This window comes from Pseudomonas versuta (genome assembly GCF_001294575.1).
Taxonomy (GTDB): Bacteria; Pseudomonadota; Gammaproteobacteria; order Pseudomonadales; family Pseudomonadaceae; genus Aquipseudomonas; species Aquipseudomonas versuta.
Genome location: NZ_CP012676.1, coordinates 1489888 through 1547558 on the forward strand (window position 1 = coordinate 1489888; position 57671 = coordinate 1547558).

Below are 57671 nucleotides of genomic sequence, written 5' to 3' on the forward strand. Positions count from 1 at the left end.
TTGCCTTCATCATTGGCTCCAGGGGGCCTGCTGTCCATGTGTTGTGCGTCGGGGGTAGCGGTTTTTTAAAATTCGAATTTAATAGTCATATTATTCAGCCGGTTGCTGATTTCGCCCGGCCGCCTCAAGGAACGCGCTCAGCAAGGGATGGGGCCGGTTTGTCCGCGAGCCTTGTTCCGGGTGGCCCCAGCTGCGGGGCGAATTCGCTTGGCAAATGCAGCAGCTCGCCTTGCTGGCGATGGGCAACGACAGCAGCCATGGCGCCGAACAGGGCCGGCTCGTCGGTGGTGTGGGTCACTATGGTCAAAGGGATATGCCGCTCCGTCAAAGGGTTGATCGCCGAGGCTGGGGGCCGTTATTTCGAGTAAAGACTGTTGCTGTCGGTGAAACCCTTGATCTCTATCGGGTTGCCCGAGGGGTCGAGAAAGAACATCGTTGCCTGCTCGCCCGGTTCACCTACGAAGCGTCTGGTCGGCGCCAGCACGAACTCGATGGCGCGAGACTGCAGGTGTTCGGCCAGGGCTTGCCAGTCGGGCATTGGTAGAATGATCCCCAGGTGCGGCATGGGCACCCAGTGGTCGCCGACCTTGCCGGTGTTGGTCACGGTAAATGGCTCTCCCAAGTGCAACGACAACTGGTGCCCGTAGAAGCTCACATCCAGCCAGGTGTCGGTACTGCGCCCCTCTTCACATCCGAGCAGGTCGCAGTAGAAATATCGTGCCTGCTTGAGGTCGCGAACGTGGTAAGCCAAATGAAACAGTGCCTGCATGGGGGGTCTCCTCGGTGATCAATGCCGATTGCCAGCTGCCGCCAGAGTGTTGCTTTTGGTTCGATAGAGATAGCATGTAATTTTATCTGTATTCGAAAGGGATTCTTATGGATAGCCGTTACCTCAAGAGCCTGATCATGGTCATCGATTGTGGCTCTATCGCCGATGCGGCGCGCAGCGAGGGGCTAACGGCTGCAGCAGTCAGCCAGCGGATACAGGCGCTGGAGCGTCAGCTCGGATTTGCCCTGTTGTCGCGTGCCGGTCATGCGGCCATGCCCAATCCGGCGTGCCTGGCGCTGTTACCACGGGCACGGCGGATCGTCCGGGAGGTGAGCTTGCTGGCCGGTGATGCCGATCTGGACGGTCTGACCGGTACCCTGCGAATCGGTGCGATTTCGACCATGCTCACGGGGCTCCTGCCCAGAGCCTTGCTAGAATTGACCCGGCTGGCCCCGGGTATCAAGCCCGCGATTGAGCCAGGTACTTCCCGTTCGCTGTACCAGGCACTGCAAGCCGATGAACTGGACGCCGCGATCCTGGTGGCTCCGCCGTTCGAATTGCCAAAGTTATTGCGCAGCGTGTCGCTGCATAGCGAAAGCCTGGTGCTGCTGTCGCGGCATCCGCCAGCCGGCAGCATCGCCCGGGCGCTGCAAACTCAGGCGTACATCCGCTATGACCCCAGTTCATGGGGCGGGCGCCACGCCGAGCGCTACCTGAACGATACCGGCCTGGCGCCGACCTCACTGTTCGACCTGGACGGGCTTGAGGCCATTGCCATGTTGGTGGCCGACGACGTAGGGGTGAGCCTGGTGCCGTCGTGGTCCGGGCTGGATAGTCTGAGTGACAATTTCACCTTGACCCCGGTCGGGACGGGTTATGACCGGGAGATCGTGCTGGTCACGCGGGTACAGACCGAACGCCCGCAAATGATCGCTGCGCTGGTGCAGGCACTTACCCCGCGTATCGTCGGGTAAATGCTCTATAAACAGCAGTGCGCCTGGCGGGTTGAGCGGTTTTCAGGAAGCCGTGTCAAGCAGTGAGCGGCGATGGTGCAGCAAGGGAGCTTGCTCGATTCTGGTGTCGCCCGGGGAATAAATCCCGCAGCCGGCGTCCCGGTTCACTGGCTGAAGATTTCCATTTTCTTTTTCGGCATGCGTGAGAGGCGAATCTTGGCCCATCTGTTTTCACTTTTGACATGCCCGGTGTCACCGCATACGAGATACAAGGTTGCCTTGTAGCAGGAGGTGATGCGGGAGCAATGATGACGGCGAAGTTTTCGGTAAGCCCAGATCCACCCATGATGAGTCGTTTTATACATACTGCTCTCTACGTGACTTAGTGAATATGCACGAATGCCTTAACGACATTCCTGCTGGCCACGCACAGTAAAGGGGAACGATGTATTGGTATGTAAGACAAGTCTTAAAATGTAAGAGTTGGATGTTTTTAAGGCGCGGTACGGATATTAATCGGCAACACTCAGCACGGTGTAATGCGACATTAACCAGCGGTTATAAAACATCTGTATTTTCGGGTCGGCTGGCATTATTGAAGTCCCGGTTTATTAATAAAGCGGATACTACTTGCGCCGTTGCGCCAAGTTGCTAAAACGGCGGGTAGAGGGGGGTTAAAGTGGCGATCGAGTGTAACAACTGTCGATCGCTAAAAGGTTGATTTGTTTAAGCCGCGAGCCTGGTGTCGCGGTGGCCGGGCGGTCCGGGCACTGACAGTGCAGGCCCGGTGTTTTTGTATCAGGCGCCGGCGCCGAGGAACGGCAGCAACAGGTACAACTTGATCACAATGACGTTGATGATGTCGATGAAGAACGCCCCCACCATTGGCACAACCAGGAACGCGAGTTGCGAAGGTCCGTAGCGCTGTGTCACCGCTTGCATGTTGGCGATGGCGGTAGGTGTGGCACCCAGTCCGAAACCACAATGGCCTGCCGCCAGTACTGCGGCATCGTAGTTGCTGCCCATGACCCTGAAGGTCACGAAAATGGCATACAGGGCCATGACCAGGGTCTGTGCCAACAGCAGGATGAAAATAGGCAACGCCAGGGCGGCCAGATCCCAGAGTTTGAGCGACATCAAGGCGATGGCCAGGAACAGCGACAGGCTGACGTTGCCCAGGACCGAGACTTCACGCTCGAACACTTGATACAGACCCAGCGCCGAAAGGCCGTTGCGCAATATCACGCCCACGAACAACACGCAGACGAAGGTCGGTAGCTCTAATGCGGTACCCAGCAGCAGGCCACTGAGCAGGGAACCTGCCAGCAGGCTGACGGAGATCAGCGCCAGGGTTTCGATAAACGAAAACGGGGTTATCGAACGTTCTTCGTTGGGTTGCTCAAAGCCCTTTGGCAACTGCACCTCTTCATGGCCAAGACCGGGGGTCTTGACGCGCTTGATCAGCAGGCGCGCAACCGGGCCGCCAATCAGGCCACCCAGCACCAGACCGAAGGTTGCAGAGGCCATGGCCAGTTCCGAAGCAGAAGCCAGGCCGTATTTTTCACTGAATGTCGCACCCCATGCAGCCCCGGTACCGTGGCCGCCGGACAAGGTCACGGAGCCGGTCAGCAGGCCCATCAGGGGGTCGAGCCCCAAAGCCGTTGCGAGGCCGATCCCCATGGCGTTCTGGACGATCAGAAGTCCTCCCACCACCAGCAGGAAAATGCCTACAACGCGTCCGCCTTTTTTCAGGCTGGCGAAATCGGCATTCAGGCCGATCGTGGCGAAAAAAGCCAACATCAGGGGCATCTGCAACGACGTATCAAATTGCACTTTAATGTCGAACAGACGCAGGACCAGAAGTAACAGAGCAACCACCAGGCCGCCTGCAACGGGTTCGGGAATATTGTAGGTACGCAAAAATCCGACACGAGACACGAGTCCGCGTCCCAGTAACAGCACCAAAGAGGCAGCCACAAGCGTTCCATAAAAATCAAGCTGAAACATCGAGGCATTCCTATTATTCGTTCACAAGCAGACAGTCCCTGGCCATGCTTGCAGAGCGGACTGAGTGGCCTCAGCCCTGATTGATATAGAGATTCAAGCCGCCATCACTGGCCTGCCTGGTAAATTGAAGCGCGCGATAATAGTGGAGTGAGACTAGTTGTGACTTAACTTAAGTCAAACAAAATGTTTCCATGAGGAAAATGTAGTTTGTCCCTAAGCAAAATCAATAACCACGCATCGGATTTAATACCCGTAAATGGAGGCGGTTACAGTCGTTGCAACGCCTGAGGTGGTCGTGTCTAAAACAGGGTATTAACTGGCCCCCGGCTGGGGGCCATATTCGAGAAGTGAGGGTGTTTGAAGTTAGTGGCTATATATTTAAAGCGTATTTTTAGGAGGTGTCTTATGTGCAAATTATAAAAAATCAGGATGCCGGTACCTGATGGCGGTGCTTTAAACGACGCTTTACAAACACCGCAATGAAAATCAATCCCAACGCCAAAAAACTCAAGAACAGGGTATTGAACCAGGGGAAGGGTTCAGCGCGGCTGTTGGTGGACTCAATCGCAGTGATATTCGGGAACACCGACAGTATTTTGATGCGCCACCCGTAATATCGGATCAGTGCCAGTTGCTCTGGATCACGGGAGTAACCCTGGGCCTTGGCCTGGATGTCGGCCGAGTCGAACTTGAAGTACCAGGGGAAAGACCAGCCCGTGTCCTCGTTGCGATAGACCATGACATTTTTGGTATCAGGGCTCTCGGTATTAATGAAATACACATCACGGGTCGGGCCATCCGCCGGGTTTTCAGCATTGATGACGCCATTGTGGTCGACCCGTTTGACTTCAACCCCCGTGACCATCACCACATCGTGTTGCGGTAAAAAGTAGAACAGCCCCAATGCGACAGCGCCCACTGCCAGCAGTGCTGTACCCAGAATTATTCCCTTGAGCCACTTCATGCAATAACCCTGTACATAGTGTTGATTCTCGATTGCCGTTGATTAAATGCAGTGCGCCATGAACCCTGTTTGATCGGCCTTTGTAGAGGCCGGCAAAGACTGTGAACGATCCTGCAGGAAAACTGAGTGATTAAACCCGGATTTGCGCCGGCTCTTATCGCAGTCTGCGGCATCGACTACAAGTTCGGCGCATAGCTCCTACATAATTTGTTTCAGTTTACCTGGTATCGAGCGCGTTTCCGGACGGGCCCTCATGGGGTTATCGGCGCCACGCCAGCAGCACCACACCGGCGGTGATCAGACTAATACCCGCCCATTGTCGCAGATCGAGCTTTTCGCCCAGCAGGGTCACGCCCAGTACCGCCACAATCACCACGCTGAGTTTGTCCACGGGCGCGACCAGGGATGCCTGGCCCAGTTGCAGGGCGCGGTAATAGCAGAGCCAGGAAGCTCCCGTGGCCAGGCCGGACAGCACTAAAAACACATAGCTGCGGGTCGAGATTGAGCCCAGTGACTGATATTGGCCGGTGGCATACACGATCAACCCCAGGCTCACCAGGACCACGATGGTCCGGATAAACGTAGCGAAGTCGGAATTGATCCCGGTGATGCCGATTTTTCCAAAAATGGCGGTCATGGCGGCGAACACCGCAGAGAGCAGTGCCCAGAAGGTCCAGGATGAAAAGAAAGACGAGCCCATCGGGTCAGCCTGTGTGAGGGAAGGAGGAAGGCTGAGCATACGCCAGCTTTCAATGCGTGGCGGTGTTCACCCAGACCGAAACGCACAGGCCGGTTTTATTGATCTCATCCGCAAACCCCAATTCAACCCGGGCGCCACTGCGCTGCGCGATTTCCCTGACGATTGAAAGTCCCAGGCCAGATCCCGTCTCGCCTGAGCCCAGGCAGCGATAGAACGGATCAAACACCCGGGCGTATTCGTCAACACTGATGCCCGGGCCGCAATCCTTGATCTGCAGGCGGGCAGTGCCTTGCTCAAGCGTCACCCAGAGATCGATTTTTCCGCCCTCGGGGCTGTAGCGGATCGCGTTATCCACCAGGTTTTTAACCAGGGTGAAGCCGTCCATCGGGTTAATCAGGACCTGCACGTCCTCACCTTCAACCCCGATGTCCAGATGTTTGCGCTCGGCCAGCGGCAGTAAGTCTTCCAGTACTTGTCGATAGATGTCGTGCACTGAAACGGTGGCCTGTGGACGCTGCGCAGCAGATTGCGCGGCGGCCAGGCTCAAGAGTTGGTCGATCAGTTTTCTGCTGCGCTCAATGCCCCGGGACAACGCCAGCAGACGTTCACGGGCCGCGGCCGACATGTCTGCCGTAGCCAGTCGTTCGGCTTGCAGTGACAGTGCGGTCGTGGGTGAGCGCAGTTCATGGGCAGCATCTGCGACGAAGCGGCGCTGGCTGTCCACAGACTGCGCCACCCGCCCCAGCAAGCGATTGATGGCTACCACAAACGGGCGGATTTCAGTGGGCAGATGCTGTTCGTCAACCGGGTACAGTTCCTGCTCGGCACGTCGGTCGACTTCTGCGGCAAGGCTGGCGATGGGGCGAAACAGCTTGCGCACCAGGTCGCCGATCACCAGCAGCAGGACCGGAAATAAAATCAAAAATGGCAACAAACTGCGCCAAGCACTCTCCCGGGCGTCCTTGTCACGGGCACTGACTTCCTGAGCCACGGCAATGCGCTCGCCATGGACAGTAGTCCTGACCAGTACCCGAAAGGCTTCGCCACCGATCTGCAGCGTCGACAGGCCATCGACCAGATCAGTGGGTAAAGGCAACGGGATAACCTCATCAGTGTTGCCCGTGGCATTTTTGCCATCGGCCAGGTATTGAATGATCAGTCGGGACTCTTCGTCATCACCCTCGATGCGCTGGCCTTCGGGGTACTGCAAGGTCATCTGCTGGCGATCGAACAGGACTGCCACCTGATGCAAGGTATCGTCCTGAAGCTCATGGGCTTCGTCGAAAGCTGATACGAAGGCAAAAATACCGGCGAGCACCGCCACCAATAAAATCGCCAGCGACAGGGCAACCGATAATCTGAGCTGAACCGACTCGCTCAAACGTTTTTTGAAACCATCCATCCCATTCCCCTGACGTTCTTGATCACTTGGCTTCCCAACTTGCGGCGCAAGGCGTGAATCAAAAACTCGACGGCATTGCTTTCCACCTCATTGCCCCAGCCGTAGAGACGGTCTTCAAGCTCGCTGCGAGAAAGGATCGCCCCGGGATGAATCAATAATGCTTGCAGCAGGGCGAATTCCCGGCTGGTCAGGGCGATTGCAGTTTGCTCCCCGGTGCTGGCCTCTTTGGACAGCAGATCCAGCGATACCACACCGTTACTCAGCAAGGGCAGAGCGTTACCGCCCTTGCGGCGCAGTACGGCACGCATTCGTGCCAGCAGTTCGGCCATGTCGAAAGGCTTTAGCAGATAGTCATCGGCGCCGCCGTCCAGACCGCGCAGGCGGTCATCGAGACTGTCCCTGGCGGTAATGATGAGCAGGGGCACCGGGTTGTTGCGCGCCCGGATACGGCTCAGTACTTGCAGTCCGTCCTTGCCGGGCAGGCCCAGATCCAGCAGCACCAGGTCGTAGTGTTGGGTGTCCAGCGCACTCAGGGCACTCAGGCCGTCCTGCACCCAGTCGGCGGCATAGCTGGCATCGGTGAGTACGCCCTGGATTGCATCACCAATCATGGAATCATCTTCGACCAGCAATATGCGCATGTCCGGCTCCAGAAAATACAGACGCAACGGTCATGGCCGTCGCGTCTGTATTGAAGCACCTGCGCAGCGGTTTGTCCGTGTTAGCCGCGCATCGAATCAAAGGCCTTAAGCAGATTATCCATGGCCGCCTTGCAGTCGCCAGGGTTCGGGGTGCTGGCGCGCAAGGCATCCAGTGCGTGGTCAATTGCCTTGTCCAGCACATGCCAGTCACCTGCTGCGCGTGGCTTGATGCCGGCCTCGGCGGAATCCCAGCTGGTTTCGAGATCCTTGATCCGGGTTTTGGCGCCGGGTAGATCATTGTTGTCGACGTGTGCGGCAACGTCTGCGGCGATGCTGCGAAACTCGGACAGATCACCCAGTTTCGAGGCCGCATGGCCCTGAGTGCTGGCTGAACCCGGTGCGACATTAGCGGGTTTGTCAGCCGTTTTTGAGCAGCCGGTGGCGATGCCCAGTAAAAAAATAGCCGAAATAATGGCGGTGTGACGGATGAAGTTTTTAACCGGTTGCATACGGATGTCCTTGATTGACGGGTAAGGGCTTATTGAGTGACAGCTTTGCGGTTGTCGACACTGATTTGCGCGGCAGCCACCAGCAGCACGATCACGCAGAGGAACATGGCGCTGGTCCAGGTGGCACCCAGGCCCAGGCCGCCGTAGGTCTTGGCCTGGGTCAGCAAATCGCCCAGAGAGGCGCCGAATGGCCGGGTCAGAATGTAGGCGATCCAGAAGGTCGGTACTGCATTGGCACCCATGCGCCAGGCCATCAGGGTGGCGGCGATCAGCGCTGCGAAGATCACCGCGCCAAGGGTGAAGCCCAGGCCCAGGGCTTCGGTCGCCAGATCGCCTGCAGCCGTACCGAGGGCAAAGGTGCAGAGCACCGTTGCCCAGTAAAAAATCTCGCGCCGGGGAGTGACGATGTCGCGAATCGACAGGCTGTGTTCCGTGCGGTACCAGAGCGCAAAGTTGGCCGCCAGTAACACTGAAAACAGCGCGGTACTGGTGTACAGGCTGACATCCAGCTGATCGGTGAGAATATCGGTGATCTGGGTTCCTGTAATGCTCACCAGAACCACGGTCAACCAGTAAATCCAGGGGGTGTAGGCCTTGGTGCGCAATTGGAAGAACAATGCGATACCCAGCAGAGCGGCCATGCCGATGCTGGTCCAGGTGGCGCCAAAGCCGGCATCCACGGCGAGATAATCGGCGCCGGTTTCGCCAACGGTGGTGGACATTATCTTGATCACCCAGAATGACAGCGTCACCTCGGGCACTTTGCTCAGCCAACGGGCTGCTGTGGCATTCATCTGAATCACCTGTGCTGTATGGCGCCGCGGTTGGCGCAGGGCACAAGGTACGAGACAAAACTTAGCGCTGACTGAGCAACAACTAACCCTGTAGGAGCGAGCTGGCTCGCGAGCTCTTCGTTGCCGGGTTGAAAAGATCGCGAGACAAGCTCGCTCCTACAGTCGAGGAAGGAGTTATCCGGCCTTCAGGTTATTACCGATCTGCCACACATACAGCGGCTCGGTCCCGTTGATTTTCCAGTCGCCGACAATCCGTGCCTTGTAGATCCACGGGTTGTGCGAAGCGGCGGTGCGGGCGTTGCGCCAGTGACGGTCCAGGGACTTGCTGACGCTGACACCCGAGGCGCCCAAGGCATTGAACAGGTCGCTGGCCGCTCGCAGAATCAGCTCTGAGATCACCACCTGAGCCTTTGCTGTTTCGATTTCAGCATCGATATTGGCCTGGCGCTCGAGCGCTTCATCATTGCCAAACCGCGCGACATAAGCCCGCTGCAGCGGCAAGGCGCAGCGCAGGGTCGCGGCTTCGGCAGCGTACACCTGGGCGGATATCTGCCCCACCACCTGCTGGATTTGCGCGTCACCCCGGGCAGTGTCGGCATTGCCATGGCTGAACACCCGTTTGCGCTCGCGTATCTCTTGCGTCACATCGCGTTCTATCGCACGGCCGATTCCGGCCAGCACGGCCAGGAGTACCAGCTGGTAAAAGGCGGTCTGGTACTTGAAGCGGGTTTCGAAGGGGATCACGTGTTCGGCGGTCAACGGCACGTCGACATACACCGAGGTGCCGCTGCCGGTGGTGCGCTGGCCAAAACCGTCCCAGTCATCGCTGTGGGTGACGCCGGGGTGGCGGGCATCCACTACGGCGATAACATCAGCGCCGTTATCCGAGCGCCGGGCATACACATCAATCCAGTCGGCGAAGATACTGCCGGTGCTGTAGTACTTGGCGCCGTTAAGCACAAAGCCGGCGGCCTGCGGGCTGACTTTGGTGATGACTTCGCCCAGCTTGACCGAGCCCACTTCAGTCCAGCCATTACCCACCAGCTCGCCTGCCACGAAACGTGCGAACCAGGCATCCCGGGCCGGACCTGGCGGTGCATTGAGACGATCTTCGACAAAGGCAAAGTGGGCACGCAGTGCTTGAGGGATATTGGAGTCAGCTTCGGCCAGCTCGATCAGCAGCTCAAACAACTGGGTCACCGAAGCACCGGCGCCGCCGTACTCGACCGGTACCCGTACCGCGCCAAAACCGGCCTGCTTGAGTATCTGGATGGATTCACGGGGCAGGTCACGGCCCTGTTCGCGCTCGACGTTGCCGGCGGCGATTTGCCGAAACAGCGGGCGGAAGCGATTGGCCAGGGTTTCGTAGTCGGTGCCTACGGACAGAGGTGAGGTGGTCATGGCAGTACTCCTGAAGAAAATGATTCCTGCCAGGGGGATTGCATAGTCTGTGCCGTTTGCCCGGGCCTTTAAAAACACGGTATGTGCATAGCGAACTGCCCGCCAGCCAACAGCGCTGCCACAACCTGTACGCAAATCGCACAGCCCAAACCTGTGGCCGCTGACGAGGCTGCGTGCGGCAGCGAAGCTGTCGTTGACCCTGGCACCAGGTTTACCAGATCCATTGAGTGCCCAGGTTTGCGACTGCTTCGCAGGCGATCGCAGCCTCGTGCCTCGTCAGCGACTACAAGGCAGGTGTTGCCGGGGCAACAGTTGCCCGGATAACAGTGATTTTCTAAGGGTATTAAAAACCGGCACGCCCTGTGCAATAGCCTCCTGGTGATTTTCATTGTCTTAACGGCGTTGCAACGCCGCAGTTCCAGGAGTAACCCGATGTCCCGCGAAATCCGTCTCAACGCTTTTGACATGAACTGTGTCGGCCACCAGTCGCCCGGCCTGTGGGCGCATCCCCGAGACCGTTCGTGGCAGTACAAGGACCTCGAATACTGGACCGATCTGGCGAAAATCCTCGAGCGTGGCAAGTTCGACGGGCTGTTTATCGCCGATGTGCTGGGCATCTATGACGTTTACCGCGGCAACGGTGATGCGGCTATCCGCCAGGGCGCGCAGGTGCCGGTCAATGATCCGTTGCAGCTGATCCCGCCGATGGCTCTGGTGACCGAGCACCTGGGGTTCGGCCTGACCGCCTCACTGTCGTTCGAGCATCCCTATCCGTTCGCCCGGCGCCTGTCGACCCTGGACCACCTGACCAAGGGCCGTGCCGGCTGGAACATAGTGACCTCCTATCTGGAAAGCGGCGCCAAGAACATCGGCCAGCAAGCCCTGACCGAACACGATGCGCGCTACGACTATGCCGAGGAGTACCTCGAGGTTTGCTACAAGCTGTGGGAGGGCAGCTGGGAGGAGGGTGCCATCTTGCGCGATCGCGAACGGCGGGTATTCAGCGACCCGAGCAAGATTCATGAAATCCGCCATGTCGGCAAACACTTCCAGGTGCCGGGGATTCACTTGTGCGAACCCTCGCCACAGCGCACGCCGCTGCTGTATCAGGCCGGCGCTTCGAGTCGCGGCCGTCAGTTCGCCGCCGAGCAGGCGGAGTGCGTATTTGTCGCCGCGCCGTCCAAGGTCTTGCTGAAGAAAACCGTCAGCGATATTCGTCGGCGTGCAGCCGAGGCGGGCCGTGATCCGGCAAAAATTCTGATCTTCAACCTGCAGACGGTCATCCTCGGTGAAACCGATGCGCTGGCCAAAGCCAAGTTTGAAGAATACAAAAGCTATGTCAGCTACGAAGGCGCGATGGCCTTGATCTCGGGCTGGACCGGCATCGATTTCAGCCAGTTCAAGCCTGATGATCCGCTTAAAAACGTGCCCACCAATGCGATCAAATCAGCGGTGGAAACCTTCTCGACAGCTGATCCGAACACCATCTGGACCCCCAACGCGCTGGCCGACTGGGTCGGTATCGGCGGCTTTGGTCCGCTGTTCGTCGGCGGCCCTGAAACCGTAGCCGACCTGCTTGAAGAATGGGTCGAGGAAACCGGAGTCGACGGCTTCAACCTGGCCTACGCGGTGACCCACGAAACCTTTATCGACGCTGTGGAGTTGCTGGTCCCGGAGTTGCAAAAACGCGGTGTGTACAAGAAGGAGTACGCCACGGGCACCTTGCGCGAGAAGCTGTTTGGCGAAGGCCCGCGCCTGGCCGACGGGCATCCGGGTGCGGCGTACCGCAACCTTGGCGAATTGAATCGCGCGCAACAAAAAGAGCGCGCCTGAGCCCCAGCGCTGGACACCACAGGATCAGCAGCAGATCCTGCCGGTCGCACTGTATAAATCCAAAAGCGAGTGAATATCATGAGCGAGCCACAAGCCGGACAGGCAACCCCTGCCATCCGCGAGGCCGATATGTTGATTGTTGGCGGTGGCCTGAGCGGCACCCTGTTGGCCATGCAACTGCTGCGCCTGCCGGGTGCCCGGCGCATCGTGCTGGTTGAACCCAGGCCTGAACTGGGACGCGGCGAGGCCTACAGCGCCACGCAACTTGGGCATACCCTCAATGGCAACGCGGCGCGCATGAGCGTCGAGCCCGACGACCCGGACGACCTGACCCGCTGGCTTGCGGCGCACATCTCTGACGGCGGCTGGCCCCAGGCCGATAAACAGCTTGTGCCGGTTGCCGAGCTGTTCCCGCCACGGGGGCTGTTCGGGCTGTATGCCCAGCAGCGCCTGGCGCAAGCACTGCAAATCGGTACCGCGGCAGGTTCAACCCTGACCCACGTCCGTGATGCGGTTGTGGACCTGCAAACCCATGAACAGGGGGTCACAGTGACCCTTGGCGACGGCGGCCAATGGCAAGCCGCTGCAGCCGTGCTGGCCACTGGGATGTTCCCGGCCGCCCGTACTGCCCAGCGCCAGTCCAGCGGGCTGAATGCGGCGGCGCTGGACCCTTGGGATGTTGAAGCCTTGCGAGGCCTGGCAGTGGATGCGCGGGTGCTGATCATCGGCTCCGGGCTGACCATGGTCGACGCCCTGGAGTCCTTGCATCAGGCCGGGCATCGCGGGCCGATCCAGGTCTACTCGCGCCACGGGCTATTGCCGCAGGTTCGACGCCAGCCGCCGGTTTGGGAAGACTTTCTGACCCTGTCACCACAGCTGCGCAGCCCCCTGCAATTGTTCCGTGAACTGCGCCGCCAATGTCGCCTGGCACAAGCCCGGGGTATCGACTGGCAAGCTCCGCTGGATACGGTGCGGGTGCATATAGGCCGGCTCTGGAGCCAGGCCAGCGATGCGCAGCGGCGCCAGTTTGTGCGTCACGTACGGCCCTGGTGGGAAAGTCATCACCACCGCTCGCCGCCCCAGGGCAATGCGTTACTGGAACGCCTGCTCAGCGAAGGCCGTCTGACGATTACGGCGGCCTCCCTGCAAGGGGTGGATGCGGCGGGTGGTCGGCCACGGATTCGTCTGCGCTACCGGGGGCAGGCTGAATCGGTATGGATCGAAGGTGATGGGCTGATCAACTCCACCGGCATCGAGTACGACTGGCGCCGGGTGGACAAACCATTACCGGTACAGCTGCTGCGACGTGGGCTGGTGCAGCCCGGAAATCTGGGGTTGGGGATTGCCGCCGATGCTTCAGGTGCAGTGCTGGATGCCGCCTCGCAGCCTGCGCCACGGCTGTTTGCCATGGGCCCGCCATTGCGCGGAATGTGGTGGGAGAGCACTGCCGTGACCGACGTTGCCCTGCAGGCCAAGGCCCTGGCAGAGCGGTTGGCCAGGCTGGTTTGAACAAGCGATATAGCAGGAGCGAGCTTCTCAAGAAGGCCGCGTTCACTCGGTCATCGATACAGGCTCGATAAAAAGCTCGCGAGGCAAGCTCGCTCCTACAGGGGGGCGGGCAGCAGGGCGTTATCTGTAGGAGCGAGCTTGTCTCGCGGGCTTCTCAAGGTTGAAGGTTACAGAACCTGTGGGGGCCGGGTTATTCGGCCAGCGACGGTTTCTGCCAGAGGTTGATCCCGCCTTCCTGGGCAAAACGGTCGATTTCGGCCAGTTCCAGTTCGCTGAAGCTCAGGTTCTGCAAGGCGGCGACGTTCTCGATGATTTGCTCCGGGCGGCTGGCACCGATCAGCGCTGAAGTGACCCGCGGGTCGCGCAATGTCCAGGCCAGCGCCATCTGGGCCAGGCTTTGACCTCGGCGCTTGGCAATCTCGTTCAGTGCACGCACATGGGCGATATTGGCGTCGGACAGATGCGAGGCTTGCAGCGACCCACCCCCGGACGATTGACCCGTGCATCGGCCGGCACCCCGTTGAGGTACTTGTCGGTCAACAGGCCCTGAGCCAGGGGAGTAAAGGCAATCACGCCGGTGCCCAGCTCCTCGGTGGTGTCCAGCAGGTCCTTTTCAACCCAACGATTGAGCAGGTTGTACGCCGGCTGGTGGATCAGCAACGGTACTTTCCACTCTTTGAGCAAGGCCGCCATCTCGCGGGTTTTTACCCCGGAATACGACGAGATCCCGATGTACAGCGCCTTGCCCTGTTGCACGGCGGTGGCCAGGGCGCTGGCGGTTTCTTCCAGTGGCGTGTCGGGGTCAAAGCGGTGCGAGTAGAAAATGTCGACATAGTCCAGACCCAGGCGCTGCAGGCTCTGATCCAGGCTCGCCAGTACGTACTTGCGCGAACCGCCACCCTGGCCGTAGGGGCCTGGCCACATGTCCCATCCGGCTTTGCTGGAGATAATCAGTTCGTCGCGGTGGTGCTTGAAGTCTTCGCGCAGCAAACGGCCGAAGTTGATCTCGGCGCTGCCGTAGGGCGGGCCGTAGTTGTTGGCCAGGTCAAAGTGGTTGATGCCCAGGTCGAAGGCCGTGCGCAACAACGCGCGCTGGGTGTCGATCGGCGTACTGTCGCCAAAGTTGTGCCACAGGCCCAGAGACAGTGCTGGCAGCAGCAGCCCGCTGCGACCTGTACGGCGATAAGGGATGGAATCGTAGCGGTTTTGGGCAGCGATATAAGTCATCGAATCCTCATGGGGCAGGTGTTTGGACAGGTCAGATGCACAGGTTTAGCATTCTTTCGCTTTGCGGTGTGTCATTGGTGCGGCGTTTGTTGACCGCCAGTTCACCGATGTTGATCAGCCGGGTGCGGGTGACGTTGCGGCTCAGGCCCAGCAGGTTGGCGGTGTGGACCTGATTGTAGTGACAGAACCGGTAGGCCGCGCGGAACAGCACGTCTTCGACTTTTTCGTGCAGGGCTCCAGGCTGTTCTTCAAACAGTTGCTGGAAAGCACGCTCCAACAGGCCCTCGGTAGAGTTGTCAGTGGCCGTGGCGTCTTCTTGGCGTTCGATGCGCATGTTGGACAGTCGCAGGTCATCGCTCTGGATCAGGCCATCGCGGCAGATCAGCAGTGTGTGGTGGATCACGTTCTCCAGTTCGCGGATGTTGCCTGGCCAGCCATAGGCCTGCAGCTTGTTTTCCGCTGCCGGGCTCAGGCGGACTTCGCCATAGCCCAGGCGCTTGCTGTAGGCCTCGATAAAGTGCCGGATCAGCGGCAGGATGTCGCCGGGCCGCTCGCGCAACGGGCTGAGTTCAAGGTTTACCACGTCCAGGCGATAGAACAGGTCCTCGCGAAAATGCCCGGCATTGATCGCCTTTTCCAGCTGCACGTTGGTGGCCGCCAGTACCCGCACATCGATGGGGATGCTTTTGCGCGACCCCAGGCGCACCACCTCGCGCTCCTGCAGTACGCGCAGCAGCTTGACCTGGATGGCCATCGGCAAATCACCGATTTCATCGAGAAACAGGGTGCCGCCGTTAGCTTCTTCGAACCAGCCGGCCTTGGCACTGAGTGCGCCGGTGAAGGCGCCTTTCTCGTGGCCAAACAGCTCGGCTTCTACCAGTGATTCTGAGAACGCGCCGCAGTTGACCGCAATAAACGGACGGTTACGCCGTGCGCTCAAATTATGAATATGGCGGGCGACCAGTTCTTTGCCGGTGCCGGTTTCGCCAATGATCAGCACGCTGGCTTCACTGGGTGCGACCTGCTGCAAATGCGCCAGCAAAGCCTTGGATTTCGGATCTTCGAACACTTGCGCGGTGGCGCGGATCGACGTGGCCAGGGCGGGTGAGGGCGGTAGCGTCAAAAGCTGCATAGGCATCTCTAGGAATAGAAAGTGGGAGTCGGCAGGTTCTGGTTCAGTGCCCAGTCGCCCAATTCTTGAAGCTTGTAATCCAGCGGGTCATGCAGGCTTTGGGTGCGCAGGTTGCGCCAGTGTCGGTCCAGACCGACTGCGGTGTGCGTGGCACGGGCTCCCGTGACTTCAAACACTTTGCTACACACCTCCAGGCCGTGGCGGTTGGCGGCGACTTTGGCGGTGGCGATAGCCACTGCCACCTGGCCGCGCTCAGCGCTGCTGAGTCTCGAACCCTTGGCCCAGGCTTTGTCCAGCAGGCCTGCGGCATGCTCGACCAGTAGCCGGGCACTTTCCAGGCCAACCCAGAAGTCGCCGTAGTGCCCCAGTACGTAAGGGTCCTGATGGTTCTGGGTGGCGCCGGATTTAAACCACGGGCGGGTTTCGGTGAGGGTGTACTGGCGCGCCTCTTCGAACGCGCCCTGGGCGATGCCGAGAAAAATATTGGCGAAATGCAGCTGTGCAATCAAAGGCCGCAGGCAGGCGAACGGCGTGCTCAACGGACCCGGATCGAGCAGCAAGTCGGACTCTTCGACCCTTACCCGCTCGAAGGTTGCGCTGCCGCTGTCGGTCTGGCGCTGGCCCATGTTGTCCCAGTCATCGTGCAAGGTAATGCCGGTCCGACTGCTGGGAATGGCGGCAATCAACAGCTTGCCGCCGGCGCTTTCATCCACCGCCGAGGCGATCAGCATTTGTGAATCGCTGGCCCCGGAACAGAAACTTTTTTTGCCGGAAAATTCGCGCCAGCCAGCGAAGTTACGCACGGTGGTGCGGGTGTCCAGGGGGTTGAGGGCGTTGCCCCAGAACCAGTTTTTGCGTGCTGTGAGCTCGAACCAGGGCTGCCATTGCTCGGGGCGTGCGAACAACCTGACAGTGGCGAGCATCAAGTGATGAAAGCCGAATACGTGGGCAATGGAACTGTCGACGCGGGCAAACTCGCGCACCACCTCAAAGGTTTCACGCCAGCTGGCCCCCAGCCCGCCGAACTGGACGGGAATGCTCAAGGCCAGCAGGCCGCTGGCACGCAGGGCATCGCGTTGTGCAATTGGCGTACCGCCGCGCTCGTCACGTTCGACTGCGCTGTGAGCGAATTCGCTGGCCAGCTCCCGGGCAGTTTGCAGCGGTGAAAGAGCTGCGTCTTGTAGATGGGCTGTCACGGGTTATGGCCTCCATTTCAAATAATCCTGCCCCAGTGTTTCTGTAGGAGCGAGCTTGCTCGCGAGCTGTTTGGGGCAGTTTGATATCTGCGGCGCTGCTTTGAAGAGCTCGCGAGCAAGCTCGCTCCTACATAACAACTTCGTTCCTACAGTTGGTTCGATCCAGGGCTGGCCTCATGCCTTGGCGGGCAGGACGTCGTTGGCGATCATTTCGCCAAACGGGCCCGTCAGGTTGGTGATGCCGCGTCCAGCCAGGCTGGCGTAGGGCTCGGGCAACAAGGGGAAGACCAGTTCGGCAAAACGGTAGGCCTCTTCCAGATGCGGGTAGCCGGAAAAGATGAAGCTCTCGATGCCCAGGTCTGCGTACTCCTTGATCCGTGCCGCCACTTGTTGCGGGTCGCCCACCAGCGCTGTGCCGGCGCCGCCACGAACCAGGCCGACACCGGCCCACAGGTTGGGGGCGATTTGCAGGTTGTCGCGGCGTCCGTCGTGCAGTGCCGCCATGCGGCGCTGGCCTTCAGAGTCAAAACGCGAGAAGGATTTTTGTGCGGCCGCAATGGTTTCGTCGCTGATGTGCTCGATCAGTTTGTCTGCCGCAGCCCAGGCCTCCTGTTCAGTTTCGCGCACGATTACATGCAGGCGGATACCGAAGCGTACAGTACGGCCCTGGCGGGCTGCGCGCTCGCGCACATCGGCCAGCTTCTCGGCCACGGCCGCCGGTGGCTCGCCCCAGGTCAGGTACACATCGACCTGCTCGGCAGCCAGATCATGGGCCGCTTCGGAAGAGCCGCCAAAGTACAGCGGCGGATAAGGTTTCTGCACGGGCGGGTACAGCGCCTTGGCGTTCTGAACCCGCAGGTGCTTGCCTTCGAAGTCCACGGCTTCGCCTTGCAGGACCCGGCGCCAGATTTTCAGAAATTCGTCGGTGACTTCATAACGTTCGCTGTGATCGAGGAAGCTGCCGTCGCCACGGTTCTCATCGGGGTCGCCGCCGGTCACCACATTGATCAGCAGGCGCCCGCCGGACAGTCGGTCCAAGGTAGCGGCCATGCGCGCCGAGACCGTCGGCGAAATAATCCCCGGACGGATGGCCACCAGATAGCGTAAACGCTCGGTCAGTGGCACCAGTGCCGAGGCGATCACCCACGAGTCCTCGCACGAGCGGCCGGTGGGGATCAGGACGCCGTGGTAGCCCAGATCGTCGGCCGCCTGGGCGACCTGTTTCAGGTAATTGAGAGTGACCGGGCGGGCCCCCTGGGTCGTACCCAGGTAATGGCCGTCGCCGTGGGTGGGAAGAAACCAGAACACATCCATGACAGAGTCCTTAAGCGGTTTTAAGCAGGTGTTTGGCAGACACGCCGAACAGGGGCGCGGCACGTTCTGCAGCAAGGCGGATGCGAGTCTTCAGGGGCTCACTGGTTATCTGGTAGTTGGCAAAGTCGGATTCGACGGCATACACCCCGATCGGCAGGGTCAACGCCTGAAAGAAACCGAACAGCGGACGCAGCTGATGTTCAAGCACCAGGGCATGACGTTCACTGCCGCCGGTGGCGGCGAGCAATACCGGGGTATCGATCAGGCCGTTGATGTCCACCAGGTCGAACAGGTGCTTGAGCAGACCCGGGTAGGAGCCGCGATAAACCGGAGTGGCAACGATCAGCAGGTCGGCGTTTTCGATGGCCTGGATTTGTGCTTCGACCTCAGCACCCAGCTCCGCGCGTGACAGGGCACCGCCTAATTGCCGGGCGATATCGCCCAGCTCGATCAAGTGACTCTCGATGCAGAGCCGGGTTTGCAGCTCGTCGAGAATCGCCTGGGCCAGAACCAGAGTGCGTGAAGGGCTGAAGGCTCCTCCAGAAACGACAACGACTTGCAGGGCGTGAGACATGATTGAATCCTTTGGCTGTTGTTCAGCGGACTGTGGACAGGTAATACCCTTGAGCAAACTCCGTACCAACAGGCCAAACCCCTGAATACAGGGGCTGAGCAGGCGCTTGCTGTTGTCGTGGCAGGTATTTGCTGATCCGCTGTTGCTGTGGCAACAGTTGCTGTAGCAACACCAACGGCTGGATCCGGACATAAACATTGGCCATAACTGTCCCCTTTTGGCCTGTCTCCCACTGTGCTGGGCCAGGGCTGTCGGCAAGAATCAAAAGCACCCGCCCTATAACAAGAAAGTTTGCCCAGCTTGCCCTTGGCCATTTGCAGGCCGCTGCCGTGTACAGAACATAAAAACTATCGATCTCACGCCAACTTCGGGGAACTCACGCATGCACACAATCAAACGCTTACTGGGGGCCGGCCTCTGCGGGCTGACCCTGCTGGCCAGTGCCGTACAGGCCGAACAGCGCGAATTGCGGGTGTACAACTGGGCGGACTACATCCTGCCGAATGTACCCAAGGACTTCGCCAAACAAACCGGGATCAAGGTGATCTGGGACACCTTTGATACCAACGAGTCCCTGGAGGCCAAACTGCTGACTGGCAACTCGGGGTATGACCTGGTGGTGCCGTCCAATCAGTTTCTCGACACTCAGATCAAGGCCGGTGTGTTTCAGAAACTGGATAAATCCAAACTGCCCAACTGGCAGCATCAAGACCCGGCCTTGCTCAAGCTGTTGCAAACCAACGACCCCGGCAACCAGTACGCAGTGCCCTACATGTACGGCACCGTGCTGATCGGTTTCAACCCGGCCAAGGTCAAGGCCGCGCTGGGTGACAACGCACCGGTAGACAGCTGGGACCTGGTGTTCAAGCCCGAGAACATGGAGAAACTGAAGTCCTGCGGCGTGGCCATGCTCGACTCACCCTCGGAGATCTTGCCACTGGCCCTGCATTATCTGGGGCTGGACCCGAACAGCCAGAACCCGGCCGACTATGAAAAAGCCAAGGAACTGATGTTGAAAGTTCGTCCTTACATCACCTATTTCAACTCGGCCAAGTACATGACCGACATTGCCAACGGTGACATCTGCGTGGCCATCGGTTATTCCGGCAGCTTCTACCAGTTCGGCAACCGGGCCAAAGAGTCGGGCAATGGCGTAGTGGTTGACTGGCGCTTGCCTAAAGAAGGCGCGCCCATCTGGTTTGATACCTTTGCCATCCCTAAAAGCGCGAAGAATGTCGCCGAGGCCCATGAGTTTCTCAACACCCTGCTGGACCCCAAGGTCATTGCCCCGATCAGCGACTTTCTCGGTTATCCCAACGCCAACAAAGATTCGCTGCCTTTGATCAGCAAGGACATTACCGGTAACCCGGACCTGACCCCGACCAGCGAGGCCCTGAAAAACCTCTATGTGGTGCAGCCGCTGCCGCAGAAACTCGAGCGTGTACGCACACGGGCCTGGACCAGTATCAAGTCGGACAAATAAAGGCCCGGATCTGCCTTCATACCCCCTTCGGGGTAGTGAATGGAGGGTATCGTCAAGTGTTGCCCGGGTTCCTACACTGGGCGCACTTTACTGACGATAGCGAGAGCAGAACGATGCGTATCCGTGAGCTTGGCGTAACCATTGGCTCGGGCACCCCGGGCCTTTACAACGCAATTACCGATGTACCGGGTGTGCGAGTCGGGCATCACACGCTGAATGTCGAAACCGCCGAAACTTCCATCCATACCGGTGTCACCGTGATCGAACCGCGTGCCGGTGCGGCGCATTTGCAGCCGTGTTTTGCCGGGGTCCATGTGTTGAACGGCAACGGTGACGCAACCGGTCTGGAGTGGATTCGCGAAGCCGGTTTGCTGACCACGCCCATTGCCTATACCAACACCCACAGCGTCGGTGTCGTGCGCGATGCGCTGGTGGCCGCCGAACGTGAAATGGGCAAGAAGCATACGTATTGGTGCATGCCTGTGGTGCTGGAAACCTACGACGGCACCTTGAATGACATCTGGGGCCAGCACGTGCGCGCCGAGCATGTGCAACTGGCGCTGCAGGATGCAACTTGCGGCCCTGTTCAGGAGGGCAATGTGGGTGGCGGTACGGGCATGATTTGCCACGAATTCAAGGGCGGTATTGGCACCTCTTCGCGGGTGCTGACGGCGGAGCAGGGCGGCTGGACCGTTGGCGCCCTGGTACAGGCCAACTACGGGGTGCGTGAAGCGCTGCGGGTGGCGGGGTATCCGGTCGGCAGAGTGCTGGATGATGTGCCGTCACCGTTCAAGGGCGAGGTCAATGTCGGCGAGCCGGGCATGGGTTCAATCGTGATCACCATCGCGACCGATGCGCCTTTGTTACCGCATCAATGCACCCGGCTGGCACAGCGGGCCAGCGTGGGTCTGGCGCGGGTGGGCGGGGGCACCGAGGATTCCAGCGGCGATATTTTTCTGGCCTTTTCGGTGGGCAACAGCAATTTGCCGGCTGCCAATTTTGGGCACCCCGGGGCACCGACTACCGGGTTGCACATGGTCAATAACGATTACATCTCGCCGCTGTTCGTGGCTGCCGCAGACGCGGTGGAGGAGGCCATTCTCAATGCCATGCTGGCTGCCACAGACCTCAAGGGCTGTGCCAGCCAGGCTTTTTCACTCAAGCCCGAGCGTCTGCTTGACGCCCTGGCCAAAGTAGGCTGGCAGCCCTGAGCCCCCAGTAGTGATGATTCGCTGGCCGGGCGGGTGGGCAGGTAGACCTGTAGGAGCGAGCTTGCTCGCGATGGCAGCGGCGCGGTGTACCAGGCCAATCCCGGTGTGTGCATCGCTGGCAAGCCAGCTCCCACAGAGGCGTGTCAGAGGTTCGGCAGCTGGCCGATGCGCGCCATCATTTCGGTCACGATCTGCAAGTCGAGCATGAACTGGTTCACTGTCTTGAACTCGTTGTCGTTGTGACCAGTGTATTTGACGCCCGGCATCGCCAGGCCGAATTGCACACCATTGGGCAGTTCATGGACCGAGGTTGCCCCCGAGGACGCGCCGAACTTGTGCTCCATGCCCAGGTTTTCGGTGGCCACCGCCAGCAGCGCCTTGACCCATTCGCCTTCAGGGTTGCGGTACATCGGCTCGGCAATGGAGGTCTCGAGGGTCAGCGGGATATGGTTGCTCTTGCTCCACTGGGTGAGTTTTTCGGTGATCTTGGCTTTTAGCGCCTCAGGGGATTCACCCTTGGGCACGCGCAGGTTGACTGCGAGTTTGAAGCGGTTGTCGTCCATCCCGACATAGGTCAGAGATGTGGTCAGCGGCCCCATGAAGTCATCGGAGAAACCGATCCCCAACTTGCCACCCAGATAATCCAGGCCCCAGTTGTCGGCTGCATAACGGGCCGCGTCAGTGATGTGGTTGTGCTTGAGCGCCACCTGACCTTCGAGGCTGTTGATGAAGTCCAGCATGCGCGCCACCGGGTTCACCCCGGAGTCGGGTTTGGAGGAGTGGGCGGAAACACCGGTCACGGTCAGCACCACGTCCTTGCCCACCACATTGGCGCTCACCTGGAAGTTGTCACCGTTGCGCTTGACGTATTCAGTGCCGGCTTTTTGCAGGCTGGCAGCCAGCTCGGCAGGCTTGTCAGTGACAAAGGTGGCGACTGATGTCGAGGGGATCTGGTTGGTGGCAAGGCCGCCGGTCAGCGAGGTGATTTCTGCGCCCTGGCCTTCAGCTTGGCGCCGTGCAAAGTTGGCCATCACCGTGCCGTAGCCTTTCTCGGCAATGACCACCGGGTAGCCGCCATCCAGCGCCAGGTTGTAGTTGGGCGTAGGGTTGCGTTCGAAGTAGTAAGGAATGGCGTCGCCGCTGGTTTCTTCGGTGGTGTCCACCAGTAGCTTGAAATTGCGCGCCAGTGGCAGATTTTCTTCCTTGATCACCTTCATCGCGTACAGAGTGACCACGATGCCGTTCTTGTCATCTTCGGTGCCGCGCCCGTACATGCGGTCGCCGATCAGGGTGACTTTGAACGGGTCAAGCCGGGTGCCGTCTTTCAACACCCAATTCTGCGGACTCACGGGCACTACGTCGGCATGGGCGTGGATACCTACTACTTCATCGCCTTTGCCTTCGAGGGAAATTTCGTAGACCCGGTCATCGACGTTGCGATAGTTCAGGTTGAAGGCCTTGGCCAGGTCCCTGATCTTGTCGCCGATTTTGATGAATTCAGGGTTCTTGTAGGTGGGGACACCCTCCACGTTTACGGTGGGGATGGCCACCAGTTCGATCAGGGTCTGGGTGGCCGCGCTGCCGTACTTGATCCGGGTATACAGGCCCAGCAGGCGATAGATCTCGTTCTGCTGGTCGGTGGACAAGGTTTTGTTGTCGAGAAAGGCATTGATCGCAGGGCCCAGGTCATCGGTTTTAGCCAGATCGCTCTTGGCCAGGCTACTCAGGAATTGCCTGAAATCCTTAACCGATTTATCACTGAAGGACTTGAGAATGATCTCGCTCTGTTGCGGGGTGATATTGGCCAGAGCTGGCGCAGTGAACGCTGTGAGGCTGGCCATCATCAGGGTTGCTGCGGCCAGTTGCTTGAGTGAAAAATCCATTGTGCAAGGCATTCCTTTGCTGGTGAGTGAGAGTCAGAAGCGGATGAATGTAACAAAACATCTCGCCGAGTTGGCGGAAAAATAGGTTGGGTGGATGGCCACCTGTAGTCGCTGCCGAAGGCTGCGATCTGGCGCGCAGCGCCAGCATCGACATGCTGTCTCAGGCTTTGCCCGCTGCAGGCATCGCGAGGCAAGCTCGCTCCTACAGTGGTTCCTGCGCCTGCAAGAACAGGGAAAACAGTTCCGACTGGGACTTGATCCCCAGCTTGCCGTACATGTGTTTGCGATGCACTTTCACGGTCTCGGCAGAGATAGCCAGTTTGCGGGCGATCTCCTTGTTCGAGCAGCCACTGAGCAACAGCCGTCCCACCTCCATCTCCCGGGCAGTCAGGGGCGAGCTCAACTGCGCAGTGGCTGCTTCCAGGCGGTCCTGCCAGTTAGGCGCAAGCTCCGGCGATTCACCGGGTTCGCGTTCAAACAGCAGGCGTTGGCGCATCAGCGCCGCGACCCACGGCCGCACCAGCCCCAGCAGGGCGGTCTGCTCCAGGCTGAATCGGCACTGACTGCCCAGGGACAGGCTCAGGGTGCGCTCGTTGTCCAGTTGCAGGTTGATATGTACTTCGTCGGTGACGATGTTGAGGCGGAAATAACGCTGGTAGTAGTCGGTCTGCTCAAAGCATTCCGGGGCCACGTCCTGCAGGCGGAACAACCCGCTTTGCAGAGACTCGCGGTTGGCGATGTAGAACGGGTCCAGCAGGTACAGGCCCTTGAGGTAGTCCTGGAACAGCGGGTCCACAGCACCGTCTTCACCGGGGGATTCGGCCAGCACCCGGGGCTTGCCGGCGCCGTAAATCAGCACCACCCAGTTGTCCACGGGCACGTAGTTGGCAAGCAAGCGCACCAGCGCGGTCCAGAAATGGGGGCGGTCGAGGGTTTCGATAATGCGGCCCATCGCGTCATGCCAGGCCACATCCTGCAGTGTCAGACTCATCTTTCTACCTAGTGGGGGTTACCCCATCGATGTCATTTATTGGCGCGATAGCGCGTTCCATACTCGGCTCATCCCCCGTGCAAGGATCAGAGATGAAGATTGAACTGATGCAACTGGCAGGCCGTGACGGCGACACCGCTTATAACCTGACGCGTACCCTCAATGCCATCGCCACTTGTGATGCCGACACCGAGCTGCTGGTGTTCCCCGAGACGCATCTGACCGGCTTTGTCGGCGCCGGTGAGCTGGCGCGCGTTGCTGAACCCTTGCATGGCCCGAGCCTGCAAAAGGTCTTGCAGGCCGTGCGCGAACGCGATGTTTCGGTGGTTGTGGGCATAGCTGAAAAGCATGACGGTAGTTACTACAACACCTCGGTGCTGGTGACCCCCGAGGGCATTGCGCTGGCTTATCGCAAGACGCACCTGTGGCCAACCGAACGCGGGGATTTTGCCCCGGCGATCGGTTGGCCACAGTGTCATGGCGCGGGATTCGCATCGGCCTGCTGATTTGCTACGACATCGAGTTTCCGGAAACCAGCCGTGCGCTGGCGCAACTGGGGGTTGATCTGATTATCGTCACCAACGGCAACATGGACCCCTACGGTCCGGTACATCGTACTGCGATCATGGCGCGGGCCCAGGAGAACCAGGCCTTTGCCGTGATGGTCAATCGCGTCGGGGCAGGGGATGACGGCCTGGTATTTGCCGGCGCCAGTACAGTGGTCGATCCGTTTGGCCGGGTGTTGTTTGAGGCCGGGCGCGAAGAGCTGCGTCAGGGGGTGGCGCTGGAGCTGGATCAGCTCAAGGCTGCCCGCCGTGATTACGACTATCTCCAGGACCGCCGTCTGTTGCTTGCCGGCGAACAGATCGACCACGCAGACGGGCGCCGCGAGCTGTTGACTGGAGTCGCAGGATGAAGACCAAGTGCAGCGTTAAATGGGCCCTGGCGACTTTGTTGAGTGTGGGGCTGGCCCAGGTGCAGGCGGCTGATACCCGGGTGCATGTCTACAACTGGTACGACTTTATCGCCCCGGATGCGATGAAGAATTTCCAGGCCGAAACCGGCATCGGATCGGTGTATGACGTATTCGACAGCAGCGATGTCATGCAGAGCAAACTCATGGTGGGGGGCAGCGGTTACGACGTGGTGGTTGCCAGCAACGATGTGCTGCCCAACCTGATAAAAGCCGGGGTGCTGAAGGCGCTGGACCGCTCGCAGTTGCCCAACCTGCCACACCTTGACCCGGCCATCCTGGCGAAGATGCAAAACAATGACCCCGGCAACCGCTATGCGGTGCCGTATCTGTGGGGCACCACGGGCATTGGTTATGACGCGGACAAGGTCAGGGCGATTCTCGGACCTGACGCTGCGGTTGATTCCTGGGACCTGATCTTCAAGGAAGAAAACATCAGCAAGCTGAGCCAGTGCGGCGTGGCCATGCTCGATGCCTCCGGCGATATTATTTCCATTGCCCTGCATTACCTTGGGCTGCCTCAAAACAGCAGCAACCCCCAGGATTACCAGAAGGCCGAGGCATTGTTGCTCAAGGTGCGGCCGTATATTCGCTACTTTGACTCGTCCCGGTTTATCACCGACCTGGCCAATGGCAATGTCTGCGTGGTGGTGGGTTGGGCAGGCGGGGTGCAGGACGCGAAGACCGCGTCGCAAGTGGCTGGCAATGGTCGCACCATTCGCTACAGCATCCCCCGCGAAGGGGCGCCGATCTGGATCGAGAACATGGTGTTGCTCAATGATGCGCCCAACCCGCAACAAGGGCTGGCGTTTATCAATTACATGCTGCGCCCCGAAGTGATCGCACAGACCTCTAACCACCTCAAATACCCCAATGGCAACCTGGATGCCAAGGAGCTGGTGGACAAAAACATTCGCGATGACACTGATATTTACCCGACCGAAGCGGTGATGGCGACCTTGTTCCCGCTGCAGCCCCTGGCACTCAAACTGGAGCGTATCCGCACCCGGTTATGGAGCAAGGTGAAAAGCGGGACCTGAGCGCCAGCCTGTAGTCGCTGACGAGGCACGAGGCTGCGATGGGCTGCGCAGCAGACCCGCAGATTGAAGGCCCTGCGTTCCTTATCGCAGCCTCGTGCCTCGTCAGCGACTACAGGCGGCGGTGCGTGCGGCGACCTGCCGGGCCCTGGGCATTGCCGGCAGTACGGCTTCTTGCAGGGTGCGCGCCTCGGGATGCTCGAAATGCATCCCTGGCGTCACTTCCCGGTCCTCCACCAGCATGCCGTCGGCCAATACCACTACCCGCTGGCAAAAGCGCCGGACCAGGCTCAGATCATGGGTGATCAGCAAGAACCCGGTCCCGGATTCGCGCCGCACGTCTGTCAGCAAGTCGAGAATTTGCACCTGCAGCACCCGGTCAAGGTTGGACAGTGCTTCGTCGAGAATTATCAACTGCGGGCCAACCGCCATGGCTCTGGCGATCCCGGCTCTTTGCAGTTGTCCGCCACTGAGTTGCGCGGGCAGTTTGTCGATGTCACCCGGCTCGAGTTTGACCTGCTGCAACAGTTGCCCGACCCGGGCCTGGCACGCCTCGCTGTCCATGCCTGACAGGTGGCGCAACGGTTCGGCGATGCTCCAGCCAATGCTGCGCTGGGGGTTGAAGGCACTGAGGGCATCCTGAAAGACCATCTGCACCTTCTGCAAAAATTGTGGGCTGGTGCCCTGCAAGGCCTGGCCGTTGAAGTGGATGCTGCCCTGGTCGGGTGTTTCCAGGCCCATCAGCAGGCGGGCGAGGGTGCTTTTGCCGCTGCCGCTGCCCCCCAGCAGACCCAGGTTCTGGCCCTCGGGCAGGTCCAGATTCAGTTGGTTGAGCACCTGGACCCGATGCCGTTTGCTGAACATTCCGCCAGCGGTGTAGCCGTGGCTGAGGTTGCGTACCTGGATAAAACTCATGCTGGGCAGTTCTCCATCGTCAACGAGTGATGCGCGGCAAGCAGAGTGCGCGCCTCCTGGCTCTGTGGGGCATGGAACAGGGTGTGCACATCGGCCTGCTCGACGATCCGGCCGTGGGCCATCACCGTTACCTGATCGGCGCAGCGGGCCACGACCCCCATGTCATGGGTGATCAGCAGCACCCCGAGATGACGCTGTGCAACCAGTCGTTCAAGCAGGTCCAGAAAGCGCGCCTGAGCCACTACGTCGAGATCGCTGGTGGGTTCGTCGGCCAGCAGGAAGCGGCTGTCGGCGAGCAGCGCCAGGGCAATCATCATCCGTTGCAACATGCCGCCGCTGAGCTGGAAGGCAAATGAGTCGAGCACTCGCTGGCCGTCAAACAGCCCGACCTCGAGAAGGGTGGCGTGGATCAGTCGCTCGGCTTCGGCTCCCTGTATGGATCGCGCCTGCAGGGTTTCCAGAGCGTGCTGGCGCAGGGAGCGGACCGGGTTGAAAGCACTGCGCGGGTTTTGCAGCACCAGTGCCACTTCGCGTCCGCGCAGGCTGGCGGCTTCTACCCTTTGCCCGTCCAGCAACAGGCTGGCGCCGCTGCTGTGCACGCCGGGCGGCAGCAGGTCGAGGATGCCAAGGCAGGTCAGGGATTTGCCCGAGCCGCTGGCCCCGACCAGGGCATGCACCTCGCCGGCCTTGAGGGTCAGGTCGGCCCTGTCGACCAGGGTACGTTGCCGGTGCTTGAGGGTCAGGTCGCGTATTGCCAGGGTATGTTTCATTCCTTGATCTCCGCCAGCACGCTGGGGTCAAGCCGGTCGCGCAGTGCGTCGCCCAGCAGGTTGAAGGCCATGACCGAGATGAAAATCATCAGCCCGGGCCACAGCAACAGCTGCGGCTGGGTCCAGATAAATTCCTTGGCGTCATTGATCATCACGCCCCATTCGGGAGTCGGCGGGCTGACGCCCAGCCCCAGGAAGGACAGGCCCGAGACGTGCAGCATCATGTGGCCGATATCCATCGAGGCCAGGACCAGCAATTGCCCTACGACGTTGGGCATTACGTGCTGGCGCAGGCGGGTGAGGCGCGAAGCCCCGGCCAGCCGTGAAGCCAGTACATAGTCGCGGTTACGCTGGGCCAGCACCATGCCGCGCACCATGCGTGCATACCAGGCCCAGTGCGACAGGGCGATGGCAATGATCACGTTGGTCAGGCCGGTGCCCAGCAGCGCAATCAGGAAGAACGCCAGCACCAGCGTCGGGAAGGTCAGGAACATGTCGCACAGGCGCATCAGGAACATGTCGACCTTGCCGCCGACAATCCCGGCAATCCCGCCAATCACCACGCCCATGATCAGTACCAGGCCCAGCACCAGAACCACGCTGCCCAACGACAGCTGCGTGCCGACGATCAAGCGTGACAGCACGTCGCGCCCCAGATGGTCGGTGCCCAGCCAGTGGCTGGCGCTGGCGGGCAGCAGGCGCTGATCCAGACTCACCAGCGTCGAGTCGTAAGGGGCAATCCAGGGCCCGAACAGCGCCATCAACATCAGCAGGCCGACCAGTAGATAGCCGACCCGCATCCCGTGTTTTTTGCCGGTGAAGGCCATGGCTGACGTGCTCATGCCATCACCCCCGACAGACGCGTACGTGGATCGAGCCAGGCGTAGCAGATGTCCACCACCAGATTGCACAGTACCAGCAGAGTGGTGAGCAGCAGGGTGAAGCACTGCATCACCGGGAAATCGCGGTTGAGCACGGCACTGACCGCAAAGCGCCCGACGCCGGGCCAGGCGAAGATGGTTTCGATCACTAATGCCCCTCCCAACAGTTCGCCGATATGCATGCCGGTGGCGGTCACCAGCGGCATCCAGGCATTGCGCAGGATATGGTCGCGCCACACCCGCCGTTCGCTCAGGCCACGGGCCCGGGCGTAGAACACATGCCGGTGCTGGCGCACATCGAGCAGGCTGGCACGCAGCAGGCGGGCGTTGATCGACATCGACATCAGGGCGATGGCCAGGACCGGCATCAGCAAGTGCTGCGGCCCGCCACGCCCCATCGGCGGCAACCAGCCCAGCCACAGGGAGAACAGGGCGATCAGCAAAAAGGCCAGCCAGAAGTTGGGCATCGAGACGCCGATAAAGGTGATGAAACGCACCACCTGATCCGGCCATCGGCCTTTCCAGCGCGCGGCAGCCAGGCCCAGCGGGATGCTCATGACCAGGGTGGTGAGCAGCGCCAGGCCACCCAGTTGCAGAGTGGCCGGCAGGTAATACAGCAGGTCATCCAGCACCGGGCGGCCGGTGATGTAGGAGGTGCCGAAATCCAGATGCAGGGCATTCCACAGCCAGCTGATGTATTGCTCGGGCAGGGGGCGATCCAGCCCCAAAGCCCGGCGTGCCTCTGCCAGGGCGATGTCGGTCGGCGGGATCTGCGACAGGCGCAGATAGTCCAGGGCCGGGTCGCCATTGCCCAGGTGCAGGAGGATGAACACGATCAGCGACACCCCCAGGAGCACCGGGATCAGCAGTACCAGACGCAAAATGATATAGCGCAGCATGGCTCAGGGCTTCCCGGTGGCTGGGTGCATGACTTCAAACGGCACATCGAACAACGTGCTGCCGAACTGGACGTTACCCACATTGTTGCGGCTGACGCTGATGGCGGTCAGATAGGAGATCGGCAAATACACCGCCTGATCGTGCAAGGTGGTGAGGATCTCGCGGTAGCCCTCGGCCCGCTGTTGCTCGTCGGTCTGGCCCAGCACTTCGGCGATCTTGTGGTCGATGGCATCCTTCATCGGCAGGCCGCGCTGGGCCATGTAGTCAGCGTGCCCGGCATAGCGCATGGAGCTGACAAAGGAGTGCGGGTCGTAAGGCGCGCCCCAAGTGTCGGCGAAGATCATGCCGAAGCGGCCCTCACGTTGACGCTGTACCAGCGCGCCGTCTTCCTCGGCCCGCAACTTGATCTCGATCCCGACCTTGGCCAGTTCGCCCTGAAGGATTTCGGCCAGGCTTTTTTGCAGGGCACTGGTGCCCAGAAACACCAGTTCGATGCTCAGGGGCTGGCCGTCTTTTTCGCGTATGCCCTTGCCGGAAGCCGTTTTCCAGCCGGCGGCCTCGAGGGTTGTGCGCGCCTGTTGCGGGTCGTAGGGGCGGCCTTGAGGCCAAGGTCGGTGTACGGCATGTTGTTGGAAAACAGGGCGTCGGCTCGCGGCTCCAGACCGTGCAGGACCTTGGCGATAATGGTGTCCTTGTCCACGGCCTGGTTGATCGCCTGGCGCACCGCCAGTTCGTTGGTGGGGGCCAGGCCGGTGTTCATCGCCACCGAGCGGGTGGCCAGTGGCGCGGAAATCGCGGTGTTGAAACCTGAGTCGCGCAGACGCACAAAGGTCCCGGGAGATATTTCGCCTTCAGCGCCCTGAATCAGATCCAGTTCGCCGGTCTGCAAGGCAATGGCGCGGCTGTCGGGGTCGGAGATGACTTTCACCAGCACCGAGCCGTAAGCCGGTTTTGGCCCCCAGTAGCGCTCGTTACGCTCGAAACGGTCGTATTCGCCGCGCCGGGTTTGCGCCAGGGTCCAGGGCCCGGTGCCCACCGGAGCCCCCGGTTTGGCGTGCGGCGCGCCAAAACGCAGCGGGCGCACTTGCGCCAGCTCCATCAGGGTCGGGTAGTAAGGGTGTTTGAGCTTGAGCACCAGGGTGTGCTCGTCCGGTGCCTCGACACTTTCCAGAGTGGAGACCAGTTCCATCCACTGATGGCGCTTGCCGTTGGCCAGTACAGCGTCCAGATTGGCTTTGGCGGCGGCCGCATTGAACGGGCTGCCATCGCTGAAGGTCACGCCTTCACGCAGGGTAAAGGTGTAGGTCTTGCCGTCCGGCGATACTGTCCACCGGGTCGCGAGCCAGGGTTCGAGGGTGCCTTTGTCGGTGTAACGCACCAGGGGTTCATAAACCATGGACTGGGCGTACATCTGGTTCGGCGAGTAGCCCCGGGGGTCAAGCGGCCCGGCGTTGGTGGGCCACGAATAGGTGAGAACAGGGGCCGGCTCTGCGGCTGATACGCTGGTGATGCCAGCACTCAGGCAGGCTCCAAACATCCATATGGCAAGTTGTTTTTTCATCCATGACTGCTCCACACTGCGTCTCCCTCAGGTTGATGGCCGCTGGCCTGTCCACTCATTGGGTATGAAGTCTATGTCAAAAGATCATAACTGCGAGGCCAATTAGATGCAGAGGGTCACCATCACGCTGGACGATGCCTTGTTGACTGCGATTGACCAGCGGGTTGGCACCCACGGGTATCAGGGGCGCTCCGAAGCCATTCGCGACTTATTGCGCGCCGGGTTGCTGGAGCCGCAAAACTGCAACCCGCAGGATCCCTGCGTGGCCACCTTGAGTTATGTCTACGATCACGGCACCCGGGAACTGTCCAAACGGCTGAACACAGCCTTCCATGAGCACCATGACCTGACCCTGTCGACGCTGCATGTGCATCTGGATCAGGGCAAGTGCATGGAAGTGTCGGTGCTCAAGGGCAGCATTGCCGAAGTTTCGGAACTGACGCGGCACATCATGGCCGAACGCGGGGTCCGGCATGGCAACGCGCAGATCATTCCGCTGGGAGAGATTGAGGGCGATCAGGCCTGACGCTTGCTGCGCATCAGGCTGATCTGTTGCGCACACGCTTCATGCGAGCAGCCTTGATTCTGGGCCGGCAGCATCAACTGCTGCACGGTCTGCGCTGCCAGACCGTGCAGCGGCGGTCGGTATCGAGAAGTGCTCGGCGCCGGTCATGCTTCACCCACTGCCAAAGGGGCGTCCGGGCGCGGGGTCGATCCGTCACCACAGCCCATCACCCCTTGCTCCAGGTCAATCACCGAGCCGGTCATCATCCCCGATTCAGCGGACAGCAAAAAAGCTACGCTGCGGGCGACTTCTTCAGGCTTGAGCAGGCGCCCGAACGGCATCGACTGTTCGACTTCGGCCAGCCATCCATCCTGTGCGCCATGGTATTGGCGCTGGATCTGGTCTTCGTGGGGCGTGTCCATCCAGCCGATGTTCAGGCCGTTGACCCGAATCCGGTTGCGCAGGGTGCTAAAGGCCACGTTTTTGGTGAGGATCGCCAATGCACCCTTGGAGGTTGAGTAAGCCGAGAGAAACGACTGGCCGCCATGGCCGCTGACGCTCTGGATATTGACAATGGCGCCTTCCACACCCTGGCGGATCATCAGTCTGATGGCTTCTTGCATGAGGAAAAACGGTGCCCGAACATTGACCGCGAAAATGCGGTCGAACAGTTCTGGCGAGGTGTCGAGAATGCTCCCTCGATCGGACATGCCCGCGCAGTTGACCAGCCCGTGCAAGGTGCCGAAATGCTCGCGGGCGGCATCGATGACGGCGCGGCAATCTTCGACACGCTCCATGTCGGCCTCGACAAAAAAGGCCTGGCAGTCGAGTTGTGCCAGCTGGCGCACCTGCTCGGCGCCTTTGTCGCGGCTGCGCCCGCAGATAACCAGCCCGGCTGCACCGCGCCGCGCCAGGGTGTGTGCAACGGCTGCGCCAAGGCCTTGAGTACTGCCGGTAACGACAAAAAAACGGCCTGCGAACTGAGTGGAAAAATCGGCTTCAGACATGAAGGGCTCCTGCGGGTTTTTATTGTTTTCGAGATCGTCGGGTGACACCTCGTGAAACCGAGACTAGCATCAGCCAAGCCTCAGAACTGGTAGAAAAGACCTCATAAAAGCCTCAAGAAAAAGGTCCGTGATCATCATGCTCAGCCGTGCCAAGCGTTTCTCGATCAAGCAAATTGCCACCCAGGCCGGGGTCAGCAAAGCCACGGTCGACCGCGTGCTGCACCAGCGCGGCAGTTTTCATCAGCAGACCAGCAGGCGTATCGAACAGGCCCTGGGCGAGCTTGAAGCACAGGAAAAAAACGGCCTGGCGATGGGCCGCACTTTTTATGTCGACGTCATCCTGCACACCCCGGAGCGCTTCAGTAAGGCGGTTAAAGAAGCCATGACGGCGCAGTTGGGCAGCATGGCGCCGTTTCGCATTTCGCCGCGTTTTCATCTATTCGAAGAGATCGACCCGCAGGCCATGCACGACCTGATCCGGCGTTGCGCTGAAAAGGGCAGCCAGGGGGTGGTGCTCAAAGCGGCCGATGAGCCGCCGATTAACCTGGCTGTCAACCGGTTGGTGGCGGCCGGGATACCGGTGGTGACCCTGGCTACGGACTTGCCGCAGAGCAATCGGATTGCCTATGTCGGTATGGACAACCGTAACGCCGGGCAAACCGCGGCGTATTTGCTGTCACGCTGGCTGGGTGCGGCGGCGCAAGAGGTTGCGGTGGTCATCAGCAGCGAGCGCTTTCGTGGCGAGGAAGAGCGCGAAATGGGCTTTCGCATGTGGCTGCGCGGGCGGGCGCCGCACTTGCGGGTGCTCGACATCAGCGAAGGGCTAGGCGTGTACGGGCCGACCTTTGCCCGTATGACCCAGGCCCTGGAACAGCACCCGGGCTTGAAGGCGGTGTATAGCGTGGGGGGTGGGAATCGGGCGATTGTCGATGCTTTTGCGGCACTCGGGCGACCGCTGGAAGTGTTCGTCGGGCATGATCTGGATGAAGAAAACCGGCAGTTGCTGGCCGAAGAAAAAATGGCCGCGGTCATTGATCACAATCTGCAGGTCGATGTCCGGCAGGTGTTTTTGCACATCCTGCAGTTTCACCGGGTATGCCAAGCCGGCCCGGTCATGCCGTCACAGGTGCAGATCGTGACGCCGTTCAATTTGCCGCAGGCGCACTGATGTGGCGCGCAGATGCGTATCTGCGGCCTTGAACCCTGACGCTCATGCCTGTGTAAGCGCGTGGAGCATCAAGTGTCGGGCCAAGCATAACTTGGCCCAACAGAGGCTACATCTGGCGGAATTCGATCATGAAGTTATTAAACCAAGTGTTGTTATTTGCGGAGCTGAGCCCTTGCAACCAACTACGATCCCACGTCGTGTAGGTATATGGATGAGGCATGCTCATCAGCTCTGGCGTGTTCCACGCCATATTCCAGGCACTCCCATTGTAGGATCCGGCCATGACCTCGGGTGACGTGATCATCAACGAATTAGCATCAATCCCCGCTGCGTTTAAACTGGAAGGGAGGTAAGTCGGGTGATGATTTGAGGCAATCAGTCGGACCTCGTTCACATAATCCGGATTATTGGCAAAAAACGGAATGGGCTGTGGGTCTATTGCGTTCCTCGGCACGGTTACTGAAGGGACATTATTGGCAGGTAATCGTAATGGCGTGGGATTGGATGCTGCATAGCTTCTGGCGGCATTAAACGTACGTGAATCAACGACGGCGTGGCGATTGATCGCGCCAATAACATTTCTCATGGGGCCATCAGGGTTCATTGCTCGAGTCGCCTGCCAAAGTTCAACATGATCGGTAGCGCGTGATGCTTGTATTTGTAGGCTTAAAGGATTGCGTGTGCGCCCCGGTCGCCCTCCCGCATGCTGCAACTTGTGCTGCCAGCCACCGACAAACTTGCCTACTTTTTTCACTCCCTTGGCCGCCGCCCCGGCGATTGACGGCGCCGCCGACGCCAGACCTGTGGCCATGCCCACAAAACCCAGAATCCGACCCGCGCTTTCATTGCCGGTGGCCAGCAAGGCTATCGAGGCCACGTCTGCGGCCAGTGACACGACGCTTAAGGTCGCGGTGGTCACTGCGGTGATGTAACTGGCGGTCAACGCCGCAGCGGGAGCCGCCAGGGCACCGAATGAGGCCACCGCGCCCATCACCCCGAACGCAATCCCTACCGCTGGCAGCAACCAGTCCAGCCATGAATGGCCCGACGGGTCGATGCGGTTCACCGGGTCGCCGGCGCAGTAGACGTAGCCATTAAGGCCGCCTTCACCGAAGGGGCTGAGGCTGTCGCGGCTGTGAAAACGCATCAGCGCCGGGTTGTAGATGCGGTAGTCGCCCAGGAAATACCAGCCGGTGACGTCCTCGCGCAGGCTCCCGGCATAGCCCAGTCGGCTGGTCCCGGCCACGCTTGAACCATAGGCGCCATAGACCGGGTGGTTGATCCCGTCCTGGGCTTCAGTGGTCACCGAGCCCTGGGCATCGGTGCCCAGCAGCATGACTTCACGCACTGCCGAAGCCAGCCGGCTTTCGGCCACTGGAACATTTCCGGCACGGACCCAGCGGGTTTGAGTGTCTTCACCCGTCTCGCAGCTGAGCTGGCCGCCGGTGTGGTAACGCCAGCGCGGCCCGCGAGCATCCTCGGTCTTGATGATGTTGCCACCGGGGCCGTAGTGCCAACGACGCTCGCCTGTAGGCAGGGTTACCCCGATCAGTCGGCCGAGGGCGTCGTAGTGCAGTGGATTACCGCGTTCGTCGCGTTTGAGATTGCCGAGGGCGTCGTACTCCAGGGTCACCGGTGCCGGGTAATCGGCGCGGCTGTGGCGCACGCTGAGCAGTTGCGTGAGGTCGGCAGGGTTGTAGCCAAACAGGGTGACATTGTTTGCGCTGGCGTCGGCCAATACCGTTTCCAAACGGCGCACATTATCCAGCGCATCGTATTCGAAGTGCTGCTCGCGGTAGGTTTTGCCGTGGGCGTCTTCGGGAAGCGATGGGCCTGTAAGGCGATGGGAAATCATGCGGCCACGGATGTCGTAGTCGAAGGTTTCACGACGTACCAGAACACCGTCACGGGTCAATTCGCGCTGGATCAGCTTGCCGTCCTTGCGCCATTGCTGGGTCTGGATTTCAAGAGACTGTCGGGTGGGCGTACGGGTAGCAGTTTCACGACGGGCCGGACGGCCAAGGCTGTCGTAGCCCAGGGTCACGGTCATGTCCCGCGAGCCGTCTTTTGATTGGGTGCGCTGCTGGTGAATCCGCGACGCCGCATCGTAGGTCACGCTGATGGTGACATCGGCACCTTGCTGCTGGCTCAAGCGACCCAAGGCATCGTACTGGCAGCGCTGCTCTGCGCCGTCGGCATCGGTCAGCCGTGTGACCTTGCCCGCTGGTGTGGTGGTTTGCTGTTGTGAACGAGGTTGATCACCGTGCCAGGCGTAATCGGCTTGGGTCAGCAAACCCGACGGCGACCAGTGATCTTTTTGCATGCCCAGGTTGCCTTGGGCTTCCAGCAACCGGCCACTCAGAGGATCGTACTTGTTGAACACGCTGATGCCGGGGGCTTCTAGTGACAGCATCGCACCGCCCAGTTCCGGCTGGCGTTCGGTCTGGACCTGCGTGCCGTCGGGAAGCGTCTGGGTATGGGCGTGGATTTGTCCTTCGGCGTATTGCCATTCAGAAACACTCTGGCCGACCTTTTCCCACAGCAGTCGGCCAAGACCATCGTATTTACGCTCGCCCAGTACTACTTCGTTACTGCCCAAAGAGGGGTGAGTGATCGACACCGTGGCCGGTAATTCACCGTCATGGCCTTCGGCGTAGGTGCGCTTGATCACACTGCCGTCGGGCAGCGTGGTCGACACCAGCCGATCGCGGGCATCCCACTCCTGACGCGTCTCCCGGCCCATGGCATCGGACTGGCTGATGCAACGTCCAAGCCCGTCATAGCTCCAGCTCAGCTCATGCTGCAGCACGCCGTCGGCGCTGTACAACTGCTCGGTCAGCGGCTTGCCATCGAGGGTGTGGGTCGTCACGGTTTTGGCCCCGTCCACGCCATTGGCGTCGGTCTGCCAACGGGTGCCGGTCAGTGCCACAGGGTCGGCTTGAGTGTGTTGCGTCACCCCATCAGCCCCGGTTTCCGTCAGCACATTGCCCCAGTCGTCAAAGGTGCGTTCGGTGGTCAGGCTCAGGGCTGGAGTGTCTTCGTTACCGGGGTCGTAGCTGGTCTCACGAAATACCCGGCCCAACACGTCATATTCGCCGGTCCAGGCGGTATAGGTCTGACCGCTGTCGGACTGTTTCTCACGTCGTACTTCCCGACCCATACCATCCAGCCAGACCGTTTCCTTACGCCCGGAAGCGCCGATTCGGGTCTGGCAGCGTTCGTTCGCTGACAACGAATAGGCCCAATTGACCTCGGCCTCGAACGCCGAATCCGGGGCGGCGACCTCTTGTACTACACGGCCCAGGGCATCGTGGGCAAAGGCGATGCGCATTTGCTCATCGGTCTGCTCGGTGACCATCAAACCCGAGTACAGATCTTGCGAGGATTGGGAGCTGGACTCATGACCGTCGTGCCCGGTGATGGTCACGTTTTCCTGCAACACCGTACGCTCAAGCGACCGTGCATTGCGGGCTTGGTTGAGCTGGTAGCTGTAGGAGCGGGTGGTGCTTTTACCCTGCACGGTCTGAGTTTCACTGAGCATGCGACCGTGGTGGGGCGATGCTGGATCGACGATAAAGGTCTGGCTGGAACGGCCCAGCTCGGTACGTTTTTCGCCCTCCACCAGCAACAGTTTCTCCTCGCTGCTCTGGATAAAGGTCGGCAGTGCAAACTCGGGCGCATCCTGACGTACTGGCAATGATTGATAGCGATATTGAGTCTGCTTCACCGGACCCTCGGTGCCGGGTGGCGGACTCACTGTGCGACTTTTCAGACGGGTAATCCTGCCCAACGGATCGGCCGGGCAGTTGTCGGTCTCACCACTGACCGGGTAATACTCCGACGCTTCAATGCCACCCAATGCATTGCGGTGCCACACCGGGTTGCCCAAGTCGTCGTAACGGGTTTCTTCTTCAGTGCTCAGTTCACGCAGCACCCGCTGCCCATCCAGCCGCGCCTTGCGGGTAATCACCTTGTGCGGGAACTGGAAGTAAGGCAGTTGCCGGGCAATGGGCAGCCAGGGCTCGTCGTAATAGGTGGTCTCGGTTTCCTGCAAGGTCTGGCCCTGTAACGTGCGTTCGCGGGTCAGCAGATGGAAACGGTTAAAGGTGCGGGATACCGTTTGCAAAACAGTACCCCGGGCATCCATCAGAGTTTCGGTAGAGCCATAAAGGAAATCGCCACCCCCTGTCAGGTGATAGAGATTGTCCTCACGGTTGCGCCACTGGCGCACCGCCGGCCAGCCGAAGTAATTGTTGGAGCCATAAAGGCCGTAGTCATAACGAACCAGCTGCACCGGCTGGCCGTCACCCGGATCCTTGCGGGTCTGACTGACCACCGGCATCCGTGGGAACGGCGCGCCCGGCGGCAACGCCAGGCCGTTGGCCTCGCTGTAGGTCACTTCCTCGGTACTGCCGGTGGGCTGGGTGCATTTGCTCAGCAACAACAAGCCCGAGCTCGCGGTGCTGTAGTCAAACTGCCAGCCGTTATTGGGCAATCCGTCCACCGTCACCCGGCGCAACTGCCCGGAGATGCGCTGAAAAGTCATCACCATCTGTGAGGGAGTGTCGGGTTGCAGAGTCAGATGGGTAAGCTGGCCTTCGTAGGCAAGTGCCACCAGTGTACGGCCCTGGGCATCGCTGACTTGCTGCAAATAAGCCGCGTTGCCGATCGAGCGCCAGTCAAAACTCAGGGCACTGCCATCGGCTCCCACCAGGGTGCTGACCACCCACAGGCTCGGATGCCCGGCCAATGGAATCAGGCGCTCACAGGTGCCGTCGTTATGCCGCACCCACATCTCCTGGCGCTGAACCGTAACCGTCACCACCGGCAAGCGAACGTCCGGGAAGCGCATGCCCTGGCCAACAATCTCGCCGCGAAAACGCTCGCCGGAATTGAGCTGCAACTGCTGACTGGCGCCGTCCCAGGACGTGGTGCCGAGCATCCAGCCCAGGCCAAAACCCTGATCCTCGGTCATCAAGGGGCTGTAACCCAGACGCAGCTGGCTGATCGGCCCGCGCAGATCGTTGGCGGCGCCGGTGGGCAGGCTCACCAAGGCCGAGAATGAACCGGTGCGTGGGTCGACCCCGGCACTGATGCTGCTCATGAAGTTATAGGCCCCGGAATATACGTCGCCGCTGCTGAACAGGCTGGCGGCGGATTGGAGGTCGGGGATGTGCTCAGATGGGTCAATCATGTTTGCCACTCCTTGGTTCTCTGAAAAGGAGTGGCAAAATAGAAGCGCTGACTTATGAGAAACAATGAGCAAGGGCTGTAGGTGTCTTCGTGACAAAAAGCTGCATGAATACCGCTAAGGCACAGCTGCAAAGCTATATGGATGTCGCACTTTGGTTGCTCGCGATGGGCGCGTCACAGGTTCTCGCTGGTGACGATCTGCAACGGCACATGGATGCGGTGACGCAACGGATCAAACTGCGGCGCGGTTTGCAGTTCTACCAGCAAGTCCATCAGCGCCGCCGCAATCAGCTTCGGCTGGGAGTCTACCACCAGGCTGATCAACCCCTGTTTCAGCGCCTGATGCGACAGTTCGGTGGATTCCGGCAGGATGCTGCACAGACCCGGGCGCCCGGGCAGTTGTGCCAGCGCGCGGATAATGCCGTCGCCACCGCCACCCACCACGCACAGGCCGCGTAAATCGGCATGCCGGGCCAGCAGATCGAGTGCTGCTTCTTCGGTCACGTCATCGTTGTCCATGTTAATCAGTGGATCGAGCAGTTTGAGCCCAGGTGCGTGTTCCGTAAGGTAGCTGCGCAAGCCATCGATCCGCGCCTGGTGCCCCTGGAACCGGTGCCCGCCCAGCATCACGCCGATGCTGCCCTTGCGTGCGCTGCAGGTGTGCGCCAGCAACCAGCCCATAGTGCGCCCCACCTTGTGATTGTCGACGCCGACGTAGGCCTCGTGCCCTTGCTCATGAATGTCGGACAGCAGCGCAATGACCGGCACGCCGGCTTCGCGGATCTGGGCAAGGCAGGCATTGATCTGCGGGTGGGTGAAGCTGACCACCGCCAGGCCATCGTATTGCACGGCCATGTGCTCGATTTGCGCCACGATGGCGGCCGGGCTGCGGTCGACTATGTACTCGAAGTGGCAGCTCAGGTTGGCCTCGAGCTGGCGCCGGGCGGCCTCGGTAATGGCAGCTGCCAGGTTGCCGTAGAACGCTTGGGCGGTGCCCAGCAACAGAATGCCGAAGCGATAAGCGGGGCGCCGCTCGCGGATGCGCTGGCCAATCAGGCGGGCGGCGAAATAGCCGACCGCTTCGGCGGCCTGGAACACCTGTTCGGCAGTGTCCGGATTGACCGGCGCCCGGGCGTTGAGCACCCGGTCTACGGTGGCCACACTCAGCCCCGCATGGGCGGCGACAGTGGCGATAGTCGGGCGTTTATTGTTGTTCATGATCAGCCCTGAAGGAGGCCTTGATAGAAAACTATCAAGCTGCACTGGGGCTCGATGATAGCTTGAAAGGGAATCTATTCAAGGCATTGAGGGCCATGGCATGGCTGCTTATATTTTCCCCAGAACAATAAACAAGCCTGCGGAGAACCTTCCATGTCTCAATCCAGTTCAACCGAACGCCGCGACTATCGATTGACCGGCCCTGAAGCTGCGCGGGCCGCCGACAAAGGCCTGGTCTCGGCCAGTTGGTATCAATGCCCGATTTCCCGTAAACGCCTCAAGGAGCTGATGCAGCGCCGCGACGGCCCGGCCCTGCGCGACACTGCATTGTGGGTGCTGGCTTTGCTGGTGACCGGGTTTGGCGGCTACTGGTTCTGGGGCTCCTGGGCCTGCGTTCCATTCTTTATGGCCTATGGGGTGCTGTATGGCACTGCCTCCAATGCGCGCTGGCATGAAATGGGCCATGGCACGGCATTCAAAACCCGCTGGATGAACGACGCGGTGTATCAGGTAGCGAGCTTCATGTGCCTGTTCGAGCCCCATGTCAGGCGCTGGAGCCATACCCGTCATCACACTGACACCATCGTCGTGGGGCGCGATCCGGAAATCGTCGAGCCGCGTCCGCCAAGTCTGGTACGTATGGCCCTGAGCCTGTTCAACCTGCCCCATGGGTTCAATACTCTGCGCTCGGTATTTCGCCATGCAGCCGGGCAGATGGATGATGAAGAGAAGACCTATATTCCTGAATCCGAATGGCCGGGGGTGGTGCGTACAGCGCGGATCTGGCTGGTGATTTACGCACTGGTGATCGGCCTGGCGCTGTATCAGCACAGTTGGTTGCCATTGATGTTTATCGGCCTGCCGAGCCTGTATGGCGCGTGGCTGTCCTACCTGTTCGGGCTGTCGCAGCATGTGGGGCTGGCCGAGGACTCGCTGGATCACCGCAGCAACTGCCGCACTATTTACATGAACCCGCTGCTGCGCTTTATCTACATGAACATGAACTATCACCTCGAGCATCACATGTACCCGATGGTGCCTTACCACGCACTGGCGCAGTTGCATGAGGAAATCCGCCACGACTGCCCGCCGCCGTATCCCGATCTGCTTGGCGCTTTCAAGGAAATCATTCCGGCCATCCTGCGCCAGCGCAAAGACCCGGGTTATTTCATTCGTCGCCCCACAGGGCCACGCGCTGATGCTGCACCTCAAAGCCAGGCCGTGACCGGCTGATCGCAACCACAACGACAAGAGAGAAGATCATGAGCGAGCAATGGATCGACGTCTGCGCCGTGGACGATATAGATGAAGAAGATGTGATGCGCTTTGACCATGGCCCGCACACCTATGCCGTGTACCGGTCGGCCGAGAGCGAGTTTTTCGCCACTGCCGGCCTGTGCACCCACGAGTCCATCCACCTGGCCGACGGGCTGGTGATGGACCACGTCATCGAGTGCCCCAAGCATAACGGGCGTTTTGATTACCGTTCGGGCAAGGCGCTGGGTGCTCCTGTCTGCGTCAACCTCAAGACCTATCCGGTGCGGGTCGAGGCCGGTCGTTTGTTTCTTGCCGTACCGGCTTGAGAGCGGGGAGCCAGACCATGAATACAGCCAACGCTCCACTGGTGATTATCGGTGCCGGGCATGCCGGCGGGCGTGCGGCCCTGACCTTGCGCAGCGAGGGATACGGCGGGCGGCTGATCCTGATCGGCGACGAAGCCCATGCACCTTATGAACGGCCACCACTGTCCAAGGGGTTGCTGCAAGGCACCACCGATCTGGCGGGGTGTAGCCTGTGCGACAGCACCCGGCTGGATGAGCTGGAAATCGAGCACTGGACCGCCAGGCCGGTGCAGTCTCTGGCGCCGCAACAGCACCGGCTACAACTGGCCGATGGCAGCTGGTTGCCCTATGGGCGGTTGTTGCTGGCAACCGGCGGCCGGGCACGGCGCCTGCCCAATGTTCCGGAGCATATGAGCAATGTGTTGTATTTGCGCACCCACGATGAAGCCCTGGCCCTGCGCGGCGGCTTGCACCCCGGCGCCCGGGTGGTGATTGTCGGCGGCGGCTTTATTGGCCTGGAAGTGGCTGCCACGGCTCGGGCCCTGGGCTGCAATGTGACCCTGCTTGAAGCGGGGCCGCGCCTGGCCGGGCGGGTGCTGCCCGAGCGCTTGTCCGGCGTATTGCTGGACCTGCATCGGGCCCGGGGTGTTGACGTGCGCCTGAACGTGGTCATTGAAGCGGTGCTGGGTAGCGAGCGTGCCGAGGCCGTGCAATTGGTCGACGGCCAGCGCTTGCCCTGTGATCTGCTGGTAGTGGGCATCGGCATGCAACCCAACGTCGAACTGGCCAGGGCTGCCGGGCTGGAGGTGGGGCAGGGCATCCGGGTCGATGCCCGGTTGCAGACCAGTGCGCCGGACATTTTTGCGGCGGGTGATGTGTGTGAATTCCGTTTGCACGCGCAAGGTCCGTACCAGCGTCAGGAAACCTGGCGCAATGCCGAACATCAGGGCCATCACGCGGCTCTCAATCTGCTGGGCGCCGAACTGCCCTTCGACAGCATTCCGGGGTTCTGGTCCGATCACTATGACTGGGGTTTGCAAACCTGTGGCCAGATCAGCAGCGCCGAACCTTCTGCCCTGCGAGTGACAGCAGACGGCGGATTTCTGATGTTTTACCTCGATGCCGAGCAACATTTGCAAGGTGCCTGCAGCTGGGGCCAGGGCACCAGCATGGCCCGGGACATCAAACTCTGCGAACGCCTGATCGCCAGCCGCACAGTGCTGCTGGTGCCTGGGCTGATGGACGCCAATATGTCGCTCAAACAACTGTTGAGGAACTGATATGCGTGAATTTCTGGTGTTTCAGTCTCTCTGGGCCATGCAGGACCACAACGGTCAAACCGACCAGCCTCTGGAAGCCCAGCTGGATAAAATAGTGGCCGCCGGGTTTGATGGCGTCACCGATCACTTTTGGCTGCCACAGCCTGCTGCGCGCCTGCACCAGGCAGCCAGAGACCGGGGGTTACAGATCGAAGGTCAGGTATTTCCGCGTTCGGTGGATGATCTGGCGGCAGCACTCGACGTGGCCACTCAATACGGTTGCCATCACCTGACGCTACAGGCCGATGTGCGCCCGCGCAGCCTGTCGCAGGCAGTCAAACTGGCCGAAGGCTGGCAGCGGCTGGCCGAGCAGGTGGACTTTCCCGTACTGCTGGAAACCCATCGTTATCGCCTGACCAACGATCTGTTCTTTACCCTCGATCTGCTGGCCGAAATGCCGGATCTCAAGCTGCTGGCGGACTTGTCCCACTACGTGGTGGGGCGTGAACTGCCGGTGCAGGCCAGCGCCGAAGACGACGCCATGATCCACACCATTTTGCGTAATAGTTGGGGCTTTCACGGCCGTGTCGCCTGTAGCGAACAGGTGCAGGTCCCCATCAGCTTTGCCCAGCATCAGCCCTGGTTGCAGCGCTTTTTGGGCTGGTGGCAGTACGGCATAGAGGACTGGCTGGCCCGCAAGGACACGCCGCAGAGCCTGTCCTTTACCTGTGAGCTGGGCCCGCCGCCCTATGCCATTACCGGGGCGGACGGGCGCGATATCAGTGATCGCTGGGCTGAAGCCCTGATGCTCAAGACGCTGATGCGCGAGGTTTGGCAGGGCTGCCGCGCTCGTTCAGAGCAAGGCGTCGCCACAGCAACCGACCGAGGGTAATCGACCAGTTGCACAGGGCAATCATCAGAATGATCGACAGCAGTGCAGGGATGCCGTAGTCGACGATCACGTGCCCGGCCAGCCATGGAAAGCCGAAGACCCCGACAAAATAAGCCAGGCTGAACAGCACCAGTGATTGCGCCGTGTGCCCGGCGGGTGCCTCGTTGGCGGCCAGGCCATTGATCACCGAGTAGGTCAGGCCGTATCCGACACCCAGGGTCATCGCGGCTAGCAAGTAAGTGCTGGCCGAACTGACGCAGAACATGAACATCAACACCGCGGCTACGATCATGGCCGTCAGAATGGAGGCCATCACGTAGGGGTCGCGCTTGACGATAAAGCCTGCGATCAACAGCCGGCACGCGATGGCTGCGCCCATGAACCCGAGGAAGAACAGCGAGTAATCCAGATGATTGAGGCTGGCGTAAGACGTTTGAAAACTCGACAGCCCGCCGAAGATGGCACCGCCCAGGCCGACCATGACAATCGCGAATACAGCCTTTGAGCGCAGCACCAGGCGGGCGGCCGGCAGGGTGATTTTGCACACACTGACGGGGCCGACGGCGGCGCTCTGGCGTTTGATTTTCGGGCCGATCAGCACAAACACCAGGCCGCCCAGCAGGCTGGCAACGGTAGCCACTACAAAGGCCGATTCCACTGGATACCCCAGTGCCTGAGCCGCGCGTCCTGTCAGGGGGCCGCTACCGATGCCGCTCATCATGCTGCCAGACAGCAGGGCGAAGTATTTAACCCGGCGCGCAGGCTCAATCATCATCGCCACGATGATCGGCCCCAGGGTGTAAAACACCCCCCAGCCAAAGCCCAGCAGCAAGCCGGATACCAGCACCGCAACGCCATAGGCCGGAACCGTTGCGAAGCCCAGGCACGCTGCCGCCAGCAACACGGCGCCAGCGGCAATCGCCTTTGGTGCACCGAACAGATCGGTCAGATGCCCGGAAAAAATCACCGCGCCAAAGGTACTGAGCATGGCCAGCGAAATGATCGTGCCGGCATCGGACTCGCTGCCGCCGTGGGCGCTGAGCACCATGGCCAATAAAAACGTGGTGCCGTAAGACACCGACAGTAAGTAACTGCCCAGGCAGAAGAGGCCGAACACACCATGGGTTGGCGGCGGAGCAGCAGATGCAGTGGATGGCATTCAGGGTGATCCTTGGGGTTCGGTTTTTGTTGTACGTAAGCGTCGAACCTTAATAGCAGACAGCAGCGCGAAGTCAGGTTGCAAACCTTTGGATCCTGACATCGCCAAGCTCTAAACAAAGCGGATTTCTTCACCTCTGACACCACCTTTTTCGGCTGCGATCTAACCAGTGGTTCAGGTTTAGTGGATCCAATTGGCCGGGATGTCGGCCTGAAAACCTGGCGATATCGCCCTTTGCCCCGAATATAAGGAGATTGGTCGATAATCGCACGCTAATCGTGAGGATTTTGGCTTTGTTTAACCTGTTGAAAAGTATAATAAATATTGATTTATGTTTTCAGTAAAGGCCATTTTTTTGAAGTAAATTCAGTCCATACACGGTCGCCTCATATTGCCTGTGGATCCATTAACGGGTTGACTAGCGCAAGGTGATGGCAGGATCCCCTCCTGAACGTCCCCCATAAAAACTACAAAAAAGGGTCTCGTCATGAATGGCTTATCCAGGGCGCAGAACTGCCTGAGTTCTGCTGACTTTACGTCGGTGTGCACTACCGTTTTTTTCGTGGTCCCGGTCTTTAGCGACACGGAGGCACAGCCATGTCTATGGATCTGAAAGCCGCCGTGGATAACGGTCCGATGAGTCGCTTTCAGTTGCTGGCGATCGGAATTTGCATTGTGTTGAACATGATTGACGGGTTTGACGTGCTGGTGATGGCGTTCACGGCGGCTTCGGTATCGGCCGAGTGGGCACTCAACGGTGCGCAGATCGGTTTGCTGCTCAGTGCCGGTTTGTTCGGTATGGCCGCAGGTTCCTTGTTTATCGCGCCCTGGGCTGACCGCATCGGTCGTCGGCCTTTGATCCTGTTGTGTCTGGTGATCTCGGGCACCGGCATGCTGCTTTCAGCCATGAGTCAGAGCCCGGTGCAACTGGCTTTGTTGCGTGGACTCACGGGGCTTGGGATTGGCGGGATTCTGGCGAGCAGCAACGTGATTGCCAGTGAATATGCAAGCAAGCGCTGGCGCGGCCTGGCAGTCAGTCTGCAGTCCACCGGCTATGCCCTTGGGGCAACGCTGGGCGGCTTGCTGGCGGTCTGGTTGCTGACCCGTTGGGGCTGGCGTTCGGTGTTTGTATTCGGCGGGCTCGTCACCTTTGCAGTGATTCCGCTGGTGCTGTTGTGGCTGCCCGAGTCGCTGGATTTTCTGCTGGCGCGCCGTCCGGTCACCGCTTTGCAACGCATCAACCGTCTGGCCCGGCGTTTGGGGCAGCCCGTCCTGAGTCAAATGCCGCCGGTGGTCGCAAGCGCGTCCGGCAGCCGTAATGCCCTTGGTGCTCTGCTGGGGCCTGCAATGCGCCGCACCACGCTGGTGATCTGGCTGTTGTTCTTCCTGGTGATGTTCGGCTTCTACTTTGTGATGAGCTGGACCCCCAAGTTGCTGGTGTCTGCCGGGCTTTCCGCGCAACAGGGGATTACCGGGGGCGTACTGCTGAGTGTTGGCGGGATCTTCGGTGCGGCATTGATTGGCGGCTTGTCATCGCGCTGGCCGCTGGCCCGGGTGCTGTCGCTATTCATGCTGATTACCGCCGGTTTGCTGGTGCTGTTTGTCGGCTCGGCGTCTTCGGTGATGGCTGCCCTGGGGCTGGGCTTGCTGATCGGGTTGTTTTCCAACGGCTGTGTTGCCGGCCTCTATGCACTGTCGCCGGTGGTGTATGACGCCTCCGTGCGGGCGACGGGGGTGGGCTGGGGCATCGGGATTGGCCGTATCGGCGCCATTGTGTCGCCAGTCGCTGCCGGGTTTTTGCTGGATGCCGGCTGGCAGCCGCTGCACTTGTACGGGGTGTTTGCCATCGTATTTGTGCTCGCCGCGGGCTGCCTGTTGCTGCTCAAGCCTTCGACCGTGCAGACGCAGCCGGTGCTGGCGTCGGCTTGATCCTGTTTCATCTGTAGAAGCGAGCTTGCTCGCGAGCTTTTAAATCGCACACGGCTCGCGAGGCAAACTCGCTCCTACAGTTTTAAATAACAATAAAAACGGGCGGGCTGTATCAGCTGCGGGGAGCGGCTGCGCCCGATAATCGGAGAACAATAATAATGAAGATGATCACAGGCTTGCTTTCGTTGACCTTTTGCACCTCGGCGCTGGCGCAGCAAGAGGGTTTTTTTGAAGGGGCCACCACCGATTTGCTGCTGCGCAATTACTATTTCAACCGTGACTTCCGTGATCCGGGCGCCACTAAAAGCAAGGTGGATGAGTGGGCGCAGGGTTTTATTCTCAAGTTCAACTCGGGCTACACCCCGGGGCCGGTGGGCTTTGGTCTGGAGGGGATAGCCATGTTCGGGGTCAAGCTGGACAGCAGCCGGCTGGCCAGCGGTTCGGAATTGCTGCCGGTACATGATGACGGTCGCGCCGCTGACAATTTCGGCCGTGCCGGTGTGGCGGCGAAGGCGCGTTTTTCCGCGACAGAGTTGAAGCTCGGTGAGCTGCTGCCGGATGTTCCAGTGTTGCGTTACGACGATGGTCGCTTGCTGCCGCAGACTTTCAGCGGTGCCATGCTGGTTTCCAAAGAGATCGAAGGGCTGGGGTTGCAGGCGGGTCAGTACAGATCCGTCAGCTTGCGCAACTCTTCGGATATGCAGGACCTATCGGCCTGGGCTGCGCCGGGCGTCACCTCCGACCGCTTCAATTACGCGGGTGCCGAGTACCGTTTCAATCAGCAGCGCACCCAGGTGGGGCTGTGGCATTCGCAGCTGGAAGATATCTACCAGCAAAGCTATGTCAATCTGCTGCACAAACAACCGGTGGGCGACTGGGTGCTGGGGGCCAATCTTGGTTACTTCATTGACAAGGACGATGGCAGTGCCCGCATCGGCAAGGTCAGCAGCCACACGGCCTATGGCCTGTTTTCGGCAGCAACCGGCGGCCATACCGTGTACCTGGGGTTGCAGCGGGTGAGTGGCGACACCGGCTGGATGTCGGTGTACGGCAGCAGTGGGCGTACCCTGGGCAACGATATGTTCAACGGTAACTTCAGTAACGCCGATGAACGTTCCTGGCAGGCGCGCTATGACTACAACTTTGCCGCACTGGGAGTGCCGGGGTTGATGGCCATGGTCCGTTATGGTCATGGTGACAACGCTACCACCAGGCAGGGCACCAACGGCAAGGAGTGGGAGCGTGATACCGAGGTCAGTTACACCTTTCAGAGCGGTGCCCTGAAAAACCTCGGCCTGCGCATCAATAACGCCACCAACCGGCGCAGCTTCAACAGCGACTTTGACCAGACCCGGGTGATCGTGAGTTACCCATTGTCGATATAACCTCGACAGGCCCGTAGGAGCGAGCTTGCTCGCGAGCTCTTCATCACGCAAAGCTCGCGAGCAAGCTCGCTCCTACGGGTTTTTGGGTGTGCCTGTTACTATGGCCGCCCCTGTTTTCTGGAAGTTGTCTGGATGAGCAAGCCCGGTCAATTAGTGCTGATCGCACTGCGCAAAATGATTGCCTCAGGCGAACTGGCCGCAGGCGAACGCCTGATGGAAATTCCTACCGCTGAATTGTTCGGTGTGTCCCGGATGCCGGTGCGCATGGCATTTCGCACCCTGGAGCAGGAAGGCTTGCTGGTGCGTTTTGGCGGTCGCGGCTTTCAGGTGCGCTCGGTGAGTGCCGATGATATTGCCGGTGCGGTCGAGGTGCGCGGTGTGCTGGAAGGGTTGGCGGCACGCCAGACCGCCGAGCGCGGGCTGTCGGCCGAAGGGTGCAAGGTCCTCGAACTGTGCCTGATGCAAGGCGATGAGCTGTTTGAAAAGGGCTTTGTGACCGAAGACGATCTCGAGATCTATCACGATCTCAACATGCGTTTTCATCAGGTGATTGTCGAGGGTAGCCATAACCCGGCGATTGCCGATGCGCTGGCGCGCAATGATCACTTGCCGTTTGCTTCGGTGACCGCGCTGGCGGTCGATCGCAAGGACATGGTGCGCGAGTACCGGCGCTTCAACTACGCGCACATGCAGCATCATTCGGTGTTCGATGCCCTGGTCAGTGGCCAGGGTGCCCGCGCCGAAGCCATCATGCGCGAGCACGCCAACGCGACCTTGCGTTACGCCGAAATCTTTGGCTCGGCAGTGGCCAGTGAGCGGATGAAAGTGATTCACCGCCCGGACTGAGTTTAGAGATCCAGCACCAGCAGCGGCGATTTCGAGCGTGAGCAGCAGGGAGTGAACTGATCGTTGCAGGCTTGCTCCTGCTCGGTGAGGAACATGTCGCGGTGATCCGGCACGCCCTCAAGTACGCGGGTCAGGCAAGTTCCGCAGACGCCCTGTTCGCAAGACATGGGGATGTCGATGCCATGGCTTTCCAGGACCTGGACCACGGTTTTGTCGGCCGGAATCTCGAAGACCTGGCCGCTGCTGCCCAGCTTGACGGAAAAACTGCCGTCGTTGCTGCTGTCCATGGGGGCTGCGGCGAAATACTCGCGGTGCAGCGCCGCTTCCTCCCAGCCCTGGGCCCGGGCGCTGTCCAGAATGTGCTGCATGAAGCCCCCCGGGCCGCATACATAGAGGTGAGTGTCGTGCTGCGGGTCGGCCAGTACCTGGGCGGCGTTCAGAGCGGTTTCGGCCTGTTCGTCGAAGTGCAGAAACACCCGGTCTGCAAAAGGCGAATTGCGCAGGCGCTCAACAAAGGCGGCGCGAGCACTGGAGCGGGCGCAGTAATGCAGTTCGAAATCTGCACCGCTATGGGCCAGGCGCTCGGCCATGCACAGAATCGGGGTAATCCCGATCCCGCCGGCGAACAGCAGGCTGCGGCGGGCATCGCGGGTCAGCGCGAACAGATTGCGCGGCTCGCTGATGCGCAGGCGATCGCCGGGCTTGATCTGTTCGTGCAGGCGTTGCGAACCGCCCCGTGAAGCCGGGTCCTTGAGCACGCCGATCACATAGCGATGGCGCTCGTCGGGATGGTTGCAAAGGGAGTACTGGCGGATCAGCCCGCCGGGCAGATGCACATCAATATGCGCGCCGGCGCTGAACCCGGGCAGGGCGCTGTCATCGACACTGGCCAGCTCATAGCTGCAGATGTCTTGTGCTTCGTTTTTGCGTGAAATCACCACCACATCAATCATGCCGGTTCCTTGTTCTTATGAGGGGGCTGGCACGCCAGCGAGTGCCGAGCGCGGGTGTTTACTGTGCGCTGGCGATCAGTTGTGGTTCGGGGGAGCGTTCGCTGGCGATGATGCGCTCCAGTACCCGGCGTGACTGCACACCGCCCGAGTCGATATTGAGTTTGAGCAGGGCGCGGTGTGGATGGTCCAGCAGGTTTTGTTGCTGGCGCTCGAGCATTTCCAGGTCTTCGCTGAAAATCTGCCCCTGACCTTCGCGGATCGTATCGGTGAGGGTCTGGTCCCGGGGGTTGAAGTTGCGCGCCATGCCCCAGAAGTACCAGATCGAGGTTTCGGTTTCGGGGGTGATGAAGTCGACCACGATGCTCGACGCCTTGAACTCGGGGGCTGCGTGATAGCCGCCTTTGCCCGCGTGGGCCACGCCCACTTCAATCAGTACATGGCTGGGCGGTGAAAAGCGGCAAATCTGCCAGCGGTCCACGGGTACGTCGTCAGCCAGGTCATTGCCGCGCAAGGCCATGCGCCAGAAGGGTGGAGGCATGATGTTTTCCATGTGCCGCGCAGTGACCACCTCATGACCTTCGACGGTGGTGGTCGGGGCAACTTCGTCGATTTCTTTCTGGCCGATGCTGGAGGCGTGAACGTAGGTCTCGTGGGTCAGGTCCATCAGGTTGTCGATCATCAGGCGATAATCGCAATGGATATGAAACAGCCCGCCGCCGTAGGCCCATTCATCGCTAACAGCCCATTCCAGATGATGGATCAGTGCGGGGTCGGCCAGGTCCTGATCGCCGGGCCAGACCCAGACAAAGCCATAGCGCTCGACCGCGGCGTAGGTTTTGTTGCACGGAAAACCGCGAACCCGTTGCCCGGGCATCTCGACGGTCTTGCCGTCGCAGCCCATGACCAGGCCGTGATAGCCGCAGACCAGATTGCCGTTATCGACATACCCCAATGACAGCGGAGCGCCGCGATGGGGGCAAAAGTCCTCGACCGCGGCAACCCGGTTTTCTGCGGCGCGATAGAAGACGATTTTTTCACCACAAATTTGCCGGCCCAGGGGTTTGTCGGCAATTTCATCGGGGGTGCACGCGACGTACCAGGTGTTTTTTGGGTACATGACCAATCTCCAGATCAGGTGTTATTGCTTTTATGGATCCATTAAGAATCACGCCGGCCTGTCTGGTCAATGTTGTTTGTCGTTAATAGCCGATTATCGAACGGATAATCTTTTTTTTTTGGGTTTAATGGATCCATTAGGCGATATTCTGGTCTTGGATACATTCTGTAAGCATTGCCGTTTGCACTGATACGACCGGGTTGTCAGGCTCGCGTGCAAATCGGTCTCGCCTGCGCCAGAGTGCGCGAGTCAGACGTATAGGCTTATGGCAGGAGTAGACATGTTTCATATCATCACCGCGTTCATTGCTCTTTATGTGATCTGGCGCTTTGTCTGGCCGCTCCCGATAAGCAAGGCCTGCAGGTCCGGTTTGGGCGTTGTGCTGCTATTGATCGCCGAGCACCACCTTGTCACCCGTACCTTCTTTGGCAGCATGGCGTCGCCCGAAGTGCCGGGTGAGGTGCTTGTGGTGTTGGGGTGGGCATTTGCCAGCCTGATACTGTTGGTGCTGCTGTTGTTGATTCGGGACCTGGCGGGCATTGCGGTCTGGCCGCTGTCGCGTAAAACCGCTCGGGCCTTGCTGGGCGGGCGACGTCTGGGGATTGCCCTTGGCCTGATCAGCATGGGCTTGGCGGCTGTCGGTGTGTGGCAGGCGATTCGCGTGCCTGAGGTCAAGACCATGGAGATCGTGTTGCCGAGCCTGCCTGAAGAGCTCGACGGGTTGCGCATTGTGCAGCTCACCGACCTGCATGCCAGCCGACTGTTGCAAGCGCCCTGGCTCCAGGCCGTGGTGGACAAAACCAATGCACTGAAACCGGATCTGATCCTGATCACCGGCGACCTGGTGGACGGTTCGCCCCAGGCCCGGGTCGAGGATGTTCAACCGCTCAAAGACCTGCGCGCCCGCCATGGTGTGTTTGCCATCCCGGGCAACCACGAATACTACGTCGACTACGTGCACTGGTTGCCGGCCTTTGAGCACCTGGGTTTGCATATGCTGCTCAACGAACATGAGCGGATCACTCATAACGGGCGTGACCTGATACTGGCCGGGGTCACCGACAAAGCGGCGCAACCGTTCAAACTGCCGGAGCCGGATATCTTCAAGGCCCTCAAAGGTGTCCCGGCGGGTGATCCGGTCATATTGCTCAGCCATCGACCGGGCGGTGCGCTGGCCAACGCGGGGCAGGGTGTTGACCTGCAATTGTCGGGGCATACCCATGGCGGGCAGATACTGGGTCCGCATGTCATTGCAAAGTGGGCCAATGAAGGCTTTGTCTCGGGCCTGTATCAAGTGGACGGCATGAAACTTTATGTGAGTAACGGCACAGGGTTGTGGAACGGTTTCCCGGTTCGACTGGGTCGGCCTTCAGAAATCACCGAGATAGTGTTGCGTGCGCCGAAGGTGCAGCCGGGGTCATCCGTTACCGGCCCCGGGTTGTAGTCGCTGACGAGGCACGAGGCTGCGATCGGCCAAGGCCCGTAGTCCTCCAGCCTTGATGTACCTGACACACCAGGGATGGACGGTTTGCGAAGGCTACGCCGTCGATCGCAGCCTCGCATAGCTCGTCAGCGACTACAGGGTCGTTTTTCCGGCATGTGATGGGCCTGCGGGTCGCTACGGATATTGAGTGGTCGCAGCAGCACCGTCTTTTAAAGCACAAACCGGCAACAACACCTAACCTTGATCCAGAACCGGGCACTGCAAATACCTGGCTGAACTTCACCCCTCGGGTGCGGCCATATGTCTCGGTTTTGAATTTCGATGTGCTCCAACTGTCACTGAATAAGTCTATAGAATGCCGCCCCTGTGGTTCGGGCCCGAAGCGTCCAGATGGCGCCTGTTGTGTATGCAACATGGCGCATCAGGGCAGGTCGGATCCCGGGCCTCTCATACCATCGCTAGCGAGTAGTTCACCCCTTAAATGAGCAACCCCACTTCTGCATCCCAGGCTAACTGGCAACCGGTCATCGCACTGGCACTGGCCGCGTTCGTGTTCAATACCACCGAATTTGTCCCGGTCGGGCTGCTGAGCGCGATCGGCGCCAGCTTCGACATGACCACGGCCAGCGTCGGGCTGATGCTCACGATTTATGCGTGGGTGGTGTCGCTGGCCTCGCTGCCCATCATGTTGCTGACGCGAAATGTCGAGCGCCGCAAGCTGCTGCTCATCCTGTTCGGGCTGTTTATCGTCAGTCATGTGCTGTCGAGCCTGGCCACCAACTTCGGCATTTTGTTACTCAGCCGAATAGGGGTAGCGTTGTCTCACGCCCTGTTCTGGTCCATTACCGCCTCCCTGGCCGTGCGTCTGGCCCCCGAGGGCAAGCAGGTTCAAGCCTTGGGTCTGCTCGCCACCGGTACCTCGCTGGCGATGGTGCTGGGGGTGCCGCTGGGTCGTTTGCTCGGTGAAGCCATGGGCTGGCGCACCACGTTTATTGTGATTGCCGGGCTGGCCGGATTGCTGGTGTTCTGGTTGACCCGCACGCTACCGCTGTTGCCGAGCCAGAACTCGGGCTCGCTCAGAAGCCTGCCGATCCTGTTCAAGCGTCCGGCGCTGGTGGCGATCTATGTGCTGACGGCGGTGGTGGTGACTGCGCAGTTCACGGCTTACAGCTACATTGAACCCTTCGTCCAGGGCGTTGCCGGCATGAGTAGCAGCATGGTGACGTTGATCCTGTTGCTGTTCGGCGGTGCCGGAATTATTGGCTCCCTGTGCTTCAGCTGGTTCCACAAGCACAATCCGCAGCGGTTCTTGCTGGGGGCAGTTGGCTTGCTGACGTGTTGCCTGTTGTTGCTGCTGCCTGCCAGCGGCTGGATTGAGTCCCTGGGGGTGCTGAGCATTTTCTGGGGCATGGCGATCATGGGCTTCGGCCTGGCGTTGCAGTCCAAGGTACTGACGCTGGCGCCAGATGCTACAGATGTGGCGATGGCGATGTTTTCGGGGATTTACAACATCGGTATCGGCGGCGGCGCATTGCTGGGCAGTTATGTCGGCGGCCATCTCGGTTTTGCCTGGATCGGCCTGGTGGGCGGCGCGTTGGCTGGCCTGGCGCTGGCCTTTTACAGCTGGTCACTGTATCGCATCAACCGTACTGCCACGGCGGACTGATCAGCACCGGTATCTGACGCAACGCCTGCGTCAGATACCGGTGAGGTTTAAACGGCGCTCAGGTGTTCATAGAGGATCGTTGCACCCACGATAATCAGCACCACGCCACCGACGATTTCCGCGCGCTTGCCCACCAGACTGCCGAGTGCTCGCCCCAGCATGGTGCCGATGATCACCATGGTCATGGTGGCCAGACCGATGGCCCCGGCGGCCATCCAGATATTCACGTCGACAAATGCCAGGCCAACCCCGACCGCCAGCGCGTCGATGCTGGTGGCGATGGCGGTGATCACCAGAATCCAGAATGAGTGCTGCGTCGGTTTCTCTTCGGCTTCTTCTTCATCGGGTTTGACCCCGTTGTAGATCATGTACAGGCCCAGGCCCAGCAGCAGGGTGAAGGCGATCCAGTGATCCCATTGGGTGACATAGCTGCTGGCGGCGTTGCCGATGGCCCAGCCGATCACCGGGGTAATTGCTTCAATCACGCCGAAGATAAGGCCGGTGCGCAGGGCTTCTGTGAAACGTGGTTTGTGCAGGCTGGAGCCTTTGCCGATGGCTGCCGCGAAGGCATCTGTCGACATGGCGAAAGCGAGGAGAATCAGGGCAATCGGGTTCATGTTTATTATCCAGTCGGGCTCAAGACAACGGCATAACACTGTGCGCCCGACTTCAGCACAGGTATGTCGTTGGTCTCGCAAATCCTGACGGATGCCATGGCCACGGCAGGTTGCCGAGAATGTTGACCAGAGCGCCGCCACACGTGTGACGGCCAGCTACTCCCCAAAGAGGCGCGCAGGATAGCAGCTGAATGTGAAAAAAACGTGAAATCCTTGATTGCCCTTGTCTTCTGTAGGAGAGAGCTTGCTCGCGAGCTGTTGGCTGGTCGAAAAGCTCGCTCCTAAAGGTTGCGGTTCAATGGCGCAGGTAGTTGAACCGCGGGTCTTTGAGCCATTCCTGCAATTCGATCTCGGCTTGCTCCAGGGCCGTGCGGTTCAGCAGTTTGCGCAGCAGTGCCACGTTGACTGCTCTTGAGCGCAGGTTGAAGGCCGGGGTGCTGTCGCTGTCGGTCGAGGGCTGGCGCACGCCGAGCTTTTCATACAGTTGCTGCAGGCGGTTTTGCACGCTGCGCAACGACAGGTTGCGACGCTGGGCGATGATCCGGTCTGTCAGGCCCAGGGCGATGTCCTGCAACACTTCGTATTCGGTATCGGTCAGGCCCAGCAACTGGTTCTGGCTCTTTTGCTGCACACCGCGCACTTCGCGATCGATCACGCATTGCTGCTCGATAAACAGGCTGCGCAGCGCCAGACGCAGGCGATCCTCGCTAGCGGTCTTGAGGATGTAGCCGTACGCCGCACCCTCGGGAACGATGCGCGAGATGCCCCGCACGTAGGCTTCGTCGGCATAGTTGGACCAGAACATGATGGAGGTGTGCGGGCGCTCGCGCCAGATCGCCCGTGCGGCTTCGACCCCGGTGCGCTTGGGCATTTGCAGGTCCATGACCACCGAGGCAATGGCAAATTCATGGGCCAGACGCTCGCCGGCCAGACCGTCTTCGGCTTCATGCAGGCGCTCGCATTCCGGCAGCGCGACCTCGATCACTTCCCTGAAAAAGGCGCGATGCACCGGGTCGTCTTCGATCAACAGGATTTCCATGGTGTCTTCTCTACCTATTCGGCCTGCGCTGGCAGTGGCAGGCTGACTTGCACGCAGGTGCCTTTATCATGCGGACCTTTCTCGATCTGCACCTGCGCGCCAAGCAGTTGTGCGCGTATGCGCATGTTTTTGATGCCGCCGGTTTCCAGTCGACTGACGCTGTCCAGCCCGGGGCCGTCGTCAACAATGGTCAGTTGCAAGTGGCTGCCGGAGGCGGTGATTTCGACGATGATCACATTCGGTGCCGCATGCTTGATCGCATTATTGACCGCTTCCTGAATGATCCGGAACAGGGCGATCTGCTGGGGTTCAGCCAGGTCGTTGGCCAGCCCGCCGGTGTTGTCACGCAGGCGCGTGACAATGTTTAAACCGCTGTTGCGAACGCTGCGCAGCAGCAGGTCTTCGAGCCCTTCGACAAAACCGAACAGCTGCAACACGGTAGGTTTGACCGCATCAATGATCAGTCTTAGCTCCTGCATGCTTTCTTGCAGGGCCTGGCCGACCGGGACCAACTCTGTCGCCGGGATCTGCTCCAGCAGTTGCAGGCGGGCAATACGCCGGTGCAGGCGGGTCATGTCGGCCAGGGTCTGGTCGTGAAGGTCCATGCCGATGCGCTGTCGCTCGTTTTCCAGTTCTTCGGTCAGGCGCAGCACACCCAGGCGCAGGCCTTCTTCGCGGGCCCGGATCTGCGCTTCGGCGATTGCCAGGTGCTTGGCCTGTTCGGTCTGGCGCAGGGCATATAGATAAGACGCCAGCAAGTCGGCTACATGCTGGGTGTGGCGCACATCATCGAGGGTGTAGAAGTTGGCAGCGTGGGTTGAGCAACTCAGGGCGCCGATCACTTCTCCCCGGGCACGCAACGGGACGTGCAGGCGGCTGCGTAAATTGGCATCGAAAATCGGGTGATTGAGCGCACCGGGGAACTGGAAGCGTTGGTCATTCATCGCATCATCGCTGAGGATATACGGCTCCATTCCCAGCAACAGCGCGCGGATGGGGCTGCGGGCAATCTCCAGCGGATGAAATGCAAAATCGCTCCAGGAGGTGTGCAAACCCGTTTCGTAGGCCGACAGGTGACTGTCGTCATCCAGCAACAGGCTGACGTCAAGATGATCGTGGGGCAGGATAAAACGGATCTCTTCGGAGACCGCTTCGATCATTGACTGAAAGTCCAGGCGCCCG

The 57671-nt window shown here is 60.1% G+C and carries 46 protein-coding genes, 3 pseudogenes and 1 riboswitch (1 of these 50 running past the window's edge); of the genes and pseudogenes, 18 read left to right on the forward strand and 31 right to left on the reverse strand.

The features are described from left to right. Window positions 1–124 precede the first annotated feature (124 nt). Together AOC04_RS23745 and AOC04_RS06700 are read right to left on the reverse strand one after the other, a co-directional pair. Window positions 125–307: a hypothetical protein gene (locus AOC04_RS23745; RefSeq protein WP_073508758.1), complete on the reverse strand. Its 183-nt coding sequence runs from the start codon at window positions 305–307 to the stop codon at window positions 125–127. A 48-nt stretch (window positions 308–355) separates the two neighbouring features. Continuing rightward, entirely contained in the window at window positions 356–769 is a 414-nt protein-coding gene (locus AOC04_RS06700) for a VOC family protein (protein WP_060691742.1), read from the reverse strand. 107 nt (window positions 770–876) lie between these two features. Between AOC04_RS06700 and AOC04_RS06705 the strand changes: the two genes are divergently transcribed. After that, a complete protein-coding gene (locus tag AOC04_RS06705) occupies window positions 877–1743 on the forward strand; it encodes a LysR family transcriptional regulator (RefSeq protein ID WP_060691745.1) in 867 nt (288 codons plus the stop codon). Window positions 1744–2520: 777 nt separating this feature from the next. Here the strand turns inward: AOC04_RS06705 and gltS are convergent. The 8 genes from gltS to AOC04_RS06745 all read right to left on the reverse strand — a co-directional run bounded on the left by gltS (window position 2521) and on the right by AOC04_RS06745 (window position 10140). Next, on the reverse strand, window positions 2521–3729 hold the full coding sequence (gene gltS, locus AOC04_RS06710; protein WP_060691748.1) for a sodium/glutamate symporter: 1209 nt from the start codon (window positions 3727–3729) through the stop codon (window positions 2521–2523). A 424-nt stretch (window positions 3730–4153) separates the two neighbouring features. After that, a complete protein-coding gene (locus tag AOC04_RS06715; RefSeq protein WP_060691750.1) occupies window positions 4154–4693 on the reverse strand; it encodes a DUF1523 family protein in 540 nt (179 codons plus the stop codon). 259 nt (window positions 4694–4952) lie between these two features. Then, the gene (locus AOC04_RS06720) at window positions 4953–5393 is read right to left on the reverse strand and encodes an EamA family transporter (RefSeq protein ID WP_060691752.1); all 441 of its coding nucleotides are present in this window, start codon (window positions 5391–5393) and stop codon (window positions 4953–4955) included. 49 nt (window positions 5394–5442) lie between these two features. Further along, complete coding sequence (locus AOC04_RS06725) at window positions 5443–6795, reverse strand: ATP-binding protein (protein WP_060691754.1); 1353 nt, start codon at window positions 6793–6795, stop codon at window positions 5443–5445. Continuing rightward, complete coding sequence (locus AOC04_RS06730) at window positions 6771–7436, reverse strand: response regulator transcription factor (protein WP_060691756.1); 666 nt, start codon at window positions 7434–7436, stop codon at window positions 6771–6773. The genes AOC04_RS06725 and AOC04_RS06730 overlap by 25 nt, the downstream gene beginning before the upstream one ends. Window positions 7437–7516: 80 nt before the next feature. Next, the gene (locus AOC04_RS06735) at window positions 7517–7945 is read right to left on the reverse strand and encodes a hypothetical protein (protein WP_060691757.1); all 429 of its coding nucleotides are present in this window, start codon (window positions 7943–7945) and stop codon (window positions 7517–7519) included. Between the two features lie 29 nt (window positions 7946–7974). Beyond that, window positions 7975–8739, reverse strand: a complete 765-nt coding sequence (locus AOC04_RS06740) for a COG4705 family protein (RefSeq protein ID WP_060691759.1) — start codon at window positions 8737–8739, stop codon at window positions 7975–7977. A gap of 174 nt (window positions 8740–8913) precedes the next feature. After that, a complete protein-coding gene (locus AOC04_RS06745; RefSeq protein ID WP_060691761.1) occupies window positions 8914–10140 on the reverse strand; it encodes an acyl-CoA dehydrogenase family protein in 1227 nt (408 codons plus the stop codon). 432 nt (window positions 10141–10572) lie between these two features. On the opposite strand from AOC04_RS06745, the gene AOC04_RS06750 reads away from it, so the two are divergent. Next, window positions 10573–11973 (forward strand): LLM class flavin-dependent oxidoreductase, encoded by a 1401-nt coding sequence (locus AOC04_RS06750; RefSeq protein ID WP_060691764.1) that lies wholly within the window; start codon window positions 10573–10575, stop codon window positions 11971–11973. Between the two features lie 78 nt (window positions 11974–12051). After that, a complete protein-coding gene (locus AOC04_RS06755) occupies window positions 12052–13482 on the forward strand; it encodes an FAD/NAD(P)-binding protein (RefSeq protein WP_060691766.1) in 1431 nt (476 codons plus the stop codon). Window positions 13483–13672: 190 nt separating this feature from the next. Here the strand turns inward: AOC04_RS06755 and mgrA are convergent. The 5 genes and pseudogenes from mgrA to msuE all read right to left on the reverse strand — a co-directional run bounded on the left by mgrA (window position 13673) and on the right by msuE (window position 18925). Next, window positions 13673–14709 (reverse strand): annotated as a pseudogene (mgrA, locus tag AOC04_RS06760) (L-glyceraldehyde 3-phosphate reductase). Window positions 14710–14740: 31 nt separating this feature from the next. Next, a complete protein-coding gene (locus AOC04_RS06765; protein ID WP_060691768.1) occupies window positions 14741–15841 on the reverse strand; it encodes a sigma-54 interaction domain-containing protein in 1101 nt (366 codons plus the stop codon). 8 nt (window positions 15842–15849) lie between these two features. Beyond that, entirely contained in the window at window positions 15850–17037 is a 1188-nt protein-coding gene (locus AOC04_RS06770; protein WP_060691770.1) for an acyl-CoA dehydrogenase family protein, read from the reverse strand. A 174-nt stretch (window positions 17038–17211) separates the two neighbouring features. Continuing rightward, entirely contained in the window at window positions 17212–18351 is a 1140-nt protein-coding gene (gene ssuD, locus AOC04_RS06775) for an FMNH2-dependent alkanesulfonate monooxygenase (RefSeq protein WP_060691772.1), read from the reverse strand. 10 nt (window positions 18352–18361) lie between these two features. Continuing rightward, window positions 18362–18925, reverse strand: a complete 564-nt coding sequence (gene msuE / locus AOC04_RS06780) for an FMN reductase (protein WP_060691774.1) — start codon at window positions 18923–18925, stop codon at window positions 18362–18364. A 382-nt stretch (window positions 18926–19307) separates the two neighbouring features. Here msuE and AOC04_RS06790 point away from each other — a divergent pair, with 382 nt between their 5' ends. Continuing rightward, on the forward strand, window positions 19308–20408 hold the full coding sequence (locus AOC04_RS06790; RefSeq protein ID WP_060691778.1) for a polyamine ABC transporter substrate-binding protein: 1101 nt from the start codon (window positions 19308–19310) through the stop codon (window positions 20406–20408). A gap of 113 nt (window positions 20409–20521) precedes the next feature. Next, window positions 20522–21619, forward strand: a complete 1098-nt coding sequence (locus AOC04_RS06795) for a DmpA family aminopeptidase (protein ID WP_060691780.1) — start codon at window positions 20522–20524, stop codon at window positions 21617–21619. Between the two features lie 143 nt (window positions 21620–21762). Here AOC04_RS06795 and AOC04_RS06800 read toward each other — a convergent pair whose 3' ends face one another. Together AOC04_RS06800 and AOC04_RS06805 are read right to left on the reverse strand one after the other, a co-directional pair. Then, a complete protein-coding gene (locus tag AOC04_RS06800; protein WP_060691781.1) occupies window positions 21763–23502 on the reverse strand; it encodes a dipeptidase in 1740 nt (579 codons plus the stop codon). A gap of 202 nt (window positions 23503–23704) precedes the next feature. Beyond that, complete coding sequence (locus tag AOC04_RS06805) at window positions 23705–24493, reverse strand: helix-turn-helix transcriptional regulator (protein WP_060691783.1); 789 nt, start codon at window positions 24491–24493, stop codon at window positions 23705–23707. A 92-nt stretch (window positions 24494–24585) separates the two neighbouring features. Between AOC04_RS06805 and AOC04_RS06810 the strand changes: the two are divergent. Both AOC04_RS06810 and AOC04_RS06815 read left to right on the forward strand, forming a co-directional pair. After that, window positions 24586–25409: pseudogene (locus AOC04_RS06810) on the forward strand (carbon-nitrogen hydrolase family protein). Further along, window positions 25406–26506, forward strand: coding sequence for a polyamine ABC transporter substrate-binding protein (locus AOC04_RS06815; RefSeq protein ID WP_060691785.1), 1101 nt, complete (start codon window positions 25406–25408; stop codon window positions 26504–26506). Before AOC04_RS06810 ends, AOC04_RS06815 begins: the two are co-directional and overlap by 4 nt. A gap of 102 nt (window positions 26507–26608) precedes the next feature. Here the strand turns inward: AOC04_RS06815 and AOC04_RS06820 are convergent, their stop codons facing one another. The 5 genes and pseudogenes from AOC04_RS06820 to nikA all read right to left on the reverse strand — a co-directional run bounded on the left by AOC04_RS06820 (window position 26609) and on the right by nikA (window position 31530). Next, window positions 26609–27418, reverse strand: coding sequence for an ATP-binding cassette domain-containing protein (locus AOC04_RS06820; protein WP_060691787.1), 810 nt, complete (start codon window positions 27416–27418; stop codon window positions 26609–26611). Then, window positions 27415–28188 carry an ATP-binding cassette domain-containing protein gene (locus AOC04_RS06825; protein ID WP_060691789.1) on the reverse strand — a complete coding sequence of 258 codons (774 nt, stop codon included), beginning with the start codon at window positions 28186–28188 and terminating at the stop codon, window positions 27415–27417. Before AOC04_RS06825 ends, AOC04_RS06820 begins: the two co-directional genes overlap by 4 nt. Then, a complete protein-coding gene (nikC, locus tag AOC04_RS06830) occupies window positions 28185–29030 on the reverse strand; it encodes a nickel ABC transporter permease subunit NikC (protein ID WP_060691791.1) in 846 nt (281 codons plus the stop codon). The genes AOC04_RS06825 and nikC overlap by 4 nt, the downstream gene beginning before the upstream one ends. Next, window positions 29027–29968: a nickel ABC transporter permease subunit NikB gene (gene nikB / locus AOC04_RS06835; protein ID WP_060691793.1), complete on the reverse strand. Its 942-nt coding sequence runs from the start codon at window positions 29966–29968 to the stop codon at window positions 29027–29029. The genes nikC and nikB overlap by 4 nt, the downstream gene beginning before the upstream one ends. A 3-nt stretch (window positions 29969–29971) precedes the next feature. Next, window positions 29972–31530: pseudogene (gene nikA, locus AOC04_RS06840) on the reverse strand (nickel ABC transporter substrate-binding protein). A gap of 106 nt (window positions 31531–31636) precedes the next feature. Between nikA and nikR the strand changes: the two are divergent. Then, window positions 31637–32056: a nickel-responsive transcriptional regulator NikR gene (gene nikR, locus AOC04_RS06845; RefSeq protein ID WP_060691795.1), complete on the forward strand. Its 420-nt coding sequence runs from the start codon at window positions 31637–31639 to the stop codon at window positions 32054–32056. Between the two features lie 143 nt (window positions 32057–32199). Here the strand turns inward: nikR and AOC04_RS06850 are convergent, their stop codons facing one another. Next, window positions 32200–33042, reverse strand: a complete 843-nt coding sequence (locus AOC04_RS06850) for an SDR family oxidoreductase (RefSeq protein WP_060691797.1) — start codon at window positions 33040–33042, stop codon at window positions 32200–32202. 136 nt (window positions 33043–33178) lie between these two features. Between AOC04_RS06850 and AOC04_RS06855 the strand changes: the two genes are divergently transcribed. After that, window positions 33179–34210, forward strand: a complete 1032-nt coding sequence (locus AOC04_RS06855; RefSeq protein WP_060696891.1) for a LacI family DNA-binding transcriptional regulator — start codon at window positions 33179–33181, stop codon at window positions 34208–34210. A gap of 106 nt (window positions 34211–34316) precedes the next feature. Here AOC04_RS06855 and AOC04_RS06860 read toward each other — a convergent pair whose 3' ends face one another. Further along, window positions 34317–39404: an RHS repeat domain-containing protein gene (locus tag AOC04_RS06860; protein WP_060691799.1), complete on the reverse strand. Its 5088-nt coding sequence runs from the start codon at window positions 39402–39404 to the stop codon at window positions 34317–34319. Between the two features lie 173 nt (window positions 39405–39577). Beyond that, on the reverse strand, window positions 39578–40621 hold the full coding sequence (locus tag AOC04_RS06865) for a LacI family DNA-binding transcriptional regulator (protein ID WP_060691801.1): 1044 nt from the start codon (window positions 40619–40621) through the stop codon (window positions 39578–39580). Between the two features lie 153 nt (window positions 40622–40774). Between AOC04_RS06865 and AOC04_RS06870 the strand changes: the two genes are divergently transcribed. Genes AOC04_RS06870 through AOC04_RS06885 form a run of 4 tightly spaced genes read left to right on the forward strand, consistent with a single transcriptional unit; the run spans window position 40775 to window position 44334 of the window. Further along, window positions 40775–41854, forward strand: coding sequence for a fatty acid desaturase family protein (locus AOC04_RS06870; protein WP_060691803.1), 1080 nt, complete (start codon window positions 40775–40777; stop codon window positions 41852–41854). Window positions 41855–41883: 29 nt separating this feature from the next. After that, on the forward strand, window positions 41884–42204 hold the full coding sequence (locus AOC04_RS06875) for a MocE family 2Fe-2S type ferredoxin (protein WP_060691805.1): 321 nt from the start codon (window positions 41884–41886) through the stop codon (window positions 42202–42204). A gap of 17 nt (window positions 42205–42221) precedes the next feature. Beyond that, the gene (locus AOC04_RS06880; RefSeq protein WP_060691807.1) at window positions 42222–43463 is read left to right on the forward strand and encodes an NAD(P)/FAD-dependent oxidoreductase; all 1242 of its coding nucleotides are present in this window, start codon (window positions 42222–42224) and stop codon (window positions 43461–43463) included. Between the two features lies 1 nt (window position 43464). Then, window positions 43465–44334 carry a sugar phosphate isomerase/epimerase family protein gene (locus tag AOC04_RS06885; protein WP_060691810.1) on the forward strand — a complete coding sequence of 290 codons (870 nt, stop codon included), beginning with the start codon at window positions 43465–43467 and terminating at the stop codon, window positions 44332–44334. On the opposite strand, the gene AOC04_RS06890 is transcribed toward AOC04_RS06885, so the two are convergent. Continuing rightward, complete coding sequence (locus AOC04_RS06890; protein WP_060691812.1) at window positions 44252–45493, reverse strand: MFS transporter; 1242 nt, start codon at window positions 45491–45493, stop codon at window positions 44252–44254. The genes AOC04_RS06885 and AOC04_RS06890 overlap by 83 nt on opposite strands. A 597-nt stretch (window positions 45494–46090) precedes the next feature. On the opposite strand from AOC04_RS06890, the gene AOC04_RS06895 reads away from it, so the two are divergent. The 3 genes from AOC04_RS06895 (at window position 46091) to AOC04_RS06905 (ending at window position 49653) form a co-directional block, all read left to right on the forward strand. Further along, complete coding sequence (locus tag AOC04_RS06895; RefSeq protein ID WP_060691815.1) at window positions 46091–47422, forward strand: MFS transporter; 1332 nt, start codon at window positions 46091–46093, stop codon at window positions 47420–47422. A gap of 158 nt (window positions 47423–47580) precedes the next feature. Beyond that, window positions 47581–48807, forward strand: coding sequence for an OprD family porin (locus AOC04_RS06900; protein ID WP_060691817.1), 1227 nt, complete (start codon window positions 47581–47583; stop codon window positions 48805–48807). A 132-nt stretch (window positions 48808–48939) separates the two neighbouring features. Then, on the forward strand, window positions 48940–49653 hold the full coding sequence (locus AOC04_RS06905; protein ID WP_060691819.1) for a GntR family transcriptional regulator: 714 nt from the start codon (window positions 48940–48942) through the stop codon (window positions 49651–49653). Window positions 49654–49655: 2 nt separating this feature from the next. On the opposite strand, the gene AOC04_RS06910 is transcribed toward AOC04_RS06905, so the two are convergent. After that, window positions 49656–50606: a PDR/VanB family oxidoreductase gene (locus AOC04_RS06910; protein ID WP_060691822.1), complete on the reverse strand. Its 951-nt coding sequence runs from the start codon at window positions 50604–50606 to the stop codon at window positions 49656–49658. A gap of 58 nt (window positions 50607–50664) precedes the next feature. After that, a complete protein-coding gene (locus AOC04_RS06915; RefSeq protein ID WP_060691824.1) occupies window positions 50665–51723 on the reverse strand; it encodes an aromatic ring-hydroxylating oxygenase subunit alpha in 1059 nt (352 codons plus the stop codon). A 280-nt stretch (window positions 51724–52003) separates the two neighbouring features. Between AOC04_RS06915 and AOC04_RS06920 the strand changes: the two genes are divergently transcribed. Together AOC04_RS06920 and AOC04_RS06925 are read left to right on the forward strand one after the other, a co-directional pair. Next, window positions 52004–53167, forward strand: a complete 1164-nt coding sequence (locus AOC04_RS06920) for a metallophosphoesterase (RefSeq protein WP_060691826.1) — start codon at window positions 52004–52006, stop codon at window positions 53165–53167. A 481-nt stretch (window positions 53168–53648) separates the two neighbouring features. Next, complete coding sequence (locus AOC04_RS06925; RefSeq protein WP_060691828.1) at window positions 53649–54833, forward strand: sugar transporter; 1185 nt, start codon at window positions 53649–53651, stop codon at window positions 54831–54833. 47 nt (window positions 54834–54880) lie between these two features. Here the strand turns inward: AOC04_RS06925 and mntP are convergent, their stop codons facing one another. From mntP to AOC04_RS06940, 3 genes are all read right to left on the reverse strand, one after another. Continuing rightward, the gene (mntP, locus tag AOC04_RS06930) at window positions 54881–55450 is read right to left on the reverse strand and encodes a manganese efflux pump MntP (RefSeq protein WP_060691830.1); all 570 of its coding nucleotides are present in this window, start codon (window positions 55448–55450) and stop codon (window positions 54881–54883) included. Window positions 55451–55457: 7 nt separating this feature from the next. Further along, window positions 55458–55630, reverse strand: a riboswitch (yybP-ykoY riboswitch). Window positions 55631–55745: 115 nt separating this feature from the next. Then, window positions 55746–56489: a response regulator transcription factor gene (locus tag AOC04_RS06935; RefSeq protein ID WP_060691831.1), complete on the reverse strand. Its 744-nt coding sequence runs from the start codon at window positions 56487–56489 to the stop codon at window positions 55746–55748. A gap of 14 nt (window positions 56490–56503) precedes the next feature. After that, window positions 56504–57671, reverse strand: the 3' portion of a protein-coding gene (locus AOC04_RS06940; RefSeq protein ID WP_060691833.1) for a GAF domain-containing sensor histidine kinase. 71 nt of this gene lie beyond the right edge of the window; 1168 of the gene's 1239 nt are visible here — the last part of the coding sequence; its start codon lies beyond the right edge, outside the window; its stop codon occupies window positions 56504–56506.

Excerpts from the sequence above, each read along its gene's own strand:
- AOC04_RS06700 (WP_060691742.1), bottom strand. The coding sequence starts at position 769 with ATGCAGGCACTGTTTCATTTGGCTTACCACGTTCGCGACCTCAAGCAG.
- AOC04_RS06705 (WP_060691745.1), top strand. The coding sequence starts at position 877 with ATGGATAGCCGTTACCTCAAGAGCCTGATCATGGTCATCGATTGTGGC.
- gltS (WP_060691748.1), bottom strand. The coding sequence starts at position 3,729 with ATGTTTCAGCTTGATTTTTATGGAACGCTTGTGGCTGCCTCTTTGGTG.
- AOC04_RS06715 (WP_060691750.1), bottom strand. The coding sequence starts at position 4,693 with ATGAAGTGGCTCAAGGGAATAATTCTGGGTACAGCACTGCTGGCAGTG.
- AOC04_RS06720 (WP_060691752.1), bottom strand. The coding sequence starts at position 5,393 with ATGGGCTCGTCTTTCTTTTCATCCTGGACCTTCTGGGCACTGCTCTCT.
- AOC04_RS06725 (WP_060691754.1), bottom strand. The coding sequence starts at position 6,795 with ATGGATGGTTTCAAAAAACGTTTGAGCGAGTCGGTTCAGCTCAGATTA.
- AOC04_RS06730 (WP_060691756.1), bottom strand. The coding sequence starts at position 7,436 with ATGCGCATATTGCTGGTCGAAGATGATTCCATGATTGGTGATGCAATC.
- AOC04_RS06735 (WP_060691757.1), bottom strand. The coding sequence starts at position 7,945 with ATGCAACCGGTTAAAAACTTCATCCGTCACACCGCCATTATTTCGGCT.
- AOC04_RS06740 (WP_060691759.1), bottom strand. The coding sequence starts at position 8,739 with ATGAATGCCACAGCAGCCCGTTGGCTGAGCAAAGTGCCCGAGGTGACG.
- AOC04_RS06745 (WP_060691761.1), bottom strand. The coding sequence starts at position 10,140 with ATGACCACCTCACCTCTGTCCGTAGGCACCGACTACGAAACCCTGGCC.
- AOC04_RS06750 (WP_060691764.1), top strand. The coding sequence starts at position 10,573 with ATGTCCCGCGAAATCCGTCTCAACGCTTTTGACATGAACTGTGTCGGC.
- AOC04_RS06755 (WP_060691766.1), top strand. The coding sequence starts at position 12,052 with ATGAGCGAGCCACAAGCCGGACAGGCAACCCCTGCCATCCGCGAGGCC.
- AOC04_RS06765 (WP_060691768.1), bottom strand. The coding sequence starts at position 15,841 with ATGCAGCTTTTGACGCTACCGCCCTCACCCGCCCTGGCCACGTCGATC.
- ssuD (WP_060691772.1), bottom strand. The coding sequence starts at position 18,351 with ATGGATGTGTTCTGGTTTCTTCCCACCCACGGCGACGGCCATTACCTG.
- msuE (WP_060691774.1), bottom strand. The coding sequence starts at position 18,925 with ATGTCTCACGCCCTGCAAGTCGTTGTCGTTTCTGGAGGAGCCTTCAGC.
- AOC04_RS06790 (WP_060691778.1), top strand. The coding sequence starts at position 19,308 with ATGCACACAATCAAACGCTTACTGGGGGCCGGCCTCTGCGGGCTGACC.
- AOC04_RS06795 (WP_060691780.1), top strand. The coding sequence starts at position 20,522 with ATGCGTATCCGTGAGCTTGGCGTAACCATTGGCTCGGGCACCCCGGGC.
- AOC04_RS06800 (WP_060691781.1), bottom strand. The coding sequence starts at position 23,502 with ATGGATTTTTCACTCAAGCAACTGGCCGCAGCAACCCTGATGATGGCC.
- AOC04_RS06805 (WP_060691783.1), bottom strand. The coding sequence starts at position 24,493 with ATGAGTCTGACACTGCAGGATGTGGCCTGGCATGACGCGATGGGCCGC.
- AOC04_RS06815 (WP_060691785.1), top strand. The coding sequence starts at position 25,406 with ATGAAGACCAAGTGCAGCGTTAAATGGGCCCTGGCGACTTTGTTGAGT.
- AOC04_RS06820 (WP_060691787.1), bottom strand. The coding sequence starts at position 27,418 with ATGAGTTTTATCCAGGTACGCAACCTCAGCCACGGCTACACCGCTGGC.
- AOC04_RS06825 (WP_060691789.1), bottom strand. The coding sequence starts at position 28,188 with ATGAAACATACCCTGGCAATACGCGACCTGACCCTCAAGCACCGGCAA.
- nikC (WP_060691791.1), bottom strand. The coding sequence starts at position 29,030 with ATGAGCACGTCAGCCATGGCCTTCACCGGCAAAAAACACGGGATGCGG.
- nikB (WP_060691793.1), bottom strand. The coding sequence starts at position 29,968 with ATGCTGCGCTATATCATTTTGCGTCTGGTACTGCTGATCCCGGTGCTC.
- nikR (WP_060691795.1), top strand. The coding sequence starts at position 31,637 with ATGCAGAGGGTCACCATCACGCTGGACGATGCCTTGTTGACTGCGATT.
- AOC04_RS06850 (WP_060691797.1), bottom strand. The coding sequence starts at position 33,042 with ATGTCTGAAGCCGATTTTTCCACTCAGTTCGCAGGCCGTTTTTTTGTC.
- AOC04_RS06855 (WP_060696891.1), top strand. The coding sequence starts at position 33,179 with ATGCTCAGCCGTGCCAAGCGTTTCTCGATCAAGCAAATTGCCACCCAG.
- AOC04_RS06860 (WP_060691799.1), bottom strand. The coding sequence starts at position 39,404 with ATGATTGACCCATCTGAGCACATCCCCGACCTCCAATCCGCCGCCAGC.
- AOC04_RS06865 (WP_060691801.1), bottom strand. The coding sequence starts at position 40,621 with ATGAACAACAATAAACGCCCGACTATCGCCACTGTCGCCGCCCATGCG.
- AOC04_RS06870 (WP_060691803.1), top strand. The coding sequence starts at position 40,775 with ATGTCTCAATCCAGTTCAACCGAACGCCGCGACTATCGATTGACCGGC.
- AOC04_RS06875 (WP_060691805.1), top strand. The coding sequence starts at position 41,884 with ATGAGCGAGCAATGGATCGACGTCTGCGCCGTGGACGATATAGATGAA.
- AOC04_RS06880 (WP_060691807.1), top strand. The coding sequence starts at position 42,222 with ATGAATACAGCCAACGCTCCACTGGTGATTATCGGTGCCGGGCATGCC.
- AOC04_RS06885 (WP_060691810.1), top strand. The coding sequence starts at position 43,465 with ATGCGTGAATTTCTGGTGTTTCAGTCTCTCTGGGCCATGCAGGACCAC.
- AOC04_RS06890 (WP_060691812.1), bottom strand. The coding sequence starts at position 45,493 with ATGCCATCCACTGCATCTGCTGCTCCGCCGCCAACCCATGGTGTGTTC.
- AOC04_RS06895 (WP_060691815.1), top strand. The coding sequence starts at position 46,091 with ATGTCTATGGATCTGAAAGCCGCCGTGGATAACGGTCCGATGAGTCGC.
- AOC04_RS06900 (WP_060691817.1), top strand. The coding sequence starts at position 47,581 with ATGAAGATGATCACAGGCTTGCTTTCGTTGACCTTTTGCACCTCGGCG.
- AOC04_RS06905 (WP_060691819.1), top strand. The coding sequence starts at position 48,940 with ATGAGCAAGCCCGGTCAATTAGTGCTGATCGCACTGCGCAAAATGATT.
- AOC04_RS06910 (WP_060691822.1), bottom strand. The coding sequence starts at position 50,606 with ATGATTGATGTGGTGGTGATTTCACGCAAAAACGAAGCACAAGACATC.
- AOC04_RS06915 (WP_060691824.1), bottom strand. The coding sequence starts at position 51,723 with ATGTACCCAAAAAACACCTGGTACGTCGCGTGCACCCCCGATGAAATT.
- AOC04_RS06920 (WP_060691826.1), top strand. The coding sequence starts at position 52,004 with ATGTTTCATATCATCACCGCGTTCATTGCTCTTTATGTGATCTGGCGC.
- AOC04_RS06925 (WP_060691828.1), top strand. The coding sequence starts at position 53,649 with ATGAGCAACCCCACTTCTGCATCCCAGGCTAACTGGCAACCGGTCATC.
- mntP (WP_060691830.1), bottom strand. The coding sequence starts at position 55,450 with ATGAACCCGATTGCCCTGATTCTCCTCGCTTTCGCCATGTCGACAGAT.
- AOC04_RS06935 (WP_060691831.1), bottom strand. The coding sequence starts at position 56,489 with ATGGAAATCCTGTTGATCGAAGACGACCCGGTGCATCGCGCCTTTTTC.